Here is a 52,195-nt window from a genome sequence, read left to right as displayed (position 1 = left end):
GCAATATAAACCTCGTTTAACACGCTTTCCTGAAGGTTTCCAGCTTTCGGGTTTTTCACCAAATGTCGGCAAGAAATCATCATCTACAAACGATGCTTTCGAGGTGTAACTTTCCTCAATTTCCATGTACTTTATCTCGTACTGTTCGCACAATTGCTTGATGCGGTCTTTTAGTTTAGCAGTTGGTACTTGTACGAACTTTTGGTTATTTTTTACACCGATATTAATCCCGTCTTTTTGACCTTTGTTCCAGCCAAAGACAATCCGACCAATGCCATTCTCTAAGCAGTGACTCACGACCAATTTCGCTGCTTTATTGACTGCATCTCGCATCTGACGATTGCGTTTTTCAGTGATACGAGCGAGACGCTGTATGATGCTAGAAAATATAGCGATCGTGCGCTTTGGGTCAGTCGATGAAGAATTAACAAAGATTATCGATCGCCTCTTGGAATTACCCTCTCGAGAAGCCGTCTCTCTCGTCCTCCAATCCACCCGCCCAGAATTATTAGAATGGTTGAGAAACCAAGAATTAAGAGACAATAATTAACCCAAAACACGAAATCGATCGCGACGCAAATAACCAATACTTCATAAAGGCGATCGCATTTCCTCGATCGCGAAGACAAGAAAAAGGATTAACAATTCCTGAATTTCAATCTACTTGTAGATTGAGACTTAATTCAGAGAGGAAAGCGATCGCGCAAAATTCAATATCATTCCAGACTCACTTTTTTGTGAGAAAAAAGACAAAATAGTGCGATCGACCTCGATCGGGATAAGACAAGAGATGTACGAGGAAACGATCGAGTCTTCACTTCTGCCAAAATTATTTGCTGCCTTACCCATTTTTCGTCGGATATGGTATTGATAGGAAAAAGCGGTACGGATGCACAAAACGTTTCCCTCTTCCTGTAGCTTGTGAAGGGTAATCGTCTACCCCAAGTCCCCTTCTCATTCTGTTAAGTTTCATTAACGCTCATGTCAACTCTCGTCATCGTTGAATCGCCTACTAAAGCGCGGACTATCCGTAATTACTTACCCAATGGCTATCGCGTCGAAGCCTCAATGGGTCACATTCGCGATTTACCCTCCTCTGCGGATGAAATTCCCCCCGCCCACAAAGAGAAGGACTGGGCGAAATTAGGTGTTAATGTCAAAGATAAATTTGCACCCCTTTACGTCGTCCCCAAGACCAAGAAGAAGGTCGTTAAAGAACTCAAAGAAGCCCTAAAAGTGGCCGATGAGTTAATCCTTGCCACTGACGAAGACCGGGAAGGAGAGAGCATCTCGTGGCACTTGCTGCAAGTCTTGAAACCCAAGGTGCCGATCAAGCGCATGGTATTTCACGAAATTACCGAAGATGCCATTCAAAAAGCATTGCAAAATTGTCGGGAAATTGATAATAATTTAGTTCGCGCTCAAGAAACTCGCCGCATTCTCGATCGCTTGGTGGGTTATACTCTCTCTCCCCTCCTCTGGAAGAAAATTTCTTATGGTTTGTCGGCAGGTCGCGTACAATCAGTAGCAGTCCGTTTGCTCGTGCGGCGAGAACGAGAACGCCGCGCTTTTCGCTCTGGAGGCTACTGGGATTTAAAAGCGACTTTAGAACAGAAAAAGAGCCTGTTTGAAGCCAAACTCGTCACGCTGAAGGGTAAAAAGCTAGTGACAGGGAGCGACTTTGACCCCAACACCGGACAAATTACCAAGGGTAAAGATGTGGTGTTGTTGAATGAAGAAGAAGCAACAGCACTGCGCGATCGCATTGTCGATCGAACATGGAAGGTCGCCAATACGGAAGAGCGCCCCACCAAACGCCGTCCTTATCCGCCTTTTACCACCTCCACCCTGCAACAGGATGCTAACCGCAAATTAGGCTTATCGGCGCGGGATACCATGCGGACAGCGCAGAAGTTATACGAAGAGGGCTATATTACCTATATGCGGACGGACTCCGTGCATTTGTCCGATGAAGCGATCGCGGCGGCGCGATCGTGTGTTGAGGAAAAATACGGCAAGGAATATCTCAGCCCCAAACCCAAACAGTATACGACCAAAAGCAAAGGAGCGCAGGAGGCACACGAAGCCATTCGCCCGGCAGGATCGACCTTTCGCACCCCCCGAGAAACTGGATTAAGCGATCGCGAATTCCGACTCTACGACCTGATTTGGAAGCGGACGGTAGCCTGTCAGATGGCCGATGCTCGCCTCACACAAATCACCGTTAATATTGAGGTAGAAGATGCAGGGTTTCGTGCCAATGGCAAGCGCATTGATTTTCCCGGTTTCTTCCGCGCCTATGTGGAAGGCTCGGACGATCCCGATGCTGCTTTGGAAAATCAAGAGGTTTTATTACCGGAATTAAAAGTAGGAGATACGCCAAAATGTAACGAACTCGAAGTTCTGCAACATGAAACCAAGCCTCCTGCCCGTTACTCGGAAGCCTCACTGGTAAAAATGCTAGAAAGTGAGGGTATCGGTCGTCCCAGTACTTATGCTAGTATTATCGGCACGATCGTCGATCGCGGCTATGCTCAAATCCGCAATAAAACCTTGATTCCCAGTTTTACCGCTTTTGCCGTCACCAGTTTATTAGAGTCTCATTTCAACGATTTGGTAGACACTCGTTTTACCTCTCGCATGGAACAAACCCTCGATGAAATTGCCACGGGAGAAGTGCAATGGTTGCCCTATTTGGAAAAGTTTTATTTAGGGGAAATGGGATTAGAAACTCAAGTTAAAGTTCGCGAAGAGGAAATCGATCCCAGTGTTGCTAAAGCGGTCAATTTAGAGAATCTCGATGCAAGGGTAAAAATCGGGCGTTTCGGTCCTTATATTGAGGTGGAGAATGGAGAAGAAAAGATTGCGGCATCTATTCCTCCGGATTTAACACCATCGGATTTGAATCCCGAACAAGTAGAAGTTTTAATCCGACAAAAATTAGAAGGTCCCGATAAATTGGGGCTGCATCCAGAAACAGGAGAACCGATCTATATTCTCACGGGAAATTATGGACCCTATGTACAGTTAGGAGAGAAAACAGAGGAGAATAAAAAACCCAAACGTGCTTCGCTTCCCAAAGGACTGAAGCAAGAAGATTTAACCCTTGATATTGCGGTTGGATTATTAGCTTTACCGCGAACTTTGGGAGTTCATCCAGAGACAGAAGGTAAAATTCAGGCTAGTAATGGACGTTTTGGACCCTATGTAGTTCATACTCAAGGAAAGGACAAAGATTATCGTTCGATTAAAGCTCCAGATGATGTTTTAACGATTACTTTGGCACGTGCTTTGGAGTTGTTGGCACAACCGAAAAAAGGACGAGGACGCAATGCTTCTAAAACACCTTTACGAGAATTGGGCAATCATCCCGATGATGATAAACCTGTAAATATTTATGAGGGTCCTTACGGGAAATATATCAAACATGAAAAAACTAATGTTGGTATTCCTGAAGGGGAAACGGTAGAAAGTATTACGCTGGAAGCTGCATTAAAGTTGTTAGCAGAAAAAGCCGCAACGAAGAAAACAACTCGTAAATCAACAACTCGTAAATCAACAACAAAGGCCAAGACAACAAAGGCTAAAACAACAAAAGCTAAAACAACAAAAGCTAAAAAGTCAACTAAACCGAAGGATGAAGACAAATAAATCTGAATGAAGACTGAAACGATTACTGACTCGAGGAGAAATAAAGTTATGACCTTAAGTCATGTTGTTATCGCAAAATGGGCGATCGCTGACTATCACCAGATGATAGCATCAGGAATTTTAAACGAACGTCATGTTGAATTATTAGCGGGAGAAATTGTTGAAATGAGTCCGGAAGGTCCCTTGCATACTGTTTATGGGGAGGGACTCGCAAACTATTTAAGAAGGTGTTTATCGGGACGTGCTTGGATTCGAGAAGCGCGTCCGATTACACTCTCCAATTCAGAACCCGAACCTGATATTGCGATCGTGCGATTACCTTGGTTTCAGTACTGCGAACATCATCCTTATCCCGATGATATTTTTTGGATCGTTGAAGTCTCTGATTCTACTTTAGCCAAAGATTTGACCGTAAAACAACAAATTTATGGACAAGCTGGAATTGCAGAATATTGGGTATTAGAGATTCAAGCTCAAAAAGTAATTATATTTCGAGATCCATCCTCTGATGGGTATAATAATAAACAAGAATTTGAGGTAGGAAATATCACCTCTCTTGCCTTTCCAGAGGTTAAAATTCCTGTAGAAAGTATTTTTTCGGGTGAAATTTTAAATTAACTCGATAATATGCGATCGCACGAAATTTCTTTCAGCGATGATAATCTCTTCCCGATCCATATTTCCACGCATCCAACCAACGATGATAAGAATATTGTTTATTGGGAAATAATGACTTTCTCAATGGTTCGAGTTTATTTCCTACAGGATATAAACCGGTATAAACTGCCAAATTAAGATAATGTTTTAACCAATCGAGTAACGCAAGAATTCCGACTTGAGGCAATAAGGGAAATACTAATTTGGGATTGACGCGAGGTAAAGTTTTAATTAAACCAGAAAACTGAATGACATCTTGTAAAAATGGTGATAAGACATCATCTCCTAATTCATTCATCACCGAAAAAACACCACTGAGTAACTCATTAATTTGGTTGGGAGAAACTTGGCGATCGCAAGCAACACTCATGGTACGCTGAAAAAGCCAAGTGACTGAGATATTGGGTTGATAGGGTTGTAACAATTGGAGAGATTTATAATCCATTGTATCGACAATTTTCGCCTCTTCTATGCCTATTGTTAAACGCTTTAAATGACGCATCATCGAACCAAAACCACCAAAGCTAACAGGAGATTGAGAACCGCTACTATCCCCAACGGGTAAAATACGATTCCAAGGTAAGCGAATGGGACTTTTGCGATAAGAAGGGAAAAATCCAAATAAAAATCGCTGAAAATCTAATTGAGATAATTCAATCTTTTGATATTGAGGAAGTAAGCGGAAATACTCTTCCATGAAAAACTCTAAACTAAAACGTTTTGGGTTCGCGTCGAGATAAGTAAACAAATAGGTCGTGCGTCCATCTTTTGCTGGAAAGGCTTCCCAGAAATACTGACATTGATTCTGAATAGGAGTAAAAGAAACCAGCAAATCACCTTTTTCGTTCTCTGTATATCCCTTTGCACAACTTCCTACAACCAAACAAATCCCCTCCGGTTTTATCCCTTGTCTCGCTTGCTGTATAATGGGGGAAAAATGTCCCATTGCATCAATTAAAAGACTGGCTCTTAATTTCACTGCTCCTGCTTGAACGAATACACCATCGGGATGAATAGTTACAGAAGAAAACGAGGTTTTTTCAAGTAATTTCCCTCCTGCATTGAGAAACTTTTGTTTGAGAATTTCGAGGAGATATATTGGATCGACTCCAATATTGAGAATATCGTTAACCCACATTTCGACTCCTTGATGAAAAGCGACTCTTGCGGGATTGTATTCCGTTGCGATCGCACTCTCTAATTCCTCTTCCGTCAGTAAATCTAATTCGAGAACAACTCGTAATTCTTGACGGGAAATATTCCATTCTTGCTCTCGTCCGCGTAAAATCCCTCTTTCTAATACGGCAACACTCCACCCTCGTTGCTGTAATGTAGTGCCGATTAAAATCCCTAAAGTTCCCCCACAAACGAGAAAATCAAAATCGCGATCGCCGAGGATTTCCTTACTTTCTCGAACAACATGAGGAATCGGAATTTCTCCCGCTCGCAAATTCTGCCACAGTCGATCTACATTTCGCAAGCGCTGCAAAACAGCCTCAGACTGTTGAGATAAAATTGTTTCTGTCAGCGACATAATATGAGTATCTTTAACGGGTGACTGAAAAAGGTAATTCAATAAAGAAAGTTGTTCCTATTTCGTGACTGGTTTCAAAGTAAATTTGACCGTGATGTGCCTCGATAATAGATTTCGCGATCGCAGTTCCTAACCCCGTCCCTCCTTGCTTACCATGAGTGACGAATGCTTCAAAGAAATCTTGACGAATAATTTCAGGAATCCCTGGACCATTATCGCGAATTTCGATACGAATGCGATGGGAAAATTTCTTAACTGATAGATCGACATTGCCGCCATTGCCATCAAATGCTTGTACGGCATTAATGATAATATTTTGTAAAACTCGCATGAGTTTTGTATCGTCAAGCTCAATAATCAAATCATCCGGACAAGCGATGGAAAAATTGACGTTTTCATCTTGAAAATAAATGGCATTCAGTTTTTCAAAATGCTTTAATAGTTCCAAAAGATTCACCGGACGTTTGTTCAGTACCGCACTTCCTCGTGCGAATTCTAATAACTCCTCTGCCATTGCCGCCATCCGCGTTGCTTGTGCCTGAATTAAATTACACCATTCAACAGTTTCTTCGTCATCTGAGTGCATTTCTCGCACCATTCCACTAGATAATTGAATGCCGCTCAAAGGACTTTTGAGATCGTGAATAATTGTATTGACCATCTCTCCGACTAAAACCATTTTTTCTTTATAAGCCAGCTGTTTCACATATTGTTCCGTTGTTGCCCGCAAACGCTGAATAACATAATGAAAGAGTTGAAGGACGACAGCACCGCGAGTATTATCGAGAATATCAATGACAATATTACGGGGAATTTTAGCAAGAGTGGCACATCCGCGCACGATCGCTTGAGCGCTGCGAGGCTGACCGTCCAAAATCCCAAACTCGCCAAAAAAGTCATTAGGGACGGCTCGCGCAACGACTTGAAAATTATTGCCTGCAATTTGTTTTCTAAATAAAATTTCCCCTTCGAGTACCAAGTAGAGAAAATCAGGAATTTCTCCTTCTTCAAAAATAATAGTATCATCTGGGAAAGTTTCAATCAGTGCTAATTTACAGAGTTTTGCCGAACGTTCCGAATCAAAGAAGGTGACAAATTGGTGTGCTTGAATGTCCATGAGAAATTGGCGACATTGGGATTCTAAAGACGGTGGATCGATCATATCGCAATCGGTTACTTTCGTCTCTCAAACCTTTTATTTGTTTTCAGGAAAACTCAAAAATATCAAGCGATCGGGAGAGAAAAAAAGATGAGATTTTATTTGGGACTGGATTTTGGTACGTCGGGAGCAAGGGCGATCGCGATCGACGATCGGGAAGTTCCTTGCTTTGAAGGACGAGTAACCTTGAGAAAAAGTTCTGATCTTGCCAATATGTGGCGAGAAGCTCTCTTTGTCCTTTTACATCAAATTCCCCTTTTAATTCGCAAGGAAATTGCGGCGATTGCCATTGATGGAACTTCCTCCACTACTTTACTCTGCGACGATCGCGGACAAGCGATCGCCGACCCGCTTTTGTACAACGATGCCCGAGGGCGAGAAGTTTTCGAGCGAGTTTGCGCCATTTCTCCCCCCGATAGCGTCGTCCGCAGTGCAACTTCAAGTTTGGCCAAATTATTGTGGTGGGAAAAATATGGATTTTGCGATCGCGCTGCCTATCTCCTCCATCAAGCAGACTGGTTGGGATTTCAACTTCACGGAAAATTGGGCATTAGCGACTATCACAATGGCTTAAAGTTGGGCTATGACGTAGAACGCCTCTACTATCCCGATTGGTTAGCCAGTTTATCCTTACAACGATTGTATCCTCGCATCGTTGCCCCCGGAACTCCTGTGGGGACAATGACAGCAAATCTATGCGATCGCTTGAGCTTTCCGCGAGATTGCCTTGTTTGCGCTGGGACGACGGATAGTATTGCGGCTTTTCTGGCCAGTGGTGCAACCCAACCCGGGGATGCCGTCACGTCTCTCGGCTCGACCTTGGTGTTAAAATTGCTAAGTACAACCCGATTAGAAGAAGCGCGATCGGGTATTTACAGCCATCGTTTGGGGGATTTGTGGCTGACGGGGGGAGCATCCAATACAGGAGGGGCTGTATTACAGCATTTTTTCAGCGAGGAGGAATTGAGAGAACTGAGCTTGCAAATCGATTGCGATCGCGAGAGTCCCTTGCCGTATTATCCTCTCTTGCAGAAAGGCGAACGCTTTCCTTTGAGCAACCCCGATCTCGAACCCCAACTCGAACCCCGTCCGGAAAATCCCGCCGATTTCCTGCACGGCTTACTCGAAAGTATGGCACGGATTGAAGCGATGGGTTATCAACGATTGCAAGACCTCGGAGCAACCTCTCTCCAACAAGTTTACACGGCGGGAGGAGGCGCAAAAAACCCGCAATGGACTGCTATTCGAAAGCGTCATCTTTGCGTCTCCATGAGTCCTGCACGGCACTTAGAAGCCGCCTACGGCACGGCATTACTCGCAAAACGAGGACTTCCATAAGGAAAAAGAGAGAGAATTCATTTCTCTCCCTCTTTTTCCTAACTGATAACTGATAACTGATAACTGTTAACTGTTAACGGTAATCCGTCCTTGTTTGATAAAGTGAAGAATGCGATTTACTGCTCGTCTTTCCTCATCATCGAGACCCTCATCCAGTGCGGCGGCCATTAACCCATAGCGATCGCTGAGGGTCAGAATGCCAGTTTCTGTGACGGATGCAAAAATTTCTGAGATAGCACCGGGGAGAAGTTGAATTTGGGTTAACACAATCTTAATGCTCCTTCTCTTGATAATAATATTGTCGCTTTTTCAATTGGATTTGGAGGTGATGCGATGTTGGTAAAAGACGTGAATTTCATCGCCTAAAGCGGCGATCTCATCTACCTTAAGATGTGAGTAAAATCACTGTTATCGATCGATCTACCGATAATGCACGCAGTAATTCCACGGATGTCACAATTTTAGGATAATGATATCCCTATCGGAATAAAAAGAATTGTTGAAGCCGGTTATGGCGATCGCAAGTTAAGATGTCCGATCGCTTTCGATTTCCTCTATCTGTTGTCGCGCCAAAGAGCAGAGTTGTCACTTCAGTTTGATACTATAAAGAGAAAAACGCCGTTCTCATTCATTGATAATGATAATGCAAGTTATTTCCGCACAATGGTTGGCCGATCGCCTTAAGGATTCGCAGATTGCGATCGTCGATTGTCGTTTTTCCCTTGCCGATCCCCTCCAAGGAGAACGGGAATACCGCGAAGCTCATATTCCCGGGGCATACTATTTAAACTTAGATCGCGATTTATCGGCCCCCGTCGGCAAACATGGAGGACGGCATCCCCTCCCCGATCCCGCTACCTTTGCCGCCAAATTAGAAGCAATGGGCATCGATTTTGGTCGCACGATGGTGGTGGCTTACGATGATTCTAAAATGGCTTTTGCGGCACGGTTGCGCTGGTTTTTGGGGTATTTAGGACACGATCGCGCCGTTATTTTAGATGGAGGTTGGCGCGGGTGGGTTGCCCGCAATTATCCCGTCACGGCTGAGATGCCGCCAACAAAATCGGGAAACTTCTCACCACAAATTCAAAGCGATCGCATTGTGGATATCGAAACCGTTAAAGCGCGGAAAGACTTGCCGCAAACTCTTTTAATTGACTCCCGCGATCGCGATCGCTATTTGGGAAAACGCGAACCTATCGATCCTATCGCCGGACATATTCCCAGTGCAGTTAATCTTCCGTGGCAAGAAGTTTGCAATGCTGAAGGCTACATTCAGCCCCAAGACACACAACAACGACGATGGGAAAAGCTGCCCACCGCCGACGAACTCATTCTTTATTGCGGTTCTGGAGTCACGGCTTGCGTCAATCTTCTCTCCTTGGAAATGACAGGCGCTAACAAGGCAAAACTCTATGTCGGAGGCTGGAGCGACTGGTGTTCCTATCAAGTCCAAGAATAATGAATGGCAAAATTATTAATAGCTCCCATCTGGTGTACAATACAATATGCGGAAGCGGTCATTAAGATACGCATCCTTATCATCTATAGTCAATCTGGAGTCTTCTCTAACTTATATTTTTTCAGAAAATTGTTAGCTGGAGAATCTTAGGTGGCTTCAAGATCGGTAATTCATCGTTATCTCTCTCTTGAATGTTACCAACTTAAATATCTAATTTTAAATGCTAAACAGCTAAACATTAGATCGGGATGAAACAATTTATTAAAAATAGACTCAAATTCAAACATAAATGAATCTAATTTTCCTTTGGGATTGTTCTTTCTTATTAAAACATTATTCTAGAACAATCCAAAATCAAAATTTGCAATTGAAATTCTATCTAAATCGACTTTAATTAGACAAAAAAAACCGAAAATTTCTTTCGGAAACTTACCCTTGTCTGAGATTCCAAGTCCGGTATTTTGAAAATTTTGAGTACATGTTGTACTGGTCTGCAAGTCAAAAAGGAAATAATCTGAGTTGATTTTTAGCAAATTGTAAAAATTTCCTGAATAGAGTGGCTAACATATTGAATTACCTCAACGTCTGTTAGAATTTTTATTCGGTTACTTGTTTTTATGTTTTATACACAAAATCGTCTGTCTATTTTTGTAGATGGAAATAATATGTTCTATGCCCAACAAAAAAATGGGTGGTTTTTCGATCCAAGGCGAGTATTAGAGTATTTCAAAAATCAGCCTAATGTGACCTTAGTTAATGCGTTTTGGTACACGGGCTTAAAAGATCCTCAAGATCAGCGCGGATTTCGCGATGCTCTCATTAGTTTGGGCTATACAGTCCGGCACAAAATTCTTAAAGAATATTACGATGATAGTTCCGGACGCTATTCCCAAAAAGCTAATTTAGATATCGAAATTGTTGTCGATATGTTTAACACCTGCGAACAATACAATCAAGTGGTTCTTTTTAGCGGAGATGGAGATTTTGAACGTGCCATTGAATTATTACGCTCTAAAAATACCCATATCACCGTTGTTTCAACGGAAGGAATGATTGCCCGAGAACTGCGAAATGCAACAGATTGTTATATCGATTTGAATGATATTCGCCCTCAAATCGAAAAATCGGATTATTAACTAGGGCATTCGCGGGGCGATCGCGCGACTCTGTTTTTCCTTATCAGCAACATTCCCCTTGCGATCGCCCCAAGAAATTCTCTCTCGCCGAACTCATTCGGTTTTCCGAATCGAGGATCGTTCAAGGGAAGTGATACCATTGTGGAGAACCCATTGTCCGCGATCGCGAAATCGCTCAAATCCCCTAGAAAGCTGCCATGTTCAAGAAACTGCTCGGAGACCCCAACGCCCGCAAACTGAAGAAATATAAGCCTCTGGTGGTGGAAGTTAACCTGTTGGAAGATGAAATTAAGGAACTCTCCGACGAACAACTCCGGGGGAAAACGGGGGAATTTCAAGAACAACTCGCCAAAGCAAAAAGCGATCGCGAACGGGCGGACATTCTCGAAGAAATTTTACCGGAAGCCTACGCCGTCGTTCGAGAAGCCGGTTGGCGAGTTCTCGGAATGCGTCACTTTGATGTCCAAATCCTCGGGGGCATTATTCTCCATGAAGGACAGATCGCCGAAATGAAAACCGGAGAAGGCAAAACCCTCGTCGCCACGCTTCCGGCTTACCTAAACGCCCTTTCAGGACATGGCGTTCATGTCGTCACGGTGAACGACTACTTGGCACGACGAGATGCAGAATGGATGGGACAGGTGCATCGCTTCCTCGGACTCAAGGTGGGATTAATTCAAGCTGGCATGAACCCCCTCGAACGCAAACAGAATTATGGTTGCGATATTACCTATGCGACCAACAGTGAGTTAGGTTTTGACTATTTGCGGGATAACATGGCCACCTCAATGGAGGATGTAGTACAACGACCTTTTAATTATTGCGTTATTGATGAAGTAGACTCGGTTTTAGTCGATGAAGCTAGAACGCCTTTGATTATCTCCGGCCAAATCGAACGCCCGACGGAAAAATACCTGAAAGCCTCTCAAATTGCCCTGCAACTCGGTCCCCAAAATGAGGAAGGAGAAGGCGAATATGAGGTCGATGAAAAAGCACGAAATGTATTAATGACCGATGAAGGCTTTGCTAAAGCCGAGCAGCTTTTGGGGGTTACAGATTTGTACGATCCTAACGATCCTTGGGCGCACTATATTTTTAATGCCATTAAAGCCAAAGAACTGTTTACCAACGATGTAAACTATATCGTTCGCGGCGATGAGGTAGTCATTGTTGATGAGTTTACCGGACGAGTCCTCTCGGGGCGACGGTGGAGTGATGGTTTGCATCAGGCGATCGAAGCGAAGGAAGGGGTAAAAATTCAAAATGAAACTCAAACTTTAGCCACCATTACCTATCAAAATTTCTTCCTCCTTTATCCCAAGTTAGCAGGAATGACAGGAACGGCAAAAACAGAAGAGGCAGAATTCGAGAAAATTTACGAACTGCAAGTGACGATTATCCCGACCAATTTACCCTCAAGACGGCAGGATTTATCCGATGTCGTCTATAAAACCGAACCGGCAAAATGGTTGTCGGTCGCGAAAGAATGTGCGGAAATGCACGAGTTGGGTCGTCCGGTGTTAGTGGGAACGACGAGTGTCGAAAAATCAGAGTTTTTGTCTAAGAATCTCCAAGAATTAGAGATTCCTCACAATATTCTCAATGCCCGCCCGGAAAATGTGGAACGGGAATCAGAAATTGTCGCCCAAGCGGGTCGCTTGAGTACCGTAACGATCGCAACGAATATGGCAGGTCGCGGCACTGATATTATTTTGGGAGGAAATGCCGAATTTATGGCACGGTTGAAAGTGCGGGAGTATTTAATGCCGCGCATTGTCATTCCCGAGGAGAAGCAGTTGGTTGCGGCGATTCCTGGAGCAAAACCTGCCAAGAAATCCGCTCAAGGATTTGGAGATGGAGAGAAGAAGAAAAAGACGTGGAAAGCCTCTCCAGAAATCTTTCCGACGGATTTATCGGGAAGTACCTTGCAGAAGTTAAAAGAGGCGGTCAATTTTGCCGTGGAAACTTACGGGGAGCAAAGTTTGCAGGAGTTGGAAGCGGAAGATAAATTGGCGATCGCTTCGGAAAATGCTCCGGTTGAAGATCCGGTATTACAAAAATTGCGGGAAGTTTACAACCTCATTCGCGAGGAATACGAAGCCTTTACCGGCAAAGAACACAATAAAGTGGTTGAATTGGGAGGACTGCACGTCATCGGTACAGAACGTCACGAATCTCGCCGCATTGACAACCAATTGCGAGGACGTGCCGGACGACAAGGAGACCCCGGATCGACGAAATTTTTCTTAAGTCTAGAAGACAATTTATTGCGGATTTTTGGCGGCGATCGCGTAGCAGGATTGATGAATGCGTTCCGAGTCGAGGAAGATATGCCGATTGAGTCGGGAATGTTAACGCGTTCTTTGGAAGGGGCGCAAAAGAAGGTAGAAACGTTCTATTACGACACTCGGAAACAGGTATTTGAATATGACGAGGTGATGAACAATCAGCGTAAAGCAATTTACGCCGAACGCCGTCGGGTGTTGGAAGGATTAGACTTAAAAGAGCAAGTGATTGGTTATGCCGAGAAGACGATGGATGATATCGTTGAGGCTTATGTGAACCCGGAGTTACCCCCGGAAGAATGGAAATTGGAAGAGTTAACGGCGAAAGTGAAGGAGTTTATCTATTTGCTTGAGGATATGCTACCCAAACATTTAGAAGATATGACCGTCGGAGAAATTAAGACTTTTTTACATGAAGAAGTCCGCAAAGCCTATGACCTCAAGGAAAATCAAATTGAAAAGATTCAACCGGGGCTAATGCGACAAGCAGAACGTTTCTTTATTTTGCAGCAAATTGACACTCTTTGGCGGGAACATTTACAAGCAATGGATGCGTTGCGGGAAGCGATCGGCTTACGGGGTTACGGTCAAAAGGATCCGTTAATCGAATACAAGCAGGAAGGATATGAGATGTTTTTAGAAACCATGATCGATATTCGTCGCAATGTGGTTTATTCTCTCTTCCAATTTCAACCCAATCAACAGTAAGTGGTGAGTTGCGATCGCTAAGAAGGTTCACCACAGAGGCACAGAGGAACACAGAGAAGAAATTTGCTATTGTCTTGCTGTAACACTAATTTTGAATGCTCTATGTCTTCTCAAAATTATGGACCTTCTCCCGATACTCGTTTCCCGATTCCCGGTACGACGAGGGTTTGTTATCTGAAAAACATCATCAAAAATCCCAATATTATTGTGGGAGATTACACTTATTATGATGATTTTGCCAATCCTGAAAATTTTGAGAAAAATGTCCTCTACCATTTTGATTTCATTGGCGATCGCTTAATTATTGGCAAGTTTTGTGCGATCGCATCGGATGTTAAATTTATTATGAATGGTGGCAATCATCATATTGATGGTATTAGCACTTATCCTTTTTCTATTTTTCAAAACGGTTGGGAAATTTCTCAGCCGGAAGCTTGGCCGCATAAAGGAGATACAGTAATCGGTAATGATGTTTGGCTGGGTTACAATGTCACTATCATGCCGGGGGTTAAAGTAGGGGATGGGGCAATTATTGCAGCGAATTCAACGGTTAGCAAAAATGTTCCTCCTTATACGATTGTCGGGGGAAATCCTGCTGCGATAATTCGGCAAAGATTTGGCGATCGCACGATTCAAAAACTTTTAAATATCGCTTGGTGGAATTGGGATATTGAGAAAATCACCGCGCATCTTAAAATTATTTGTAGTAATGATGTTGAGGCATTACTTGAGGTGAGCGATCTATCCTAAGACTTTTTCTTAATTGTAACGTCAGTTCGGGTTAAGAAATATTCTTGGATTAGCTAGAGATTAAGTTGTTTCGATCGTTAACTTGACTGGGAGAAGTTCTTCTGGGGGACTAGCCCCCCAGACCCCCCAGTGGGAGCGCAAGCGCCGCCCCCACGCCCCCCGCGCACGCTCCGCTTACCCAGCAAGTTCAGTGAATTTTTACGGGGGTTGACACGCTCTAAGGCTTAGTTTCTCGAAGATTTAGGGTTTTGGCTTAACCCGAACTCAGGTTAATTCTAGCACGGTGCGATCGCGTTTTTCAATGAACAATTATTAATGAATAGTGGAAATGCGATCGCTTCAAGGAATAAAAAGTCGAGATACGCCTCGGTAATTATCGATATCTAATACAATTTCAACGAGACGCACTGTGCAACGTTTTCGGTAATCAGGATCGTTCAACAAGCGATCGGGATCGCCGATAGTGACTACGGGTAATGAGGAAGGTTCGATTTCTTCGCGCGTGACTTGTTCTAGGGAATTATCCCCTTTCATACTGCGATTGGCTGTTAATAGAATCATTTGTTTTTCTTGTGCCAAACGCCACACAAGGCGATCGCTACTGTCAATTGGCAAACCAATCTCATCAAATGTAATAAATTGCACATCAACCCAATCTAACCAGCCTCCGTTGAGAATGCTACCCAATAAAAGTATGGCGTGTCCTTTCAAATTATGGTCAATTAAAAACTTCATAACTGAGATGCAAATTTTTCTTTTGCTGCTTTCAGTTTTGCCCTAATTTCTTCTTGACCGGGTTTGGGTGGTTGTTTGGCAAGTCGCTCGATTAAATCTCGATTTTTTTCTTCATAGTATTTTTGCAGTTCTTTTGCTTCTTGAATCACTATTTTGTATTCGGCTTCAACTGTATTGTGATTGACTTCAATATAGGCGATCGCGGTCTCGATCTGTTCGTCTGTAAGCTCGAATAAGCCTTGAATAAATTTCAAGGGATATTCAGCTTTAATATAGTCCATGAGGTCGTAGAGGGTGATTCGCGTTCCGGCAATGGTTAATCCTCTTTCTGTACGTGCGATCGCGGGTTTGATTTCCGTTTTTTGATTCATTTTTCCCACTTCTCGGATCTTATTATATTTTAGCATCTTATTACATTTTAGCACAATGCGATCGCGTTTTTCAATGAACAATTATCAATGAATGATGGAAGTGCGATCGCTCTCATGATACTTGTTGAAAAAACTACTCATTCTCTTCAGAAGTTATGGTAAAAATATCAATTTCTTGACCTTCCAAAATTGCTCCTGTAAGAATTGCTCCTGTAAGAATTGCTCCTGTAAGAATTGCTTCCTCAAGATTTGCTCTTGTAAGATTTGCTCCTTTAAGAATTGCTCCCATAAGAATTGCTCCCACAAGATTTGCTCCTGTAAGATTTGCTCCCACAAGATTTGCTCTATAAAGATATGCTCCCACAAGATTTGCTCTATAAAGATATGCTCCCACAAGATTTGCTCTTGTAAGATTTGCTCTTGTAAGATTTGCTCTTGTAAGATTTGCTCTCTCAAGATATGCTCCCTCAAGATTTGCTCCCTCAAGATTTGCTCCCTCAAGATTTGCTCCCTCAAGATTTGCTCCGACAAAATCTTTATAACTTAAAATACATTCTTGCAAATTGATAAAATTGAGACACTGTATACCAAAAATAACATTTTTAACTTCTAAACTTTGTCCTTGTAATCTTGATATCCATGCTCCAAAAATCTCATTATCATGCCATTGAATTTCAGATAGTTTCTCTGTAACCCTAGCACAAGCACCTAAGACAACTAATAAAGCCTCTTCTGAATTTCGAGCGAGTCTCATCTCTTCTTGATAACGAGGTCTCTCTTTGAGTCCTTCTAATGGCATTCCGTGAATTAACATAAACTCAATGAGCTTACACAAGGTTTTCTGCCATTCTTCCACTAATTCAACATTCTGTAAGCGAATCTCATCAACAATAAAATTAAATAAATATTCATCTATTGCTGATTCTCCACATAACTTTAACCATGTCACCAAGGCTTCGGATAAATTACAACCTTTGCGAGGATTTCTGTTACGTTCTTCTAAATCTTCTTGAATTAGTTTTAACCCTTGCACAATTCGCCTTGCAGTCAGATATTCACCAAAGCTCTTGTGCGTAAACTCAAATGTTTTTTCTATCCCTCTGATTTCCCCACTTTCTCGAAAATAGAAAGCAGTCAGCAAGCGAGTAATACTAGCAGTCGAATCTTCTTGCAGGCTTTTTTGAAAGCGTTCTAGAATTTGTTGAAAACCACTGTCCTCACAATGTTTTTCGATTTCTCCTATTGTTGTTGTTCTCCCGTCTCCATGCCAACAAGCCAAGGCGATTTCTTCCAATATCCCAAAGAATTCGTATTTTTCTAGCCCTTGAATTGCAATATGTTCTCGTTTTCCTTCGTAACCTCTCTCATAAACGGCATCGAGTAAATCCGCATAAATTTCATTCAAATTCGTATCTTTTGAAAATTCTAATTGTTCTCGCTCATAACTCAAAGCCAGAAGATAATTGAGCAAAGGTTGTGCCGTAATTTCCAATAAGTTATCTCGATTCAATTCATCGGGTAAACCTTGATAATTCTTGTCCTTGATTTCTCCATAACGCTGCCACCATAAATCCCGCCGATCTTGGTCTAGTAATTTTTCTTCATCTTTGTAATATGTTCTTTCTTCTTCGGGTACAAAATAGGGTAAAAGATAAAGAAGTTGACAAGGCGTGCGAAATTTATCCCGATATGCTTGTACGACCACTTCTCGACCGCTAATGAGAACCTGTAAGCGCGTTGCATAAGAGTTAAACTGACTGACTAGAAAGCGCACCTCGTCCACAAACTTACTCGCTGTCTCTTGCGCTAACTTTCCTTGCATGGATAGCTCATCCAAGCCATCAAAAATAATAAATAACCTTAACTCCCGATTGTCTTTTTCCAGAGGATTGTCAGCAAGATGACCGTCAAAAGTAACAAAATCTGCAACCGCTTTGATTAAATCTTCAGAGACCTTAAACCGATGTAAAGGAATGAATAAAACTGGAATTTCTCCCTTTTCTGCCTGTCCTGCGGCAAACATTTTCGCAAAAGAAGACTTACCGCTACCGGGTCCACCGCTAATTAAACGAATAGCATCATCGGCTTGAGCTTCCTGCAACCAAGATTCGAGTTCTTGTTGTAAATCGATAACTACTTTCTTAACCGGTTCTTCTCTTCTTCTTGGCTCTAATTTTCTTTCCAACTCATCCCGATCGCTACTTTCCTCATAATAAGAACGCAACGGAATATAAATCTGCTGCAAGCTAAAAGACTCAAAAAATACGGGTTCTTCAACCTGTTTTTGTAACCAAGCACGATAACGCAACCATCCTCTTTCTCGTTCTTTCGCCTGCACAAACGGCGTATCTAGCTCATCCTGTAAAATAACATAACGAGTCCGATTTTCTCGCCACTCGTCGCTGAGAGCAAAAACAAAATAAGCAGGAAGGCGATCGCTAATATTTTCCGCGTCAATCTTTCTCTCGACAAACTTATCCAACCAACACCTAAACCCTGCTTTTGCTTCTTTAACCAAAGCGCAATTTTTAGGATGCTCGAAAAAACTGCGATCGATCGCGACATCGCTATGAGCGATCGCATCCTGTAACGCCTGCGTCAAACTCTGTAAATCCTTGGGTTTTCCTTCTCGAAATACGTCCGGATGTTCGTCGATCAACTCCTTCATTGCCCGAAAAAGAGCGCGAAAAATCAACAATCCTGCCAGTTCTTGGGGACTATTTTTCCCACCCAGACTGCCCAAAATATCAACGCCACCCTTTAAAACCCCACCCAGATCGAGCAATCCCGCACTAATTGCCGTTTTCCCGATCGCCAGAAGTAACGCTTTCGGATCGACCTTAATTTCCTTTTTTAAGACAGACTGATGAGGTTTAACCTCTATTTCTCCAGATTCCGACATGAGGTGCAAAATTAAGCAAATTCTCTCTAACTTAGCAAATTTCTCCCATAACCAAAGAGTATCGATAGCATAAAAAAAGCGATCGCCCTGATGAATTTCTCCAATAGGCGATCGCAGAGTTATTGAGTTGAGACAGAAGAGGTAATGAGGGAATTTGTCAACTCACCACATACCTCCAAAATGTAGAGGGCTAGTCGAGAACTAGCGGATTATTGTCACAAAAGGATCCCAACTGATTTCCTTCTGAAAATCTCCCTCTTTATAAATTGAGGCATAGAAGCTATAGGCAACTTTCACTTTGCTGTCATCTCGGCGTAAGTGAGTCGTACACTGCACGTAAGGCATGTATACTCCCAAATTCTGAGTAGGAAACTCACCAGTCAGTTCATAGTTGTCACTGAAAGGCCCGAAACCAGGGAACTCCTCCGTAGCATCCTCAGTATAAACTGGGCTGGTGCTTGACCCGTCGCTAAGTCCCCAGTCGATGAGATGATGACGCGCATCATCCGGGTTATTAACGCCTGGTCCCCACAGCTTGACCCGAGTGATCAGCGCATGTAACATGCCGCCATCCTCGGACTCTGCCTGAAACGGAATTGCACGCCAACGCAAGACCGACTCACTGGGAACTTGGATGCTCAGCTCATGACTTCCCTGATTACTCGTAATGTTCGCATCGGCAGCGTACATATTGACTTTATAGTGATCGGAACAATTGATTGCGACTAAAATATCGTAAACTTTTGACATTTTTCTAATATCCTCTTTTGAGAACTTGAGTGTTGTCGAAAATCAGGTGTAAGTTGTTTGAACCTGATATATTCATCAAATTCCACCGCTACCCGAGTTCAAATCTGAGATTGACTAACTTGTTTCTGACTTGTCACTATTTTCGTTATGACTATTTTCGTTATGAGTTTTATCCGGAAAGATAGGGAAAATGACGAATAAAGGTTTCTAAATACTCAGATATTTTCAGAATGCAACGAAACTGCATCGATCGAGCAAAACTGGCAATTCAACGCAATGATTTTCCCAGCCAATACTATTTTCGGTGTGACTTCGATCCTGATAGGATAAAAATATTTACCTCGAAGATTCTCCATGCCTAGATCTCTCAGAGTTAAACAGGATTGCCTTGACAAGGTCAAACTGGCAGTTCGACGCAATGGATTTCCCAGCCAACGCTCTTTGGCTGAAGAAGCAGAATTTTCTCTCGCGACAGTTAGTAACTTCCTAACCGGTAAACCCGTTGACTACGCGACTTTTACAGAACTCTGTGGGAAATTGGCACTGGAGTGGAGAGAAATCGCCAATTTAGATTTTGAGGTTTCCATCCAGACAAGAGACAACAATCCTGAAACCTATCTAAACGATATCAACCCAGACACATCACCTCGCTACCCCGACGGCTTAGTTCCTCTTGACTCCCCCTTCTACCTCGAACGGACTCCTCTTGAAGAGCAGGCTAACCAAGAAATTAGGAAACCGGGCGCTTTAGTGCGGATTAAAGCCCCAAAGGAAATGGGTAAAACCTCCTTTTTGCTGAGGATTCTCGACTCAGCCCAACGTCTGGGCTACCGCACTGCCAAACTGAATTTAGAACAAGTCGATCGAGCCATCTTGGGGGATATGAATCAGTTTTTGCGTTGGCTGTGTGCTAATGCCACTCGTCAGCTACATCTCAAACCGAGGCTGGATGAGTATTGGGACGAAGATTTAGGAAGTAAAATTAGCTGCACTTCCTACCTCGAAGACTATCTTCTCAAACAAGTTAATACTTCTCTGATCTTGGCATTGGACGAAGTGAACCAGATTTTTGAATATCCTCAAGTCGCGAAGGATTTCTTACCCTTGTTGCGTTCTTGGTACGAAGAAGCCAAAACCCTTCCCATCTGGCAAAAACTCCGCTTGGTTGTCGTTCACTCCACAGAAATTTACGTTCCTCTCCAGCTTAACCAGTCCCCTTTCAATGTCGGACTACCGGTTCAGTTAACTTACTTCAATCTAGATGAAGTACAACAGTTAGCTCAATGCTACGGACTCGACTGGAAGCAGAAAGAAGCCCAGCAGCTTATGGATATGGTTGGCGGACATCCTGCACTAATACATACTGCCATCTATCATCTCAGTCGCGGGGAGATAACTTTAATGCAGCTATTGAAAACTGCTGCCACATCGACTGGAATTTATCAACATCACTTGCAACGTCATGTAATAACACTAGACAAACAGCCAGAATTAGCCCGTATTCTTGATACTATTATTAATGCTACTGAACCCATACAGTTAGATCCTATCCCAGCTTACAAATTAAGTAGTATGGGGCTGATTAAACAATCTGGAAATAAAGCGATGCCAAGCTGTGAATTGTATCGGCAATTTTTTCAAAATTAACCTTGTTAAGGCTTAAATAGTCTGCTAGAGTGATGAAGAAAGTATTCATTTATACATCGGAAAAAGACAATGCGTGAGACAAAAATGACACAAATGAGTATCTCTCATGAAGAAAAATTTCATGACTGTTTTATACAACTTCTTGATGTTGCAATTGCACAACACCGCAGGAAACCTGAAAGTACAAAAATACTGACAACAACATTTGAAGAACTCTATGAGAGTGCCAAGTCAGCAAACAAAAAAATCTCGCAATTGATTGCTAAGTCATGGATGCAAGAAGGAAAGGATATCCGAGATGCACTCCTCAATCCACCTCAAAACCTTAAGAAAGGAGAATCACGAGTACAAGCAAAATCAGACCAAATAAAAGCTCTATTGAAAAAGTATAAAATTGAGGTGGTTGAGGAGCTAGAAAAAATGTTAGACGTTCCTGTAACAGTATTATTAAATCCTGACTCTTTTGCTGGGTATTGTACAGAAAATATAGACGGGATAATATATTCTCTGCCTTATCCGGCCAGACCCTCTGACATGAATGTGGATGATACTACACTGAAAGCATGGGTTAACGATACAGATAGCGATAAACAATTCCCTGAAAATCTTTATATTCCGCTATCTTGGTGTTAGAGTTTTTTGAATTCAGAATTAAATGCTATACAAGTCTCAATTTAACAGCCTCTACCGAGTTGAAATTGTAGAACCAGAAGGTGTTTTTCTTCTCTCGGAGGGGCAACTTTTTTCAATCAGGAATGCTTTCTATCTAAACTACACTTAATTATAATAAATTCACATATCAATATCAGTTCTGATTAAGGCAGTTTTTCAAATTATTTAACAAAAGAATGGGAGCTACAGCCAAAGAGATAATGAGGATTTCCGCCATTCTTGCCTGCAAAATTTTAATTTTTTCTATATTCCCTTAACTTGGTGTTAAAGTTTTTTAAATTCAAGACTAAATGCTGCACAAGCCTAAATTTAACAGCCTCTACCGAGTGGAAATTGTAGACCCAGAAGGTGTTTTTCTTCTCTCGGAGAGGCAATCTTTTTTACTCGGAGATTCTTTATCTCAACTGCTCAGTCGTTTAATGGATGGACATCATAGTACTGAGGATATTATTGACCAAATCCTCCCAAACTTAGTCCAAGAAAACCCTTCTGCTGAAGAATTAGCCTCTGCTCGCAGTATTATTTACTATATTCTAATGCAGATGGAACAGAAAGGATATATTGTTGAGAATGAGAATCCACTCCCTCCCGAGTTAATCGTTTTTTGCGATCGCATTAATCTTAATCCACAAGAGGCTCATCATCGTTTAAAAACAATCAAAGTAGCAATCCAATCCTTTGACTCTATTGTCAAATCGGAATTTATTGCGATTCTTGAATCTCTGCATATTCAAGTCGCCGATGAAGGAGATATAGAAGTCATCTTAACGGATGACTATCTGCAAAATAATCTCGATGCTTGCAATCAAAGAGCATTGCAATCTAAACACCCTTGGATGTTGGTCAAACCAGTGGGGACAATTGTTGCGATCGGTCCGCTATTTTATCCCGATAAAACGGCTTGTTGGGAATGTTTGGCTCAACGTTTACGACACAACAGACCTATAGAAACATTTGTCGAAAAACGTAAGGACCTCAAATATCCCATCATTCCCCCTTTGAGTTCCTTTCCTGCTACTCGGCAAACGGCTTTGGGGATGGCAGCGACAGAACTTTTTAAATGGATTGTTCGAGGAGAGAATAAACAACTAGAAACAATGCTTGTTACTCACGATACTTTCTCTCTCAACACTCAAAACCACATCTTAGTTAAACGTCCTCAATGTCCCTGCTGCGGACAATCAGATTTAAATCAAACACCATTGCCGATTACTTTAGAAAACCGCCAAAAAACTTTCACATCAGACGGAGGACATCGTTGTGTTCCTCCAGAAGTAACTTTGGAGAAATATCAACATCATATTAGTCCGATTACAGGTGTTGTTCGAGAACTGAAACCGTTGCCCCAATTCTCAAACAAGTTAACTCGTACCTATATCGCAACGCATCATTTTGCCACGATGTTCGACAATTTGGAGACCTTAAACCAAAATATTCGAGGTAGAAGTGCGGGTAAAGGAAAGAGCGATAATCAAGCGAAAGCAAGCGCTTTTTGCGAAGCTGTTGAGAGATATTCGGGAGTTTTCCAAGGTGATGAGATTAGGCAAAAAAGCAGTTATCAAGTCATAGGAGATAAGGCTATTCATCCGAATGCCTGTATGAACTTTAGTCAAGCACAATACCAAAATCGTCAGGATTGGAATGCACGCTATTCTAGCTTGTTTCAGAAGATTCCCGAGCCTTTTGATGAAACTCGAGAAATTGAATGGACACCCGTTTGGTCTTTAACTCATCAAGAATTCAAGTATTTACCTACGGCTTACTGTTACTATGGCTATCCCCAAAACCATAATCCTGACTGTTGGGCTGACACAAATGGCTGTGCAGCAGGAAACACTCTAGAAGAGGCAATATTACAAGGTTTTATGGAGTTAGTTGAGAGGGATAGTATCGCGTTATGGTGGTATAATCGCATTCAGAGACCGGGGGTAGATTTAGAGAGTTTTGATGAGCCATATTTTCAAATTCTGAAGAATTATTATCAAACGATCCATCGTGAAATATGGGTTTTAGATATTACCAGCGATTTGAATATTCCTGCTTTTGCTGCGATGAGTAGAAGAAGCGATCGCGAGATAGAAGACATTATTTTTGGCTTTGGTGCCCACTTTGACCCTGCGATCGCAATTTTAAGAGCCTTGACTGAAATAAATCAATCACTTCCTGCTGTTTTTTCTTCTGATACCAATAGCGATACCCGATATCCATCATCTGCTAGTCAACTACTCGTAAGCTGGTGGAAAAATGCAACAATAGAAAATCAACCCTATTTGCTCCCCGATAAAAATATCGTTGCCAAAGTGCGTACTGATTATGCTCAAATTTGGAGCGATAACCTTCTGGAAGATGTGATGACTTGCCAGCGCATTGTCGAACAAAAGGGGATGGAAATGCTAGTTTTAGACCAAACTCGCCCTGATATTGGACTGAATGTTGTCAAAGCGATCGTTCCGGGAATGCGTCACTTCTGGAAACGTTTAGGAACTGGACGACTTTATGATATTCCAGTTAAATTGGGTTGGTTAAAAGAGCCTCTACAAGAAAATCAACTTAACCCTTTTCCGATCGAGATGTAAAATGCAATTATCGATCGCTTGCTTTTGGGTTTCGCGGAACAGATTGATATCAAATATAAATAGTGTGAGGACTTGATGATGGATATCTTGAGCTATCAAGTTAGAGAATTAATCTATGAGAGTGATAACTCATTGGTTTATCGTGCCAACCAAAAGGAAAATTCTCAATCTGTTATTCTCAAAATGCTAAAACAGACTTATCCATCACCAAAAAGAATTGCGGAGTTTCAAAGGGAATATGAAATTACCCAAAAACTTACGGTAACTGGCGTAGTCAACGCCTACAAATTGGAATCCGATCGCTTACGCTGGGTAATGGTTCTCGAAGACTTTGGCGGTGAATCCCTCCAACTGTTGATGCAGAAGCAGCAACTCACTCTGACTGATTTTCTCTCCTTAGCAATTGAGATTAGTGATATCCTTACTCGAGTACACGAACAAAAAATTATTCACAAAGATATCAACCCTTCTAATCTGGTCTGGAATCAGACAACCGGTCAACTCAAACTGATTGATTTTGGTATCTCCTCGGAAATTTCGCGAGAAGCGACCGTTTTCAATTCTCCTAACTGCTTAGAAGGAACTCTTGCTTATATCTCTCCGGAACAAACCGGACGAATGAATCGGACAATCGATTATCGAACAGATTTTTACTCTCTGGGCGTAACCTTCTATCAATTACTAACCCATCGGTTGCCTTTCCCGATTCGGGATGCACTGGAATTACTCCATTGTCATCTGGCCAAACCTCCCGTACCCCCCCATAAATACAAGCCGGATATTCCTCCTATTATTTCCGAAATTGTCCTGAAACTGATGGCAAAAAATGTCGAAGATCGCTATCAATCAGCCTATGGACTGAAAGCAGATTTAGAAGAATGTCGGCAGCAGCAGATGTTTGGACAAATCGATCCCTTCCTCCTCAGTCGGCAAGACGTTTCAGACAGATTCCAAATACCTCAAAAGCTCTATGGAAGAGAGACAGAAATTGAAACATTGTTGGCTACTTTTGAGCGAGTTGGCGAGGGAGTCAGTGAGATAATGTTGGTGACGGGATACTCTGGTATTGGTAAATCGGCTTTAGTCAAAGAAGTTTATCGGCCCATTACAGAGAAGCGAGGGTATTTTATTTCCGGCAAATTCGATCGCTTTCAAAAAGATATTCCTTATGTTTCCTTAGTTCAAGCCTTCCGCTACTTGATTCAACAACTATTAACAGAAAGCTCATCGACCATTCAAGCGTGGCGGGATAAATTACTGGCTGCTCTTGGCTTAAACGGTCAGGTTATTATTGACATTATTCCTGAAGTCGAATTGATTATTGGGTCGCAGCCTACTGTACCCGATCTAGCGCCTATAGAAGCTCAAAACCGCTTCAACTTGGTCTTTCAGAATTTTATTCGCGTATTTACCCAACAAGAGCATCCTCTAGTTCTGTTTTTGGATGATTTACAGTGGGCGGATAGGGCTTCTTTAAAATTGCTTGCATCTTTGCTGAGTGCAGGAGATAGCCATTATCTGTTATTCATTGGCGCTTATCGGGATAACGAAGTCGATGCCACTCATCCTCTACTGTTGACGCTCGATGAAATTAAAAAAGGAGGGACAAAGGTTAATGAGATCGTGCTGGCGACCTTAGCTCAAACTGATATTACTCAGTTGACCGCCGATACCCTCAACTGTTCGCCAGAAAGAGCCAGACTGCTATCAGAATTAATCGTTGCAAAAACTCATAGTAATCCCTTCTTTGTCAATGAGTTTTTGAAATCACTTTATGCTGAGGAACTACTAAAATTTGACTTCCAGCAAGGATGTTGGCAATGGGATTTAATGCAGATTCAAGCACGGAATATTTCCGCGAATGTCGTTGAGTTGATGTCTGGAAAGCTGCGAAAGTTGGCAGAAGAAACGCAACAGCTTTTAAAACTGGCTGCCTGTATTGGCACTCAGTTTGCCTTGCAAGATTTGGTTGCGATCGCTGATAAATCTCTCCCAGTAACGGCTGCTGCTCTCTGGCCTGCGATCGCAGAAGGGTTGATTTTACCTTTGGGAAATGCTTATAAGCTCATTGCTCTCGACATCGAAGGCTTAGTCGATGATATTAGTGTTGAATACAAGTTTGCTCACGATCGCATCCAGCAAGCCGCTTACTCTCTGATTCCAGACGCAGAAAAGCAGATCGTGCATTGGCAAATAGGACATTGTTTGTTGCAAAGTACGCCGCTAGATAAACGAGATCGGAAAATTTTTGATATTGTCAATCAACTTAATAAGAGCTTGGCACTGCTCGAGCATCCCAGCCAACGAGATGACCTCGCAAAACTCAATTTAACGGCTGGACGAAAAGCAAAAGCAGCAGCAGCGTATCAACTAGCGTTTAATTACTTGAAAATTGGTATCGACCTGCTTAACTCTCCTTTGTTTGCGCCAGAAGATAACTGGAAACAGCAGTATGACTTAAGTTTGTCGATGTATTTAGAAGCAGCAGAAGCAGCCTACCTCAGTGGATACATCGAAGAGATGGAGCAATTGACGGCGATAATACTACAAAAAGCTAAGAACTTGATGGATACCATCAAGGTCTATGAAATAAAAATTCTCTCCTATGCGGTGCAACAGAAATCCCCGGAAGCGATGAAGATTGGGTTACAAGTACTGCAAGATTTGGGTGTAGAATTGCCAGAAAAAATAAGTCAGTCAGATTTAATTCATCGTCTGAAGGAGACAAAAGCCAATTGGACTGGAGGCAACCTCGATTGTTTACTCGATCTACCAGAGATGAAAGATGCCAACAAGTTAGTAACGATGCCGTTGTTATATCTCATGTTAAGTATTGCTTCTGTAGGCTCTCCCGAACTTTTCCCTTACCTCGTCCTCGAATTGATTAACATATCGTTCAAGTTTGGCAATACATCCTTCTCTGCTCCTTCCTATGCTGTTTATGGAATAGTTCTCTCTGGGGGAGAAGATATAGAAGCGAGCTATCAATTTGGACGACTGGCATTGAAACTTTTGGAAAGGTTCAATACTAAACCATTTGAAGCAAGAACGGTTTATGTTTTCAATACATTTATTCGACATTGGCAAGAACATCTCCGAAAATCCTTAAAATCTTTTCTGCAAGTATATCAATCTGGACTCGAAACAGGAGATATTATTTCTGCTTGTCTGGCATTATTTATTGCTTCTTTATATTCTTATTGGTCGGGTCATAATTTAGAAGAAATAGAGAAAGATATTGTTAAATATAATAAAACGATCGCGCGATATCAGCAAGAGATAGCCGGGCGCTGGATTGAATTGTGCCAGAAGGCTATTGTAACCCTTCTGGGAAGAACCGAAAATCCTTACTCTTTAGTCGATGAAAGCCCCGCAGAAAAAGCGATGCTGTCACTCTATCAAAAAATCAACGATCGACAGGCGATGGGGTTCTTTTATTTAAATAAGCTGCATCTTTGTTATCTGTTCCAGAATTACCAACAAGCTATTGCTAATGCGAGTCAAGCTGAGGCACATTTAGAAGCGGCGATCGGGTTATATACAGTGCCTATATTTTACTTCTATAGTTCTTTGGCATATTTAGCAATATTCTCTGATGCCGGAACATCCGAACAAGAGCATATCTTAGAAAAGGTAGTTGCCAATCAAAAAAGAATGGAACTATGGGCAGATCGTGCTCCGATGAATTTTCTGCATAAATTCTATCTCGTTGAAGCCGAACGCGCCCGAGTTTTATGTCAAGATCGAGATGCGAGGGAATATTACGATCGCGCCATTACCTTAGCCCGCGAAAACGAATATCTCAACGAAGAAGCTCTCGCTTATGAACTCGCAGGTAGATTTTATTTGACTCGAAGTCAAAACCACATTGCTCGCCATTATTTGCAAGATGCCCGCTATGCTTATTACTGTTGGGGAGCGATCGCGAAGGTTAAAGATTTAGAAACTCGCTATCCGCAGTTTTTAGCAACATCCTTACAGGAAACGCGGCTGACCCAGTTACCATCCTCAACGGTTAGTGCTAATGAAACATCTTCAAAGGTTTTTGATTTTCAAAGCGTCTTCAGGGCTTCTCAAACAATTTCCAGCGAAATTTTACTCAATAAATTACTCGAAAAATTAATCAAAATTGCCATTGAAAATGCTGGCGCTCAAACAGGGTTTCTCATTTTAGAAAAAGAAGGAGAATTACTGATTGAATCTGAGATAGATGTCAATAATAAGGGCGCGATCGTACATCATTCTATTCCAGTCAAAAATAGTCAAAAAATGCCGCTATCTATAATCAATTATGTGCAAAGAACCAGAGAAAATATAGTCTTAAAAAATGCCACTACTGATAGCAAGTTCACAAAAGACGCTTACATCACAAAAAAACAACCCAAATCGATTTTATGTACGCCGATTATTAACCAAGGTCAATTCATTGGTTTGCTTTACTTAGAAAATAATTTAACAACAAATGCTTTTACTCGCGATCGCATCGAAGTCTTAAACATCCTTTCGGCTCAAGCCGCCATCTCCATTGAAAATTCCCGCCTCTACGAGCGACTAGAAAATTATAGCAAACAGTTAGAAGATTATAGCCGCACCCTAGAACAAAAAGTCTCAGAACGCACTCAAGAACTCTCACAAACCCTAGAGGTTCTCCAAGCAACCCAAGCAGAACTACTCTTTGAAAACGAGCTACTCAGAAGCCCCGAACAATCTTCCGACTTCGACTATCAAGTAGGAGGGAGTTTGTCGATGAATGCTCCGACTTATGTCGTGCGATCGGCCGATCGCTACCTTTACAAAGCCTTGAAGCTCGGGGAATTTTGCTACGTCCTCAATCCTCGACAGATGGGTAAATCTAGCCTCATGGTTCGCATGATCGACCACCTTCAGCACGAAGGGGTTTGCTGTGCGCCGATTGATATGACCCGTATTGGGAGCGAAAATATCACCCCCAACCAGTGGTATAAGGGATTTGCCTTCCAGCTAGTGCGACGTTTCGATCTACGAAAGCAGGTTAACTTAAAAGATTGGTGGCAAGAAAGAGAAGATATTTCTCCAGTCCAGAGGTTAAGTGAATTTATTGAAGACATTCTGTTAGTAAAAGTAGGGGTAGAAGATGGCACTCCTGCAAAACAACTGGTCATTTTTATCGATGAAATTGATAGCGTATTGAGCCTAAATTTCCCAGTTAATGACTTTTTTACTCTGATTCGCTCCTGCTACAATCAGCGCAGTCTCAATCCCGAATATCAGCGTTTAACCTTTGCGTTGTTTGGTGTAACCACTCCTTCACATTTAATGACCGACATCCAGACTACCCCTTTTAATCTCGGTCAGTCCATTCAACTAGAAGGTTTTAAAGAACATGAGGCTCAATCTTTATTGCAAGGATTGGCAGAGAAGGCGAGTAACCCGCAAACCTTGCTGAAAGAAGTCTTAGCTTGGACGAACGGGCAGCCTTTTCTCACTCAAAAACTCTGCCGGCTCATTCGTACAACTTCATCTCCCATTCCTCTTAATAGTGAATCCTCTTGGATTGAACACTTGGTGCAAACGAATATAATCGACGATTGGGAATCGCGGGATGAGCCAGAACATTTGCGAACTATCCGCGATCGCCTTCTTAACAGCCCACAATCCGCCAAGCTACTCGAACTTTACCGACAAGTTTGGCATCAAGAAATGATTCTCGCTTCCGACAGTCCAGAAGAAAGAGAATTGCTCTTATCGGGGTTAGTCGTCAAACAACAGAAGACCCTGAGAGTCAATAATCGTATTTATCAATCAATCTTCGATCGCAGTTGGCTCGAGCAGCACGGTTGCGGACAGTCACCAGTTGGGGAACAGAAAACCGAGAACAGTTAAAAGTCAATTTCTACTATTCTCAAACATCGATCGCGCAAAATTTTCAAAGCAGCAGAATTGCTCAAACCAGAGTAAAAGATCGCGAGAAGATATTGCTATAATCTCCAGCTTGGTCGTAGGCTTTTCCTCGTACAGTATAACTTCCCGTACTCAATCCCAAGGTACTCAAATTAATACTATGGCGGAAACTGCTCCATCGGTTCGACCAATCCCAAGTCGCTGCTGTAAGAGCGAAACTATCCTCAAGATCGATCGCCGTCCCATCTTCTGCGACTAACTCGAAATCTACCCCTACAAGGTCGCTGTTACCATCATCATCGTACACCCAACCCTTAGTAATTTGTAGGGTCTCATTGGCTGAGAAACGACTCCCGCTCAAACCAAATTGCAACCCAGCCGGAGCAGTATTATTCGTTTGCGGAGTCTCGATCGCAAATGCACGAGAAAGGGTCTGACTTTGACCGCCAGATTTATCCGTTGCTACCCCCACGAGAGTATAGTTGCCATCGATAAGGTTATATTGACTCAAATCAAAACTACCCGAGAAACTCGCCCATTCCGGACTCCAACTGGCATGGGTAAAGTTTGCGATCGCACCTAAATCAATCTCATTACCATTACTGGCGACAATTTTGAAAGTCACGCTTTCGAGGTCGTCGGAGCCATCGCCATCGGAGATCCAACCGTTACCAATCTCGAGCGTATCTGTAGAATCGTAGGTATTTTGGTTGAGAGTGAAGCGTAAATCCGTCGGGTTGAGGTTCACTTGAGGAATATCGAGGTAAAAATTGCGCTCGAATTGACTAGAGGCTGCTCCTTCGCGATCGTAGGCGATACCGACCAATTTATGAGCGCCCTTTTGTAAGTTTAAACCGTTCAAACTTACACCATATTGGAAGCTCGCCCATTCTGGATTCCAACTCGCGGGGTTTAAATTTGTAATATCATCGATATCGATCGTGTTCCCTTGTTCGGTAACGATGCGAAGATCGATGCGATCGAGGGTCTCTGCACCATTTTCGTCCCGTACCCAACCGTTACCGAGATTAATTGTATCTGTGGGAGTATAGGTGCTGCGATCCAGACCGAAAGTCAAGTTAGAGGGAGAAAAATTAGGAGGAGGTGATGTTATCCCGAAAGAGCGTTCAAAAACATTACTGGTTTGATTGGTAATATCATAAGCGATCGCAGAGATCGTATAAGTCCCGTCGGCAAGATTCAATCCATTTAAGTTAATTTGAGCATTAAAGCTCGTCCAAAGCGGATTCCATGCCACGGGTTCTAAGTCTGTTACAGAATTGAGATCCGCTACAAAATTATCATTGGCATCCAATAAGCGCAGATCGACGCGGGTGATATCTGCTGCCCCATCTTCATCCATAATCCAACCCTTATTTAAAAGGATGGTTGCATTGGGAGTATACTCACTTTTATCAAGACTAAATCGCAAATCTTGGGGCGCATGGTCGGGTTGAACGATCGCAAATCCGGGAGTACCGAAGAAATTGACATTGCCTTGTTTATCAAAAACCATACCTTCTAAACTGTAATTCCCCGCCGCCAAATTCAAGGATCCTAAATACAAACTATAAGCAAACGTACCTTCGGTTAAACTCCCCGAATTGGCAGTAAAATCAGCGACATCGGCAACATCGATCAATTCGTTATTGCTAAGGTTGCGCAGGGAAAATTCTACGCGATCGAGGTCGTTAAAACCATCTGCATCTTCCACCCGAGCATCTGTTAAAGTTAGGGTATCATCGGGGCGATATTCTCCTTGGGGAAGACGAAAGTAAACATCAGGAGTATTATTTGTCAGTTGAAAAGATTGCCACATTCCTCGTTTGCCGTTGCCTGCTTTATCATAAGCGGTCATTTCGAGGGAAAGTTCGTATTCGCTCAAATCCAGTCCCAAACTGGCTAAATTGAGGGTATAGTCGAAGGTTCCGCGACGAAGGTTTGCAGGATCGGCAACGATCTCTTCGATATCTGCAACGTCGATATAGTGATTGGTGTAATTGGAGAATAAGCGCACTTCAATGCGATCGATGTCTGCAATGTCATCTTCGTCTTCCACCCATCCTTGGCTGAGATTGAGGGTATCGCTAAAACCGTATTGCGAGCGATCGAGGGCAAAGTCGACGTTGGGAAGATAATTACCGACTGTAAACTCAGCATAAGATTGCCAGCGATCGTCCCCCATATTACCGGCCTTGTCAATCACCGTTCCTTCTAAGCGAACGCGAGTAGAATAATTAATCTCTAGCCCTAACATTTTTAAATCGACACTATATTCATAACTTCCTCGAAAAGGGTTATTGGAATCGATGTTAAATTGGGTCACATCGGGCAGTTCAATTGTTTTATAATCGTCAATGATAGCAACAAATTCAATGCGATCGATATCGTGAATGCCATCCATATCTTCTACCCAAGTATTTTGCAATGTTAGGGTATCCGTCACTGTAAAATGATTCCCACCTCCAACGAGAAACTGATGGTTGGGATGATAATTAGTAACTTGGAAATCGTATGCGTTGTAATAACTATTATTGGAGGGATATCCATAGCCTGACTTATTGTATAAAATTGCTTCCAACTGAACATTGTAGATATTGCGATCGTAGAACTGAAAGTAATCTTCTACCTTGAAACTGTAATCAAAAGTAGCTTCATTATGGGCAATGAGGGTAAATTCTGTGACATCAGGTAAGTCTATAAGACCATATCCTTCAACCATTGCTCGGAAATCAATGCGATCGAGGTCGGCAATATCTTCAAATCCCCAAATTCGCGAATTTTCTAGGGCTAAAGTCTCGCTTTGGGTATATGAGTAGTATCCATTTAAACTTTCCTCAAAGCGATAGTTGGAGTCGAGACGATTGTGATTGAGACGGAAAGGACTATTATGGCTGATGCGATTGCCATCCTTATCGTAAAGAATCCCTTTAATTTCAATATCGTAGCTACCTGGATGAGATCCTAAGCTCCAAAGATCGAGACTGTAATCGAAGGTACCTCGGTTGGAACCGGGAAACTCGGGGGTAAATTCTGTGACATCGGGAAGATCGATCGTGTAACCATCAACGATCGCTTGGAAGTCAATGCGATCGAGATTGTTAAGACCATCATAGTCTTCTACCCAAGCATTGGTTAAAGTAATAGTTTCTCCAACGCCATAGACTCCGTCTCCACTCAAGAAAAAGTGCAGAAAAGGTGCATTGTTACTCAGAGAAAACATCACATCGCGCTCTTGAGAGCCTTGTCCCCATTCGTCGTAAGCGATACCGGTTAAGGTAAAATTGTGGGGGAAATTCATAGAGTTGGCAGACAGCCCTAAATTTTTCAAATCAAGAGCATAACTAAAGGTTGCACGATAAGGATTATTAGGATCGGATATAAATTGAGTAACATCAGCAATGTCGATCGCTAAACCGGAGTCCGTTTGCAAAATAAAATCGATGCGATCGATCTCGGCGATACCATCTAAATCCTCAATCCAAGCATCTTCAAGAATAAGAGTATCTCCAAGAGTGTAATCCCATTGATTCAGATAAAAATTGAGATGAGTTTCGTTGCTTCTGGGCAAACCCGAGGTTTTAGTTAACTCAAATTCTCGCATTATCTGAGTGTTAATATTGCCGAGGCGATCGATCGCACTTCCGTGTAATTGCAGTACATGAATACCATCATCAAGAGGTAAGATATTCAAAGCCAAATTGTAGTCAAAGGTAGCAATATCGGGGGAATTCGCATCAATGTTAAAAGCCGTCACATCGGGAAGATCGATCCATGTCCCATTAGCAGTCTGAATGCGGAAATCAATGCGATCGATATCCATCGCACCATCGCGATCGATAATGCTTCCTCCTGTAATGGTTAATGTCTCGTTCGTGGTGTAGCTTTGGCGATCGAGAGAAAACTCGAGATTTTCGGGAAGGGTATGAGTAACGGTGAAGTATTGTGACTGGGTATCAGAAGGTTGTCCGGATTTTGTATAGGCAATGCTATTGAGCATAACGTTATAGTAACCTGGTGCAAGATTGAGAGTTCTGAGGTCAAGATTGTACTCAAAGGTTCCAGAGAATGAATTTTCGGAGTTGGGAATAAAAACTGTTGCATCGGCAACATCGATGCGTTCGCCGTTAATAATCGCCTGAAAGTCAATGCGATCGATATTATCAAAGCCACGATGAATTAGACCGTTGCTGACTGTGAGGGTTTCGCTGGCTGAGTAACGATCGCGATCGAGACTGAAAGTAAAGAGAGGGTATTCACGTGAGATAAAGATGTCGCGAACAACGATGGAGGAGAAATTTCCGACTTTATCGTAAAGAATACCTTCTAATCGTCCACTCGGAAGAGTGCTGAGATCGAGACTGTAGTTAAATGTTCCAGAAGTGGCATTGGGATGATCGGGAATAAATTCTGTCACGTCGGGAAGATCGATCCTGCGCTGAAACCCGTCATACTCGGTAATCCATTGGAAATCAATGCGGTCAAGAGTGTCAATACCATTTCTATCTTCTACTCGAGTATGAACTAAAGTAAGAGTATCATCAACAGAATAAGAGCGATAACTGTTAGGGTGGAATTCTAGATAGGGAGCGCTCTGTACTAGGTAAAATTGTTGATTTTCCCATTGACTACTATTGCCTGCCTTATCAATAAGGTTGCCCTCTAAAGTCCAACGGTGAAATCCCACTGGAATATCCACAGTATTCAGATCGAGATTGTAGTCAAATGTTCCATAAAGTGAATCTGGATGGTCGGAAATAAATTCCGTGACATCGGGAAGATCGATAACGATCTCCTTGTTCGTAAACGATTCCATACCTCGGAGTCGGAAATCAATGTGACTCAAATCTTCCAAGCCATCCTCATCTTGCACCCCAGTGTCAGCAACAGTAAGAGTGTTGTTCGATTGGTCTTCGATGACACGAAAAGCAAGATAGGGAAGAGAATTTATAATGGTTATCGTCATGCCATTGGCCGATCCGTTTCCAGAGCGATCGTAGGCAATCCCGTCGACAGCTGAGTCATAGGATCCTTCGGCGATCGCTAAACTTTTCAGAGCGAAATTGTAGCTAAATGTCGCGCGGTTGGGATTGTTCGGATCGGCAGAAAATTGGGTAATTTCTCCGAGATCGAGGATGCGATCGCCATCTAGATTTAGTTCTAGGTCAATGCGATCGATATCATCAAAACCGTCTGTATCTTCTACCCAACCTTCTAGGACGAGGGTATCGCTAAGGGAGTATTGCTGTCTGTGAGGAGAGGTAAAACCCCAGATTGGCTGCTGATTGGGTTGGGGAGGTGCGGGATGATTACTCGAGGAGGAGGGAGAATGATTGAGGGGAATATCGAGATCGATCGCAGAAAAATTGGCTTGCTGGCGATCGAGCAGTCCGGGATCGATTCCTAAATTGTTGAGGTCAGAGTGGATGGGCATAATCGGTGCAGAAAGATGCAATGGACGATTGCATTGACTTGGCAGGCTTTCTACTATTGTATTATGATTTTTTACGGTTCGTCCTCGCTCTCTTACACCGTTACAGTTATTTATTTGAGATATTGTGTCAATTAAATCTAGATCGAGTTGGAATACATTAGAAATCAATTTCCACGGTTCCCAAACGCCGATCGCGTAAAATCGTTAAGGATGCAGAATCGGGACGAGTGCGAAGGAAGGAGACGAGTTGAAGAATATTTCTGATACGACGGCGATCGATCGCGACAATGCGATCGCCCAGTTTCAGTCCCGATCGCGCGGCTAGAGAATTGCGTTCGATGCCGACAATGAATAAATTAGGAGTGAGAGAAATCCCCAAACGGGAGGTATTGTTGCGCGATCGCTGGGGTTGGGGTTGTCGGGTAATGGTTGGAGAGGGATCGCGTCGGGCAATTTCGGAAGCATTGGCGATGCGATCGCGATTCTCGTTGATAAATTCTCTCACGGCGGTGGCGCTCGTCGCAAAGCCGATGCCAATATTTCCCCCTCGTCGATTGGGGCTGAGAATGGCTTTATTGACCCCAATCAGTTCCCCTCGGGAGTTCAATAGGGGACCCCCGGAATTGCCCTGATTGATAGCAGCATCGGTCTGTAAGTCACCGTTGGGGGCGATGCGGCTGAGAATTCCCGTGGTAAAGGTTCCCGATAAACCGAAAGGAGAACCGATCGCGTAAACTTCTTGGCCGACGCGAATACTGTTTGCATTTGCTAAAGGTAAGGCAGGAAAGCGATCGCGGCTGAGGATTTGCACGAAAGCGAGGTCATTGGGGCGATCGAGGGCTAAGGCTTGTCCGGGATACTCTTTCCCTTGATTATCAATCACAACAACGCGACCTCGGGGGGCATTTTCCACAACATGAGCATTGGTCAGAATTAACCCTTTTGCATCGATGATACTCCCGGATCCCGCACCGCGTCCCACCGCAACAGTCACCACGGCTGGACTGGCTTTTTGATAGACATCAATGCGGGTTTGTTCGCTTTCGTTCAATTTTTCAGGAACAAAAGAGGGAGGCGCACTCAGGACAACTGGGGCAGTTGCGAGTACACTGGCGAGGATGAGGGCGATCGAGGATATGGCTTTCATGGTTGCGCGATCGGAAATGGGAACTCTGCTTTAATTTTATTCTGTTTTTGATGATGTTGGCGATCGCATCAATGTTCCGGTTAAGAAAAGAGAGTTTCTTCTGTTCGGTCAACAGTATTTAATTTAGCGATCAAAAAGGCAGATTGTTATAAAAAAGCCTTACAAGTTTTTCAGTATATGCAGGAAATAGGATCTCCTCCAACACTTTCTACAGTGCTAGCTCTTATGAGAAAAATCCCAACCTTTGAACAAGGTTGGGCGCACATTAATAACCTAGAATCTTTAATAAAACTACCACTAGAGAAAAAAGCTGACGAAATACTGATTAAGATTTTTAAAATTATTATCCAGAAAGCGGCGAGTAAACAAGAATTGGCAAAAGTCCGTGAAAAAATTAATCATCGATATCCACACATCTGTGATGCAGTTTTTAATAGATTTTACATTGTTAAACGATCGCAAAAACGCCAACAAGAGAACGACTAAACCCCGATCCCCGAAATTCCCAGCAGTTGCACCGAATAATCTCCCTGTCTCCTCGCGATCGCATTACCTTCACAAAGAACGCACCTCAAGCAACAGATGCGATCGTCAAAAGATACTTTGACCGTTGCGGTAGAATAAAAGGGTTGAATTAACAAAACAAGAGAGGGAATCTTGAATATCGTTCAAAAAGCCTTCTATTTCGGGATGGGAGTGGCTTCCCTAGCCGGAGAAAAAGCAGGAGAACAGTTACAACAACTGCAAGTTCAAGCGCAAAAATTAGCGGATGAAATGGTCAAACGCGGCGAACTTAGCGCAGAAGAAGCCAGTAAATTTGTAGATGATTTGGTACAAAAAGCACAACAACCCGTTGTTGAAGAAGCAGAACCTTCCGAAACCAGCAAGGAACCTCGACGAATCGAAATTTTAGAGGAAGGAGAATCTTCATCGGAAGAAACCGAAAAAACAGAAGATGCGGATCGCTTGCGGAGTCAAGTAGAAGCGTTGCAAGAAGAACTTCGTCGCTTGCAAAATGAATAGGTTTTTCGCAAAAATAAAAAACAAGTTACAAACATTAAATCATCAATTATTGAAAATATGAGTCAAAGCGATCGCGTGATTTCTCCGGAACAATCCTCTGAGGTGAAATATGGGGAAAGATTAATTGCCGAAGGAACATTAATTACGTTTCCCAATCCTCGCATAGGACGAAAATACGATATTGCTATTACTTTGCCAGAATTTACTTGTAAATGTCCGTTTTCTGGTTATCCTGATTTTGCCACCATTTCTATTAATTACTCTCCTAATGAACGCGTTGTAGAACTCAAAGCCTTGAAACTTTATATCAATAGTTACCGCGATCGCTATATTTCCCATGAAGAATCGGTGAATCAAATTTTAGATGATTTTGTGGCAGCTTGCGATCCTTTAGAGGTGACGATAAAAGGGGATTTTACCCCTCGAGGAAACGTCCACACTATTATTGAAGTTTGGCATCAAAAAGAGCCTTCTTAGCTCTCAAAATTGAGATTTTGCTGGACTACAACAACTTTCCTCGGAACTATTCTCAACGATCGCGGTCTGAGATCTCGTGGGTTGAGTTTAAGATATGAAGCCCAACTTTTTGTGGGTTAGCCTGTTGGGTTTCATTTTATTTTACACCATAGAAGCGAGCAGGATTATCCCAGAGGATCTTTTGGATAATTGCGCGATCGCCATTCTCTCCCATCGCCACTAAATCCCTAATATTCTCTGGTTTGTGATCCATGTGAGGATAATCGGAGCCAAAAATTAGATTATCCGTACCGATATAAGGGATGAGGTCGCTTAAGTATGCTTCTGAAGGTTCTACCGAGATAAAACACTGACGGCGAAAATACTCCGAGGGCTTCATTTTTACTGTTTCCTTCACTTCCCAATACAAGTTCTCGTACTCTTCATCCAGTCGCCAAAGCCAGTAAGGAAGCCAACCGCAACCCGATTCTAAAAAGCCGATTTTAAGCTGAGGATGCCGCTCTAAAACCCCACCTTCAATTAAGGCGAGCATTGCCATCATTTGCTCTATTGGGTGAGAACAAGCATGTAGAGCAAAACGAGAATTGAAGCGATCGCTTCCGGTTGTTGGCAAGCGCGAGTGAGTGCCTTCGTGAATCCCCACGGCAATCCCCAACGCTTCGCATTCCTGCCAAAAAGGTTCATAGGTGCGATCGCTCAACAAACGCCCTTTCACGGGGTTAGGACGCAAAAATACCCCTTTCCAGCCCCACTCGGCAATCTGACGCACCTCAGCGACCATCTTATCCGGTGCGTGGAGATTGATCGCGCCGATTCCTTTGAGGCGATCGGGATCGAAGCTGCAAAAGTCCCTCAGCCAACGGTTATAGGCACTGGTAAACGCCCCAGCAACATCGGGAGCCATAGAGTCGATCGCCCACACCCATAGCCCGTAAGTGGGATAGAGAAAAGCCATATCGACTCCCATCAAAATCATTTCTTGTAGGTGAGATTCGACATTGTAGCCATGCAAAAAAGCATGAGGATGAGATGCTAACATTTGTTGATTGGCATCTTGCCAAAGCTCCCAAGACACCTTTTTAACAATATCTTCCCCTTGAATCGTCATTTCTGATGAAGGGGCAAAGGCTCTATATTCAGGGTCAATATAGTCTTTCCACATTGCTGGCGGTTCAATAACGTGGGAATCTGCATCAATAATTTGATATCCTTTGAACATAGGTAATCGAGAATGGATAATTGGCGATCGAGAAGTGAAATTATAGCAATTACTTTGTTAGCTTATCGAGAAGAAGAACAAAGGTTTCGGCATCTTTTGAAACCAACTGTTACACGCCATATTCCACTGCGATCTCGCTTGGTATTGCTCCGGACTGAAAATCATACAAACATCGGATTGATAAAACTATTATCTAAGCAAGGAATCTTTCTTTGTCAAGAAAAATTTTATTAAGATATGATTTGATACAATATGGTAATATTCAATTAATTTGAATGTTTGAATGGTGAAAACTAGCTATGAGTGACAATTGCTGTCAATCGAAAGCCTGTGAGTTATCAAAGTTGAGAAAACGACAAGCCAAGGTGCTTTGGGCAGTACTGTTCATCAATATACTGATGTTTGCGATCGAGTTTGGTGCCGGTATTCGAGCAAATTCTCTTTCTTTAACTGGAGACTCATTGGATATGCTGGGGGACGCGCTGGTTTATGCAAGCAGTTTGTATGTCATCAACAAAAGCGTTAAAGCTCAAGCTGGAGCAGCTTTCTTAAAAGGAATAATTATGTTTTTATTTGCAATTGGAGTTTTTGCAAGAGCAAGCTATCAACTATTTTCAGGTGCAAGTCCAGAAGCCTCTATCATGGGAATAGTTGGTGTTGCAGCTTTACTGGCCAATTTATTGTGTTTATTCCTATTAGCTCGTCATCGGAAAGATAATCTCAATATGTCTTCTGTTTGGTTATGTTCTCGCAATGATATCATTGCCAATATATCAGTCCTTGTGGCAGCAGTACTCGTTTCTCAAACTTATTCGATCTTACCGGATTTAGCCGTAGGTTGTTTGCTAGCGTTTATTTTTGTAAAGTCAGCGCGTAAAGTCTTGACGCAATCGTGGAGGGAAATGCAACAAACATGAAGGAACATATTTTATTAATTGAGGATTAATCGCAGATTCATGTCAATGCCAAACAGTGAAATTTTATCTAAAAATACGCAAAATTCATGTCAATTATCACTGTCGAAAATCTCAGCAAAATTTACCCTGTTGCCATCAAAGAACCCGGAATAAAAGGGACGATCGCGCATTTTTTTAATCGGACTTATCGCCAGATCAAAGCCGTACAAAATATTTCTTTCAGTATAGAACCGGGAGAAATTGTCGGTTTTTTGGGGCCAAATGGAGCCGGAAAAACAACAACATTAAAAATGCTCTCCGGTTTAATTCATCCTTCTAGCGGTCAAGTCAATGTTGCAGGCTATTTCCCTTTTCACCGTCAAGCTCAATTCTTGAAGAAAATGAGCTTGGTTATGGGACAAAAACAGCAACTTTTATGGGACTTACCTGCCCTTGATTCTTTGCGAATTAATGCGGCGGTTTATCGCATTAGCGATCGCGAATTCAAACAGCGTTTGGGAGAACTGGAAAGCCTACTTGCTCTACAGGGAAAATTAACGCAACCTGTGCGAAAACTCTCCCTCGGAGAACGCATGAAAGCCGAACTTTTAGCCGCCCTCCTGCACCATCCCCAAGTCCTCTTTTTAGATGAACCGACATTAGGATTAGATGTAAATGCTCAAGCTGCCGTACGGGAGTTTTTACGAGAGTATAATCAGCGTTATGATGCCACTATTCTCCTCACCAGTCACTATATGGCAGATATTACGGCTTTATGTCGGCGAGTGCTGTTAATTTATGAAGGCGAATTGATGTATGATGGCAGTTTAGAAGGCTTATTGGAACGGTTTGCTCCCTGTCGAGAAGTCAAGGTGGAGTTAGCCAATATTCTGCCCGAAGATAAACTTGCTTTTTATGGCGAGATTAAAGCGATCGCGGGACGAGAGGTTCGGTTTATCGTGCGTCGGGAAGATTTAACGCAAACCGTGGCAAAAATTTTGGCACAATTACCCATCTTGGATCTCAGTATTACCGATCCTCCTATTGAAGAAGTTATCGGACGTTTATTTGCCACGGGAGTAATTCAATGAAATGGTTTTGGCAACGAGTTGTTACCTTGCTTTCTGTCTACTACGCCCATATGGTGGAATATCGTGCGGAATTGTTTTTTTGGATGCTTTCGGGGTCATTTCCGATTATTTTAATGGGGGTTTGGATGGAAGCCTCCCAAGGGGGACAATTTGAGTTGAGTGCGGTGGAGTTTGCTCGTTATTTTATTGCCGTATTTATCGTGCGTCAATTTACGATTGTTTGGGTAGTGTGGGAGTTTGAAAAAGAGGTCGTACAAGGGAAGTTGTCTTTGCGTTTATTGCAACCGATCGATCCGGTTTGGCATCATATCGCGCAGCATATTTCGGAGCGCTTTGCCCGGTTACCTTTTGTGATTGTTTTGGTCGGCTTATTTTTTCTAATTTACCCGCAAGCCTTCTGGTTGCCCGATATCCAACAAGTTTTACTGGGAACGATCGCAACATTAATGGCGGTTTCCTTGCGTTTTCTTTTACAATACACTTCGGCAATGCTCTCATTTTGGACCGAACGTGCCAGCGCGATCGAACAATTTCTCTTTCTTTTCTATCTTTTCTTTGCCGGATATATTGCCCCCCTCGATGTTTTTCCTCCTTTAGTAAAAGCGATCGCGCAATGGACTCCTTTTCCTTATTTTCTCTATTTTCCGGCGGCTATTTTTGTCGGCCTTCCTGTCGAAATCGGACGCAGTTTAATCGTTATGGTAGGCTGGGGAATTGTTTTATTGATTATCAATCGTTGGTTGTGGCGACGAGGATTGAAACAATATTCAGGAATGGGCGCTTAAACAGTTATCAGTTATCAGTTATCAGTTATCAGTGAATATCTTTTAGGGCGCGGATATTGCGCCCTATGAATTGATTAAATTGAATTAAGTGGCTGTTACTGGTTTAGTGCGCTTGGGATTTTCTAAGGAGAGTTGATTGGCTCTTTGTTCGTCCTCTAAGGGAATAAATTCAATGCGATTGAGTAAGGTTGTTACAAACGCAAATAACAAAAAGGGCAAAGAAATCACTAAAATAATTCCTACTGTCAGAAACGCATAAGCTTGACGGGTACTGCTCCATAGTGCTAGGGTTGCCGCAAGACTAATGAAAATTACAATTAACCAGACAATAATTTGTCCGTAAATATCGCCAAAGCCAAGGGTACAACTCAAACGATATTTGGGAAGCTCGTTATCCATAACTAATCTCCTTAATGGGGTGTGGGTAGAAGGGGCGATCGCATTAAAAACGTCTTAAATTTCTTTTAAACGATTTTTATAGATTTTTGAAGGGATTTAAAGATAATTTTACATTATGTCTTTGCTTGGAGTCAATCCGAGTATGATTACCTAGGAAATAAAATATTCTCGAATCTAGTATCGAGTGCAAAATCGCGATCGCTTTTTGAGAGAGATATTTGAAAGCAAGCATTTTAAAATATTTGCTGGCTTAATAAAAATTAATGTTCTACAATACACCATTCGTGTAATTCATACTGAACGCAATGATTTTGAACGAGAGGATCTGCCGCCACAATTTGTTGAGCTTCTTCGAGAGAACCTGCCATAAATAAAAGCATTCCTCCCCCATATTCTTTCCAGTATCCTGTTTTTGCTTGATGTCCTTTGGCAATTAAATCGCGGACGTAGTGACGATGGGCTCGAACATAGCGATCGAAGGTCGCTTTGTTAACAATTCCTTTTTCAATCTTGACAAACCAAGGCATTTTTATAATTAAATTTTAAGAAGATGAGTATGAAGCAAAAAAACTTGCAAGTTAAAAACCAGAATCAACAAGATGCTCGCTTTTTTATTGCCCTACTGCCACCACCGATGATTCTACTGGCAGCGAACGAGATTAAACAACATTTTGTTGATGTGTATAACAGTCACAAAGCCTTTAATTCTCCTCCTCATATTACTCTACAACCTCCCTTTGAGTGGCCGAAAGAGAATTACCCGGTTTTGGCACAAAACTTAAAAGAGTTTGCCGAAAGGCGATCGCCCATTCCCGTTACCTTGTCGGGTTTTGGAGCATTTGCTCCCCGCACGATTTATCTCAACCCCCTGAAAACGCCGGAATTAATGGCTCTGGGAGAAGAGTTGCCCAAACATCTGAAAACAACATTAGGGATTGTCGGCGATCGCAACAATCGTCCCTTCTCTCCCCATCTAACAGTCGCATTTCGGGACTTAACCAAAGCCAATTTTAATCGAGCTTGGCCGGAATTCAAAAACAGAGCATTTTTTGCCGGGTTTGTCATCCGTCAATTAACATTATTAATTCATAACGGCAAGCAATGGGAAGTCGATCGAGAATTTTTATGTACCTCTCGAGGAGAGGAATAGATTATCCGACAATTCGTGATTAATTCGTAATGAATTCTTTAATAATGAATTGATGCAGGTTAGAATAAGCACAAAATGCTCACTTGACTGACGAGAGAAAAAAATGAATTCTCCCGATCGCCCAACGCCACCCACCACAATTTTAGCGATCGATCGCGATCGCGATCGCTGGCTGGCAACCTTCCTCGGTAGGTGGGGCTATCGCGTCTGTTATGCAGCAACGGGACGAGAAGGATTAGAACAAACTATTAACCAATCTCCGCACCTAATTTTGCTCGCGATCGAGATGCCCGACCTCGACGGTTATGAAATTTGTCGTCGTTTAAAAAACAGCCCCGACACCCAAGAGATTCCCGTGATTTTTATGGGCGTTCGAAGTATGGAAAAAGCAAAATCCCGCGATCGCGATATTTTGCAAGGATTTGCGATCGGTGGAGTGGATTATATCAGCAAACCTTTTTATGAGAGCGAAGTTCTCGCCCGCATCAATCATCAATTAACCCGACGAGAACTTCAGTCTCAATTGCAACGGCAAAATCAAGAACTGCAACAAGCCAATCGAGAATTACGCCAAACTAAAACAGAACTAGAAGCCAGTCAAGCCAAATTTAAAGGAATTTTGGCAATTGCCGACGAAGCAATTATTTCGATTGACGAACGCCAAACGATTCAACTCTTTAATCAGGGAGCAGAACGGATTTTTGGGTATATGGCGGAGGAAGTTCTCGGCTGTTCCCTCAATGTTTTACTACCAGAAGGATCGCGCCCGATCCACGGCCGTTATATTGACAATTTCGGTCAATCCCCAGAAATTTCGCGCAGGATGGCAGAGCGCTCTCAAGAAGTGCGAGGCCGTCGCAAAAATGGGGAAGAATTTCCCGCCGAAGCCTCGATTTCGCAATTGCAATTACCCAATGGATTGTTATTTACCGTCATCTTGAAAGATATCAGTCGTCGCCAGCAAGCCGAAGTCCACCTCAGAGCCGCCAAAAATAACTTAGAAACTCGTGTTAGCGAACAAACCTCTCAACTTCTTGCTGCTAACGATCGCTTGCGCCAAGAAATCCACGAACGACGAGAAAGCGAGGAGAAATTTCGCCAACTTGCAGAAAATATTCGCGATGTTTTTTACATCCACGAATTTGATGCAGACTTTAAAACCCTTTATATCAGTCCGGCCAGCGAACAAATTTGGGGCATCTCCCGAGAGGAACTCTATCGGAATCCCTATACTTGGATAGAATCCATCCACCCCGACGATCGCGATCGCGTCGCCAGCCATGCCCCCAAACCCAAAGACTTTATCGATTTCGACTGCGAATATCGCATCTTGCGACCCGATGGAGAAATTCGCTGGATTCGCGATCGCGCTTTTCCCATTCGCAACGAGCAAAATAAGATTTACCGCCTTGCTGGCATTGCTGAGGATATTACCGAACGCAAACAAGCAGAAACCCGCCTGCGAGTTCTCAATCAGCGTTTAGAAACCCTCATCACCCAACGAACGGCGCAACTGCAATCGGCAAATGTCGAACTCAGCGATCAAAAACAACGCTTAGAAGCGATCGCCGCGAATATTCCCGACGGAGCAGTATATCGCGCCATTTTTCACGCCGATGGCTCTTTCTCCCTTGCTTATATTAGTGAAGGGATTGAAAAGATTGCCGGATGCGATCGCCACAACATCCAAACCCGCCCCCAATCCTTATTCGAATTGCTGACCCCCGAGACATTTTCTCACCTCGAACAACAGCTACAAACGGCCTTGGAGACCCTCGAACCCAGTTGTTTTATCTTTGACATCAATCGCGATCGCGAAAAAACAAAATGGTTGCAAAACCATAGCAGCTTTTACCGCTTAGAAAATGGGGATATTATTGCCGACGGCTTAATCTTGGATATTAGCGATCGCATTGCTGCCGAAACTGCCTTGCGAGAAAGTGAGGAACGCTTCCGCGTTATTTTCGAGCAAACGCCGACAGGAATCAATTTAACCGATCCCTCCGGGCGCTTTATTTCTGTCAATTCCAAATGCTGCGAAATTTTTGGTTACGATCGTGCCGAATTACTGACAATGCGATTTCAGGATATCACCCATCCCGAGGACTTGCCTGAAAACCTGCAATTCGAAGAACAACTCATCACCGGGGAAATTAACAGTTATTCCTTAGAAAAACGCTTTCTCCGTAAAGATGGTGCGATCCGTTGGGGACGGATAACCATTTCAGCGATCTGGAGCGATCGCGGCACGCCCAAATATTTCATTGCTGCCCTAGAAGATATTCAAGAACGCAAGGAATGGCAAGAGGCCTTAGAACGTCAAATTCAACGGCAATTGCTCCTCGGGGAAATCACCGCCGAAATTCGCCAGAGTTTGGATAGCGAGCAAATTTTTCAAGCTACTGTGGGGAAAATTGGCGCAGCGTTTGGGGTCGATCGCTGTGTCTTGCATCGATATCTTTCTGTCCCCACCCTCTGTATTCCTCTAGTTGCGGAATATCTCAAGGAAGGAACGCAATCAGTATCGGGTTGGGATATTCCCACCCACAACAATCCTCATTTAGAACAATTGCTCGCAGAGGACAAGGCGATCGCATCCCGCGATGTGACGGGGGAGCCTCTCCTCGAGCCGATCTTGCTCATTTATAGCCAAATTGAAGTTCAATCCCTGCTTAGTGTGGCGACATTCTATAACGGCGAACCCAACGGAGCAATTTATCTACATCAGTGCCATTCTCAACGAGATTGGACTCGAGAAGAAATCGAACTGATTGAAGCGATCGCCGCACAAGTCGGTATTGCCCTCGCGCAAGCAGATCTACTTGCACGAGAAAAAACCCGTCAAGAAGAACTGTCCTATAAAAATACAGCCCTCAAACAAGCCACGCGCAACGCTGAAGCTGCCAGTTTGGCCAAAAGCGAATTTTTAGCGAATATGAGTCACGAAATTCGCACCCCCATGAATGCCATTTTAGGATTTTGCGATCTCTTACAAGAAAGAGTGACCGAAACGCGATCGCGATCTTACCTCGAGTCGATTAAAGCAAGCGGGAAAACCTTACTAACTCTAATTGACGATTTACTGGATCTCTCGAAGATTGAAGCGGGGAAATTGCAACTGCATTATGAACCGATTCATTTATACGGACTCATCGAAGAAATGCAAATTTTCTTTTCCGAACAAGCTCGCCAAAAGGGGTTGCAATGGATTGTAGAAATCGATCCCGAGGTTCCCCCTTTTCCTATCTTTGATGAAGTTCGCCTGCGCCAAATTCTTTTTAATGTCATCGGCAATGCCCTCAAATTTACCGAACGCGGTCACATTAAAATTACCGTCACCCTTCAACCGCGATACACTGAGGTCATTGAGCAACTCGTACCGAGGGAAATCGAGCAAAGCCAAAACGAGCCTGTTGAGGTGTCATCCGTTACCCATCGCCAAACGCTCGAAATTGCCATTGAAGACACGGGTATTGGCATTGCTCCAGAACAGCAAGAGGCTATCTTTGAGGCTTTTAAACAGAATGAAGGCCAAAGTCCGCGCCAATATGGCGGGACGGGGTTGGGTTTGGCAATTACCAAACGCTTAACAGAAATGCTCGAGGGGCGAGTTAAGTTACAGAGTGTTTTAGGACAGGGGGCTACATTTACTTTTATCTTTCCCAACCTGCAATGGGCGACTCATGCACCAACTGCTCGAGGAGAACCGGAGCAAAGCGATCGCTTTCAACAATTTCAACCCCTGACAATTTTAGCTGCTGATGATATTCCTTCTAATCGCAATCTCATTGCGGGTTATTTTGCCGAGAGTTCCCATCATTTATTCTTAGCAAAAGATGGTTGGGAAGCCCTAGAGATTGCCCGTACTCACAATCTGGATTTAATTTTGTTAGACTTACGGATGCCCGAGATCGATGGATGGGAGGTGGCTCGCACTCTCAAAATGAATACCAAAACTCGGAATATTCCCCTCTTGATTTTGACCGCTTCAACTTATCTAGAAAATGAGGAAGAATTACGATCGCTTTGTGATGGATTTCTTCGTAAACCCATCGATCGCGATCGATTAGCTAGAGCAATGGAGATGGTTTTACCCCCTCGACCAGCGATCGAGAGAACCCATAAAAACCCCATCACAACAGAGTCACCAATTTCTCTCTCTGGAGAATCTCCCCAAAATTTGTCAGAATTGTTAGACAAGTTATACCAATACGAGCAAACAACTTGGCCGAAATTGCGGCAAACCTTGAAAATGCGGGATTTAAAACAATGTGTAGAACAGTTAAACCAATGGGGACAAGAATATGGCTATCAACCCGCGATCGACTATGCGAATGCTTTATCGACTCAACTAACTGTATTTGATTGGCATAGTATTCCCACAACTATCGAAAAATTTCCTCAATTCAGAGGAACTTTACAAACTAATATTTTGCAGTCGAATCATCGATAAAATTAATTTATCATGAAAATTTTAGTGCAAATTTTTCCTATTTTCTCCTTCTCTTAATTGTCAAAAAGATAATGCAAGAATTTAATGCAAGTAATTTTTTGATTTTAGTCGTTGATGATATTTCCAGCAATCTACAAATTATTGGGGAGATATTGGACGATGCGGGATATGCAACCACTTTTGCGATAAGCGGAAAACAGGCTTTAGAAAGAATTTTTTTGGCTCACCCCGATCTGATTTTATTGGATTTAATGATGCCAGATATGAACGGATTAAAAGTATGCGAAATATTAAAAGCTAATTCCGATTATCAAGATATTCCAATTATTTTTTTAACTGCAAGTAATGAGCAAAATCATTTATTACAAGCCTTTGAAAAAGGAGCAGTCGATTATATTACCAAGCCTTTTAATTCTCGCGAACTATTGGCACGAGTGAAAACACATTTAGAATTAAAATATACGCGAGATGAACTCAAAAAAGTCCTGATAGAACTGGAAAAGTTAGCCACAACCGATCCCTTAACAGGAATTGCCAATCGCCGTCATCTTTTAACCCTTGGAGAACGAGAATTTTGTCGCATTTCTCGCTACAATCGACCCTTTTCAATCTTAATGATTGACCTCGATCGCTTTAAAAATATTAACGATAGTTATGGTCATGGAATTGGCGATGAAGTTCTCAAAAAAATGGCGGAGGTGACATTAAGTGTCTTGCGAAAAGTAGATTACTTTGGTCGCTTTGGTGGAGAAGAATTTGTGATTTTACTACCCGAGACAAACTTGCAAGATGCAAAAGAAGTCGCCGAACGAATTGGTTACAAAATTGCAGAAATGGAGTTTATTCACTTAGAGAAAATTATCAAGATTACAGCTAGTATCGGTGTCTCTAATTATCAAATTGGCGATACAACCATTGATAATATTCTTCGTCGTGCTGATGCAGCACTTTATCAAGCAAAACGGTTGGGACGCGATCGCGTTGTTGCGATCGAACAGTGAACAGTTATCAGTTATCAGTTATCAGTGTTAGAAAACGGTGCCGTCGCTTTGGAGTGAAAGAGGAGGATTTCCTTGCGATCGCAATTCTCGGGCAATTTTTCGTCCTGCGATCCAAGTGCCTCCCTGTAAAACTTTCACTAAGGGTAATTCGGCAGGCGTTAAAACTAATTTATCTCGCATTTTCTCGGCAATGCGATCGAGGAGAATAATAGTTAAAGCTCGCCATTCAATAATGAGTTCGGAACTGGGTAAATGAGAATCTGTTAATAATTCCGATCGCTTGACTTGTAATACTCCTAAATCAATCAATAATCCCCCATTGCGATATTCTGCCAATCCGGTTAAACTCTCTAAATTGTTAATATTAATTCCTAACTCTGCTAAGGGTTCGAGGAGAGAATAAGTCAACCATTGGGATAGTTTATGGAAAGGAATAAAGCGATCGCCACCGATAGCTGCATGTTGCCAAACATCTCCTAAATTGACCCCTTCAAGGGAAAATCTTCCCGGCCAAATCTCGCCAATACTTGCTAAAATAACTTGAAAAATTTCCGTTGCTGCTAAAATATTCTCCTTTCTAACTTTTGTCAATAAATAATCAACTAAATTTCCCAAGCGAGGGGACTTGTCATCAAAAAATTGCGGTTGTTTCCAGAGAACTTCACCTAATTTTTGTAAGAGTTTTAGCCGTCCTGTCAAGCCAACTAAATCATTCTTATCATTAACTTGAAATCCTGTTGCTAACGCATCAAGAGTTAAATTCTGTAATCCTTTGGCATCGACTTGTAACGGTTTGTCGCGATCGCTCGAAAAGAGTCCCTGTTGAAACATCCGAAAACTAGCAACAGCCAACCCTTCCGATCGCTGAAAAATCTGCCCGGTTTCCACTTCCCGATATTGCCATTGCGATCCTGCTCCTGCATCGAGTAAAACACTAATAATCACCAAATCGAATTTAATTCGAGCTTGTTCTCGAGGAGAATGATGTGCGATCGCTATTGCTAATTCCTGTAGGCGAGAAACATTTCCGACCTCAAAATGTCGCCAGCGACTGTGAAAAGGAATATCCAGATCGGGATAAGATTCTCGCGTCACCGAAATCACAAAATCAGTGACTTCATCAAGGCGATCGCCATGATAGCGAAAATACTCAGATTTATCTTCGCGAACAAATTGAAACAAGAGATTGCACCGGTCTCGAATAGCTTGAGGAGATTGGAGATAGGAAACTAAATGAGCAGTCATTTCAGTTATCAGTTATCAGTTATCAGTGTTCATTGATAAAGGGTTGTGCGTTCTCGATCGGGGCGATCGCAAGCTAAAATTGCTTGTTGTAAACATTCTACTGTTATATTCGTTCCTCCTTTTGCTCCGGCCATGGTGGTAATATGCTCTTCCATGAGAGTCCCGCCGATATCATTACACCCCCATTTTAAGGCAGTCATCGCTCCTTTTAACCCCAATTTGACCCAACTCGGTTGATGGTTAACAATCCAATTTCCCAAATAAATTCGTGCGACCGCCGTTAATTGTAAAGTTGAGTTGAGATCGGGCTGATCTCGTCCTACGCGACGGCGTAAATTAGGAGGTGCAAATTGTCCCACAAAAGGCAATAAAACGAACTCGCTGAATTTAGCTGGATAATTATTTCCGATCGCTTTTTGTTGCAAACTGCGTAAATGTTCCAAATGAATCATCTGGTGTTCTGGCGTTTCAATATGACCTGAAAGCATGGTACTCGTGGTATAGATGCCTAATTTATGGGCAGTTTCAATAATTTCTAACCAAGTTGTCGTATTGATTTTTTCCGGACAAATAATATACCGAACGCGATCGCAGAGAATTTCCGCCGCCGTACCGGGCATAGAATTGAGTCCAGCCTCTTGTAAAGTCTGAATAACAACAGTATAAGAAAGATTATCTTCGCGGGCGATAAATTGGATTTCTTGAGGAGAAAAAGCGTGTAAGTGAATTTGCGGAAATTCGCTTTTAATTGTTTCCACTAAACGCAAATAATAAGGCAGAGATTTACCGTCAATCTTTGCTTCTGGATTTAATCCTCCCTGCATACAAATTTCTGTTGCACCGCGTTTAACAGCATCAGTCGTTTTTGCTAAAATTTGTCCCCAGTCCAACCAATAAGCTCCTTCTTGTCCGGCATCTCTGCGAAATGCACAAAAATTGCAATGTTGTTCGCAAATGTTAGTAAAATTAATATTGCGATTGACCACATAAGTTACAATCTCTCCGGCTTGACGCTGACGCAGGCGATCGCTGGTTTCTTGAATTGCCGCGATCGCATCGGGATGCGTTTGTTTGAGGAGAAATACCCCATCTGCCGACGAGATATCTTTTCCCAGAAGCGCATCATCTAAAATAGATTCGAGAGTTTGTGTCAGCATTTTCAACTCAGTTTCAAATCGTTTATAATTTATCTAAAATTCAATTCTAATCGATTTTATGGAACGCGGGTTACTCTGGTTGCCGTTACTGTTCGGATTTTTTGGCTTAGCTTGGGCAGGGTGGAACGAATATCAAAAAGTAGAGGCGTATCGACATTGGGCAGAAAATTTCGACAATGCTAAATACGATCTCTATGCAGTTCTCGCTCATAAAGGCTGTGAAATTACATGGGGAAAACCGACTCGTAAAGCCCCTATAGATCTGCAATATTTTTCTTTAAAAGATGTGGCAAAAATTCGCTTATTAGTTAGCGATCGCATTATCGATAAAGAAGAAAATCTTCCCAAAAAAGGAAGATCTGAATTAGAGTTTTGTTTCAACAATTCCGAGCGATCGGTGAAAATTCCCTTTACCGATATTGAATTGGCCGCAAAATGGGGTCAGTATTTACAAAAAATCAAGGCTGACGCGATCGCCGAGTGCTAATATAAAGAGGTGAATGTA

Annotated in this window: 37 protein-coding genes and 1 pseudogene; 22 read left to right on the top strand and 16 right to left on the bottom strand. The window is 42.6% G+C overall.

Going from position 1 to position 52,195, the window contains the following annotated elements:
- Window positions 1–369, bottom strand: a pseudogene (locus AC6RV6_RS03685) (IS200/IS605 family accessory protein TnpB-related protein); the annotation flags it as partial.
- A 4-nt stretch (window positions 370–373) separates the two neighbouring features.
- On the opposite strand from AC6RV6_RS03685, the gene AC6RV6_RS03680 reads away from it, so the two are divergent.
- The 3 genes from AC6RV6_RS03680 to AC6RV6_RS03670 all read left to right on the top strand — a co-directional run bounded on the left by AC6RV6_RS03680 (window position 374) and on the right by AC6RV6_RS03670 (window position 4,269).
- Window positions 374–550 (top strand): hypothetical protein, encoded by a 177-nt coding sequence (locus AC6RV6_RS03680; RefSeq protein WP_500238982.1) that lies wholly within the window; start codon window positions 374–376, stop codon window positions 548–550.
- A 431-nt stretch (window positions 551–981) separates the two neighbouring features.
- Window positions 982–3,651 (top strand): type I DNA topoisomerase, encoded by a 2,670-nt coding sequence (gene topA, locus AC6RV6_RS03675; RefSeq protein WP_500238971.1) that lies wholly within the window; start codon window positions 982–984, stop codon window positions 3,649–3,651.
- A 48-nt stretch (window positions 3,652–3,699) separates the two neighbouring features.
- Window positions 3,700–4,269 (top strand): Uma2 family endonuclease, encoded by a 570-nt coding sequence (locus tag AC6RV6_RS03670; protein WP_500238970.1) that lies wholly within the window; start codon window positions 3,700–3,702, stop codon window positions 4,267–4,269.
- Window positions 4,270–4,300: 31 nt separating this feature from the next.
- Here AC6RV6_RS03670 and AC6RV6_RS03665 read toward each other — a convergent pair whose 3' ends face one another.
- Both AC6RV6_RS03665 and AC6RV6_RS03660 read right to left on the bottom strand, forming a co-directional pair.
- Window positions 4,301–5,842: an FAD-dependent oxidoreductase gene (locus AC6RV6_RS03665; protein ID WP_500238980.1), complete on the bottom strand. Its 1,542-nt coding sequence runs from the start codon at window positions 5,840–5,842 to the stop codon at window positions 4,301–4,303.
- Between the two features lie 13 nt (window positions 5,843–5,855).
- Window positions 5,856–6,959 (bottom strand): ATP-binding protein, encoded by a 1,104-nt coding sequence (locus AC6RV6_RS03660; RefSeq protein ID WP_500238969.1) that lies wholly within the window; start codon window positions 6,957–6,959, stop codon window positions 5,856–5,858.
- A 132-nt stretch (window positions 6,960–7,091) separates the two neighbouring features.
- On the opposite strand from AC6RV6_RS03660, the gene AC6RV6_RS03655 reads away from it, so the two are divergent.
- On the top strand, window positions 7,092–8,339 hold the full coding sequence (locus AC6RV6_RS03655) for an FGGY-family carbohydrate kinase (protein ID WP_500238968.1): 1,248 nt from the start codon (window positions 7,092–7,094) through the stop codon (window positions 8,337–8,339).
- Between the two features lie 66 nt (window positions 8,340–8,405).
- Here AC6RV6_RS03655 and AC6RV6_RS03650 read toward each other — a convergent pair whose 3' ends face one another.
- Entirely contained in the window at window positions 8,406–8,606 is a 201-nt protein-coding gene (locus AC6RV6_RS03650) for a hypothetical protein (protein ID WP_500238967.1), read from the bottom strand.
- Between the two features lie 370 nt (window positions 8,607–8,976).
- Here AC6RV6_RS03650 and AC6RV6_RS03645 point away from each other — a divergent pair, with 370 nt between their 5' ends.
- The 4 genes from AC6RV6_RS03645 (at window position 8,977) to AC6RV6_RS03630 (ending at window position 14,680) form a co-directional block, all read left to right on the top strand.
- Window positions 8,977–9,801: a sulfurtransferase gene (locus tag AC6RV6_RS03645; RefSeq protein WP_500238966.1), complete on the top strand. Its 825-nt coding sequence runs from the start codon at window positions 8,977–8,979 to the stop codon at window positions 9,799–9,801.
- Window positions 9,802–10,418: 617 nt separating this feature from the next.
- Window positions 10,419–10,937, top strand: coding sequence for a low amplitude/bright protein LabA (gene labA, locus AC6RV6_RS03640; protein WP_500238965.1), 519 nt, complete (start codon window positions 10,419–10,421; stop codon window positions 10,935–10,937).
- Window positions 10,938–11,134: 197 nt separating this feature from the next.
- Complete coding sequence (secA, locus tag AC6RV6_RS03635; protein WP_500238964.1) at window positions 11,135–13,930, top strand: preprotein translocase subunit SecA; 2,796 nt, start codon at window positions 11,135–11,137, stop codon at window positions 13,928–13,930.
- Between the two features lie 102 nt (window positions 13,931–14,032).
- The gene (locus AC6RV6_RS03630) at window positions 14,033–14,680 is read left to right on the top strand and encodes a Vat family streptogramin A O-acetyltransferase (protein ID WP_500238963.1); all 648 of its coding nucleotides are present in this window, start codon (window positions 14,033–14,035) and stop codon (window positions 14,678–14,680) included.
- Between the two features lie 339 nt (window positions 14,681–15,019).
- Here the strand turns inward: AC6RV6_RS03630 and AC6RV6_RS03625 are convergent, their stop codons facing one another.
- The 4 genes from AC6RV6_RS03625 to AC6RV6_RS03610 all read right to left on the bottom strand — a co-directional run bounded on the left by AC6RV6_RS03625 (window position 15,020) and on the right by AC6RV6_RS03610 (window position 19,438).
- Entirely contained in the window at window positions 15,020–15,415 is a 396-nt protein-coding gene (locus tag AC6RV6_RS03625; RefSeq protein WP_500238962.1) for a DUF5615 family PIN-like protein, read from the bottom strand.
- Window positions 15,412–15,786: a DUF433 domain-containing protein gene (locus AC6RV6_RS03620; protein ID WP_500238961.1), complete on the bottom strand. Its 375-nt coding sequence runs from the start codon at window positions 15,784–15,786 to the stop codon at window positions 15,412–15,414. Before AC6RV6_RS03620 ends, AC6RV6_RS03625 begins: the two co-directional genes overlap by 4 nt.
- A gap of 133 nt (window positions 15,787–15,919) precedes the next feature.
- Window positions 15,920–18,688, bottom strand: coding sequence for a pentapeptide repeat-containing protein (locus AC6RV6_RS03615; protein WP_500238960.1), 2,769 nt, complete (start codon window positions 18,686–18,688; stop codon window positions 15,920–15,922).
- 201 nt (window positions 18,689–18,889) lie between these two features.
- Window positions 18,890–19,438 carry a hypothetical protein gene (locus AC6RV6_RS03610; protein WP_500238959.1) on the bottom strand — a complete coding sequence of 183 codons (549 nt, stop codon included), beginning with the start codon at window positions 19,436–19,438 and terminating at the stop codon, window positions 18,890–18,892.
- Between the two features lie 354 nt (window positions 19,439–19,792).
- Between AC6RV6_RS03610 and AC6RV6_RS03605 the strand changes: the two genes are divergently transcribed.
- From AC6RV6_RS03605 to AC6RV6_RS03590, 4 genes are all read left to right on the top strand, one after another.
- A complete protein-coding gene (locus AC6RV6_RS03605; RefSeq protein ID WP_500238958.1) occupies window positions 19,793–21,085 on the top strand; it encodes an AAA-like domain-containing protein in 1,293 nt (430 codons plus the stop codon).
- A gap of 69 nt (window positions 21,086–21,154) precedes the next feature.
- Window positions 21,155–21,718 (top strand): hypothetical protein, encoded by a 564-nt coding sequence (locus AC6RV6_RS03600; RefSeq protein ID WP_500238957.1) that lies wholly within the window; start codon window positions 21,155–21,157, stop codon window positions 21,716–21,718.
- A gap of 329 nt (window positions 21,719–22,047) precedes the next feature.
- Window positions 22,048–24,333, top strand: a complete 2,286-nt coding sequence (locus AC6RV6_RS03595) for a TOMM precursor leader peptide-binding protein (RefSeq protein ID WP_500238956.1) — start codon at window positions 22,048–22,050, stop codon at window positions 24,331–24,333.
- A gap of 75 nt (window positions 24,334–24,408) precedes the next feature.
- Window positions 24,409–30,195 carry an AAA family ATPase gene (locus tag AC6RV6_RS03590; protein ID WP_500238955.1) on the top strand — a complete coding sequence of 1,929 codons (5,787 nt, stop codon included), beginning with the start codon at window positions 24,409–24,411 and terminating at the stop codon, window positions 30,193–30,195.
- A 61-nt stretch (window positions 30,196–30,256) separates the two neighbouring features.
- Here AC6RV6_RS03590 and AC6RV6_RS03585 read toward each other — a convergent pair whose 3' ends face one another.
- Together AC6RV6_RS03585 and AC6RV6_RS03580 are read right to left on the bottom strand one after the other, a co-directional pair.
- The gene (locus AC6RV6_RS03585) at window positions 30,257–35,647 is read right to left on the bottom strand and encodes a hypothetical protein (protein WP_500238954.1); all 5,391 of its coding nucleotides are present in this window, start codon (window positions 35,645–35,647) and stop codon (window positions 30,257–30,259) included.
- A 157-nt stretch (window positions 35,648–35,804) separates the two neighbouring features.
- The gene (locus tag AC6RV6_RS03580) at window positions 35,805–36,794 is read right to left on the bottom strand and encodes a S1C family serine protease (protein ID WP_500238953.1); all 990 of its coding nucleotides are present in this window, start codon (window positions 36,792–36,794) and stop codon (window positions 35,805–35,807) included.
- Between the two features lie 177 nt (window positions 36,795–36,971).
- On the opposite strand from AC6RV6_RS03580, the gene AC6RV6_RS03575 reads away from it, so the two are divergent.
- On the top strand, window positions 36,972–37,280 hold the full coding sequence (locus tag AC6RV6_RS03575; protein WP_500238951.1) for a hypothetical protein: 309 nt from the start codon (window positions 36,972–36,974) through the stop codon (window positions 37,278–37,280).
- On the opposite strand, the gene AC6RV6_RS03570 is transcribed toward AC6RV6_RS03575, so the two are convergent.
- Window positions 37,277–37,435, bottom strand: a complete 159-nt coding sequence (locus tag AC6RV6_RS03570) for a hypothetical protein (protein WP_500238950.1) — start codon at window positions 37,433–37,435, stop codon at window positions 37,277–37,279. The genes AC6RV6_RS03575 and AC6RV6_RS03570 overlap by 4 nt on opposite strands.
- A 16-nt stretch (window positions 37,436–37,451) precedes the next feature.
- Here AC6RV6_RS03570 and AC6RV6_RS03565 point away from each other — a divergent pair, with 16 nt between their 5' ends.
- On the top strand, window positions 37,452–37,817 hold the full coding sequence (locus AC6RV6_RS03565; protein ID WP_500238948.1) for a phasin-related domain-containing protein: 366 nt from the start codon (window positions 37,452–37,454) through the stop codon (window positions 37,815–37,817).
- Window positions 37,818–37,874: 57 nt separating this feature from the next.
- The gene (queF, locus tag AC6RV6_RS03560) at window positions 37,875–38,294 is read left to right on the top strand and encodes a preQ(1) synthase (RefSeq protein WP_500238946.1); all 420 of its coding nucleotides are present in this window, start codon (window positions 37,875–37,877) and stop codon (window positions 38,292–38,294) included.
- Window positions 38,295–38,430: 136 nt separating this feature from the next.
- On the opposite strand, the gene AC6RV6_RS03555 is transcribed toward queF, so the two are convergent.
- Window positions 38,431–39,513, bottom strand: a complete 1,083-nt coding sequence (locus AC6RV6_RS03555) for an amidohydrolase family protein (RefSeq protein WP_500238945.1) — start codon at window positions 39,511–39,513, stop codon at window positions 38,431–38,433.
- 299 nt (window positions 39,514–39,812) lie between these two features.
- Here AC6RV6_RS03555 and AC6RV6_RS03550 point away from each other — a divergent pair, with 299 nt between their 5' ends.
- From AC6RV6_RS03550 to AC6RV6_RS03540, 3 genes are all read left to right on the top strand, one after another.
- A complete protein-coding gene (locus tag AC6RV6_RS03550; RefSeq protein ID WP_500238944.1) occupies window positions 39,813–40,430 on the top strand; it encodes a cation efflux transmembrane domain-containing protein in 618 nt (205 codons plus the stop codon).
- 86 nt (window positions 40,431–40,516) lie between these two features.
- On the top strand, window positions 40,517–41,500 hold the full coding sequence (locus tag AC6RV6_RS03545) for an ABC transporter ATP-binding protein (RefSeq protein WP_500238943.1): 984 nt from the start codon (window positions 40,517–40,519) through the stop codon (window positions 41,498–41,500).
- Window positions 41,497–42,285 (top strand): ABC transporter permease, encoded by a 789-nt coding sequence (locus AC6RV6_RS03540; protein WP_500238942.1) that lies wholly within the window; start codon window positions 41,497–41,499, stop codon window positions 42,283–42,285. The genes AC6RV6_RS03545 and AC6RV6_RS03540 overlap by 4 nt, the downstream gene beginning before the upstream one ends.
- A gap of 84 nt (window positions 42,286–42,369) precedes the next feature.
- Here the strand turns inward: AC6RV6_RS03540 and AC6RV6_RS03535 are convergent, their stop codons facing one another.
- Both AC6RV6_RS03535 and AC6RV6_RS03530 read right to left on the bottom strand, forming a co-directional pair.
- Window positions 42,370–42,684 carry a hypothetical protein gene (locus tag AC6RV6_RS03535; RefSeq protein ID WP_500238940.1) on the bottom strand — a complete coding sequence of 105 codons (315 nt, stop codon included), beginning with the start codon at window positions 42,682–42,684 and terminating at the stop codon, window positions 42,370–42,372.
- A gap of 260 nt (window positions 42,685–42,944) precedes the next feature.
- Complete coding sequence (locus AC6RV6_RS03530; RefSeq protein ID WP_500238939.1) at window positions 42,945–43,211, bottom strand: YciI family protein; 267 nt, start codon at window positions 43,209–43,211, stop codon at window positions 42,945–42,947.
- 23 nt (window positions 43,212–43,234) lie between these two features.
- Here AC6RV6_RS03530 and AC6RV6_RS03525 point away from each other — a divergent pair, with 23 nt between their 5' ends.
- The 3 genes from AC6RV6_RS03525 (at window position 43,235) to AC6RV6_RS03515 (ending at window position 49,288) form a co-directional block, all read left to right on the top strand.
- Window positions 43,235–43,834, top strand: coding sequence for a 2'-5' RNA ligase family protein (locus AC6RV6_RS03525; RefSeq protein ID WP_500238937.1), 600 nt, complete (start codon window positions 43,235–43,237; stop codon window positions 43,832–43,834).
- Between the two features lie 103 nt (window positions 43,835–43,937).
- Window positions 43,938–48,287, top strand: a complete 4,350-nt coding sequence (locus tag AC6RV6_RS03520; RefSeq protein ID WP_500238935.1) for a PAS domain S-box protein — start codon at window positions 43,938–43,940, stop codon at window positions 48,285–48,287.
- 71 nt (window positions 48,288–48,358) lie between these two features.
- On the top strand, window positions 48,359–49,288 hold the full coding sequence (locus tag AC6RV6_RS03515) for a diguanylate cyclase (protein WP_500238933.1): 930 nt from the start codon (window positions 48,359–48,361) through the stop codon (window positions 49,286–49,288).
- Window positions 49,289–49,315: 27 nt separating this feature from the next.
- Here AC6RV6_RS03515 and AC6RV6_RS03510 read toward each other — a convergent pair whose 3' ends face one another.
- Together AC6RV6_RS03510 and cofH are read right to left on the bottom strand one after the other, a co-directional pair.
- Window positions 49,316–50,533, bottom strand: a complete 1,218-nt coding sequence (locus AC6RV6_RS03510; RefSeq protein WP_500238932.1) for a URC4/urg3 family protein — start codon at window positions 50,531–50,533, stop codon at window positions 49,316–49,318.
- A 29-nt stretch (window positions 50,534–50,562) separates the two neighbouring features.
- On the bottom strand, window positions 50,563–51,690 hold the full coding sequence (gene cofH, locus AC6RV6_RS03505; RefSeq protein WP_500238931.1) for a 7,8-didemethyl-8-hydroxy-5-deazariboflavin synthase subunit CofH: 1,128 nt from the start codon (window positions 51,688–51,690) through the stop codon (window positions 50,563–50,565).
- Between the two features lie 58 nt (window positions 51,691–51,748).
- On the opposite strand from cofH, the gene AC6RV6_RS03500 reads away from it, so the two are divergent.
- Window positions 51,749–52,177: a hypothetical protein gene (locus tag AC6RV6_RS03500; RefSeq protein WP_500238930.1), complete on the top strand. Its 429-nt coding sequence runs from the start codon at window positions 51,749–51,751 to the stop codon at window positions 52,175–52,177.
- Window positions 52,178–52,195 lie beyond the last annotated feature (18 nt).

The sequence above is a fragment of the Spirulina sp. LEGE 11439 genome, from assembly GCF_059821285.1.
The sequence above is the reverse complement of the archived record's forward strand: the minus strand, read 5'-3'. Positions and strand labels throughout refer to the sequence as shown.

Bases quoted from the DNA above. Each gene is read 5' to 3' on its own strand.
- cofH (WP_500238931.1), bottom strand. From the start codon at position 51,690: ATGCTGACACAAACTCTCGAATCTATTTTAGATGATGCGCTTCTGGGA.
- AC6RV6_RS03590 (WP_500238955.1), top strand. From the start codon at position 24,409: ATGATGGATATCTTGAGCTATCAAGTTAGAGAATTAATCTATGAGAGT.
- AC6RV6_RS03595 (WP_500238956.1), top strand. From the start codon at position 22,048: ATGCTGCACAAGCCTAAATTTAACAGCCTCTACCGAGTGGAAATTGTA.
- AC6RV6_RS03575 (WP_500238951.1), top strand. From the start codon at position 36,972: ATGCAGGAAATAGGATCTCCTCCAACACTTTCTACAGTGCTAGCTCTT.
- AC6RV6_RS03665 (WP_500238980.1), bottom strand. From the start codon at position 5,842: ATGTCGCTGACAGAAACAATTTTATCTCAACAGTCTGAGGCTGTTTTG.
- AC6RV6_RS03540 (WP_500238942.1), top strand. From the start codon at position 41,497: ATGAAATGGTTTTGGCAACGAGTTGTTACCTTGCTTTCTGTCTACTAC.
- AC6RV6_RS03530 (WP_500238939.1), bottom strand. From the start codon at position 43,211: ATGCCTTGGTTTGTCAAGATTGAAAAAGGAATTGTTAACAAAGCGACC.
- AC6RV6_RS03580 (WP_500238953.1), bottom strand. From the start codon at position 36,794: ATGAAAGCCATATCCTCGATCGCCCTCATCCTCGCCAGTGTACTCGCA.
- AC6RV6_RS03510 (WP_500238932.1), bottom strand. From the start codon at position 50,533: ATGACTGCTCATTTAGTTTCCTATCTCCAATCTCCTCAAGCTATTCGA.
- AC6RV6_RS03610 (WP_500238959.1), bottom strand. From the start codon at position 19,438: ATGTCAAAAGTTTACGATATTTTAGTCGCAATCAATTGTTCCGATCAC.
- secA (WP_500238964.1), top strand. From the start codon at position 11,135: ATGTTCAAGAAACTGCTCGGAGACCCCAACGCCCGCAAACTGAAGAAA.
- AC6RV6_RS03520 (WP_500238935.1), top strand. From the start codon at position 43,938: ATGAATTCTCCCGATCGCCCAACGCCACCCACCACAATTTTAGCGATC.
- AC6RV6_RS03670 (WP_500238970.1), top strand. From the start codon at position 3,700: ATGACCTTAAGTCATGTTGTTATCGCAAAATGGGCGATCGCTGACTAT.
- AC6RV6_RS03660 (WP_500238969.1), bottom strand. From the start codon at position 6,959: ATGGACATTCAAGCACACCAATTTGTCACCTTCTTTGATTCGGAACGT.
- AC6RV6_RS03585 (WP_500238954.1), bottom strand. From the start codon at position 35,647: ATGCCCATCCACTCTGACCTCAACAATTTAGGAATCGATCCCGGACTG.
- AC6RV6_RS03525 (WP_500238937.1), top strand. From the start codon at position 43,235: ATGAGTATGAAGCAAAAAAACTTGCAAGTTAAAAACCAGAATCAACAA.
- AC6RV6_RS03555 (WP_500238945.1), bottom strand. From the start codon at position 39,513: ATGTTCAAAGGATATCAAATTATTGATGCAGATTCCCACGTTATTGAA.
- AC6RV6_RS03605 (WP_500238958.1), top strand. From the start codon at position 19,793: ATGCCTAGATCTCTCAGAGTTAAACAGGATTGCCTTGACAAGGTCAAA.
- AC6RV6_RS03645 (WP_500238966.1), top strand. From the start codon at position 8,977: ATGATAATGCAAGTTATTTCCGCACAATGGTTGGCCGATCGCCTTAAG.
- AC6RV6_RS03600 (WP_500238957.1), top strand. From the start codon at position 21,155: ATGCGTGAGACAAAAATGACACAAATGAGTATCTCTCATGAAGAAAAA.
- AC6RV6_RS03630 (WP_500238963.1), top strand. From the start codon at position 14,033: ATGTCTTCTCAAAATTATGGACCTTCTCCCGATACTCGTTTCCCGATT.
- AC6RV6_RS03500 (WP_500238930.1), top strand. From the start codon at position 51,749: ATGGAACGCGGGTTACTCTGGTTGCCGTTACTGTTCGGATTTTTTGGC.
- topA (WP_500238971.1), top strand. From the start codon at position 982: ATGTCAACTCTCGTCATCGTTGAATCGCCTACTAAAGCGCGGACTATC.
- AC6RV6_RS03535 (WP_500238940.1), bottom strand. From the start codon at position 42,684: ATGGATAACGAGCTTCCCAAATATCGTTTGAGTTGTACCCTTGGCTTT.
- AC6RV6_RS03545 (WP_500238943.1), top strand. From the start codon at position 40,517: ATGTCAATTATCACTGTCGAAAATCTCAGCAAAATTTACCCTGTTGCC.
- queF (WP_500238946.1), top strand. From the start codon at position 37,875: ATGAGTCAAAGCGATCGCGTGATTTCTCCGGAACAATCCTCTGAGGTG.
- AC6RV6_RS03680 (WP_500238982.1), top strand. From the start codon at position 374: ATGATGCTAGAAAATATAGCGATCGTGCGCTTTGGGTCAGTCGATGAA.
- AC6RV6_RS03550 (WP_500238944.1), top strand. From the start codon at position 39,813: ATGAGTGACAATTGCTGTCAATCGAAAGCCTGTGAGTTATCAAAGTTG.
- AC6RV6_RS03615 (WP_500238960.1), bottom strand. From the start codon at position 18,688: ATGTCGGAATCTGGAGAAATAGAGGTTAAACCTCATCAGTCTGTCTTA.
- labA (WP_500238965.1), top strand. From the start codon at position 10,419: ATGTTTTATACACAAAATCGTCTGTCTATTTTTGTAGATGGAAATAAT.
- AC6RV6_RS03620 (WP_500238961.1), bottom strand. From the start codon at position 15,786: ATGAATCAAAAAACGGAAATCAAACCCGCGATCGCACGTACAGAAAGA.
- AC6RV6_RS03655 (WP_500238968.1), top strand. From the start codon at position 7,092: ATGAGATTTTATTTGGGACTGGATTTTGGTACGTCGGGAGCAAGGGCG.
- AC6RV6_RS03515 (WP_500238933.1), top strand. From the start codon at position 48,359: ATGCAAGAATTTAATGCAAGTAATTTTTTGATTTTAGTCGTTGATGAT.
- AC6RV6_RS03625 (WP_500238962.1), bottom strand. From the start codon at position 15,415: ATGAAGTTTTTAATTGACCATAATTTGAAAGGACACGCCATACTTTTA.